The sequence below is a fragment of the Clostridium sp. AF22-10 genome (assembly GCF_003478725.1).
Taxonomy (GTDB): domain Bacteria; phylum Bacillota; class Clostridia; order Lachnospirales; family Lachnospiraceae; genus Otoolea; species Otoolea fessa.
This window is the reverse complement of the sequence record NZ_QUFZ01000005.1, coordinates 57672-112219: the sequence shown is the minus strand read 5'-3', so window position 1 is coordinate 112219 and position 54548 is coordinate 57672. Positions and strand designations below refer to the sequence as shown.

Annotated in this window: 70 protein-coding genes, 7 pseudogenes and 1 riboswitch (2 of these 78 cut by a window edge); all 77 genes and pseudogenes read right to left on the bottom strand. The window is 48.1% G+C overall.

Annotated elements, in window-relative coordinates:
• Window positions 1-257 carry the 5' portion of a thioredoxin gene (trxA, locus tag DWX91_RS05405; protein ID WP_107000757.1) on the bottom strand. Its footprint begins 64 nt before the window's first position, so 257 of the gene's 321 nt are visible here — the first part of the coding sequence; its start codon is at window positions 255-257; its stop codon lies off the left edge, out of view.
• A 28-nt stretch (window positions 258-285) separates the two neighbouring features.
• Window positions 286-860: pseudogene (locus DWX91_RS05400) on the bottom strand (4Fe-4S binding protein).
• Window positions 857-1060 carry a 4Fe-4S binding protein gene (locus tag DWX91_RS05395; RefSeq protein WP_107000759.1) on the bottom strand — a complete coding sequence of 68 codons (204 nt, stop codon included), beginning with the start codon at window positions 1058-1060 and terminating at the stop codon, window positions 857-859. Before DWX91_RS05395 ends, DWX91_RS05400 begins: the two are co-directional and overlap by 4 nt.
• A 12-nt stretch (window positions 1061-1072) precedes the next feature.
• Entirely contained in the window at window positions 1073-1318 is a 246-nt protein-coding gene (locus DWX91_RS05390) for a ferredoxin-thioredoxin reductase catalytic domain-containing protein (protein WP_107001011.1), read from the bottom strand.
• 132 nt (window positions 1319-1450) lie between these two features.
• Complete coding sequence (locus DWX91_RS05385) at window positions 1451-1609, bottom strand: rubredoxin (protein WP_107000760.1); 159 nt, start codon at window positions 1607-1609, stop codon at window positions 1451-1453.
• An 89-nt stretch (window positions 1610-1698) separates the two neighbouring features.
• Complete coding sequence (locus DWX91_RS05380; RefSeq protein WP_107000761.1) at window positions 1699-1911, bottom strand: DUF6219 family protein; 213 nt, start codon at window positions 1909-1911, stop codon at window positions 1699-1701.
• Between the two features lie 76 nt (window positions 1912-1987).
• Window positions 1988-2362: a desulfoferrodoxin family protein gene (locus tag DWX91_RS05375; RefSeq protein WP_107000762.1), complete on the bottom strand. Its 375-nt coding sequence runs from the start codon at window positions 2360-2362 to the stop codon at window positions 1988-1990.
• A 20-nt stretch (window positions 2363-2382) separates the two neighbouring features.
• A pseudogene (rbr, locus tag DWX91_RS05370) lies at window positions 2383-2924 on the bottom strand (rubrerythrin).
• Between the two features lie 79 nt (window positions 2925-3003).
• Window positions 3004-3660 carry a Crp/Fnr family transcriptional regulator gene (locus DWX91_RS05365; protein WP_107000764.1) on the bottom strand — a complete coding sequence of 219 codons (657 nt, stop codon included), beginning with the start codon at window positions 3658-3660 and terminating at the stop codon, window positions 3004-3006.
• Window position 3661: 1 nt separating this feature from the next.
• Complete coding sequence (locus DWX91_RS05360; RefSeq protein WP_118482288.1) at window positions 3662-4441, bottom strand: DUF134 domain-containing protein; 780 nt, start codon at window positions 4439-4441, stop codon at window positions 3662-3664.
• A 187-nt stretch (window positions 4442-4628) separates the two neighbouring features.
• Window positions 4629-5719, bottom strand: a pseudogene (locus tag DWX91_RS05355) (conjugal transfer protein TraE); the annotation flags it as partial.
• The gene (locus DWX91_RS17210; protein WP_243098986.1) at window positions 5706-6014 is read right to left on the bottom strand and encodes a hypothetical protein; all 309 of its coding nucleotides are present in this window, start codon (window positions 6012-6014) and stop codon (window positions 5706-5708) included. The pseudogene DWX91_RS05355 and the gene DWX91_RS17210, both read right to left, overlap by 14 nt.
• A gap of 21 nt (window positions 6015-6035) precedes the next feature.
• Window positions 6036-6269 (bottom strand): helix-turn-helix domain-containing protein, encoded by a 234-nt coding sequence (locus tag DWX91_RS17205; RefSeq protein WP_243098979.1) that lies wholly within the window; start codon window positions 6267-6269, stop codon window positions 6036-6038.
• Window positions 6250-6417 (bottom strand): hypothetical protein, encoded by a 168-nt coding sequence (locus DWX91_RS16555; RefSeq protein WP_182435055.1) that lies wholly within the window; start codon window positions 6415-6417, stop codon window positions 6250-6252. Before DWX91_RS16555 ends, DWX91_RS17205 begins: the two co-directional genes overlap by 20 nt.
• Entirely contained in the window at window positions 6414-6728 is a 315-nt protein-coding gene (locus DWX91_RS17200; protein ID WP_243098985.1) for a phage antirepressor KilAC domain-containing protein, read from the bottom strand. The genes DWX91_RS16555 and DWX91_RS17200 overlap by 4 nt, the downstream gene beginning before the upstream one ends.
• A gap of 75 nt (window positions 6729-6803) precedes the next feature.
• A complete protein-coding gene (locus DWX91_RS17195; RefSeq protein WP_243098978.1) occupies window positions 6804-7244 on the bottom strand; it encodes a Bro-N domain-containing protein in 441 nt (146 codons plus the stop codon).
• 432 nt (window positions 7245-7676) lie between these two features.
• A complete protein-coding gene (gene rpsI / locus DWX91_RS05340) occupies window positions 7677-8066 on the bottom strand; it encodes a 30S ribosomal protein S9 (RefSeq protein WP_022358510.1) in 390 nt (129 codons plus the stop codon).
• Window positions 8067-8094: 28 nt separating this feature from the next.
• The gene (gene rplM / locus DWX91_RS05335) at window positions 8095-8529 is read right to left on the bottom strand and encodes a 50S ribosomal protein L13 (RefSeq protein WP_107000767.1); all 435 of its coding nucleotides are present in this window, start codon (window positions 8527-8529) and stop codon (window positions 8095-8097) included.
• Window positions 8530-8932: 403 nt separating this feature from the next.
• Window positions 8933-9742 (bottom strand): putative hydro-lyase, encoded by an 810-nt coding sequence (locus DWX91_RS05330; protein ID WP_022358508.1) that lies wholly within the window; start codon window positions 9740-9742, stop codon window positions 8933-8935.
• A 36-nt stretch (window positions 9743-9778) separates the two neighbouring features.
• A pseudogene (locus DWX91_RS05325) lies at window positions 9779-10779 on the bottom strand (biotin-dependent carboxyltransferase family protein).
• A gap of 98 nt (window positions 10780-10877) precedes the next feature.
• A pseudogene (gene pxpB / locus DWX91_RS05320) lies at window positions 10878-11605 on the bottom strand (5-oxoprolinase subunit PxpB).
• A 12-nt stretch (window positions 11606-11617) separates the two neighbouring features.
• Entirely contained in the window at window positions 11618-11752 is a 135-nt protein-coding gene (locus DWX91_RS17870) for a hypothetical protein (protein ID WP_412693833.1), read from the bottom strand.
• Between the two features lie 76 nt (window positions 11753-11828).
• The gene (locus DWX91_RS05315; protein ID WP_117796818.1) at window positions 11829-13052 is read right to left on the bottom strand and encodes an NRAMP family divalent metal transporter; all 1224 of its coding nucleotides are present in this window, start codon (window positions 13050-13052) and stop codon (window positions 11829-11831) included.
• 24 nt (window positions 13053-13076) lie between these two features.
• The gene (locus DWX91_RS05310) at window positions 13077-13838 is read right to left on the bottom strand and encodes a LamB/YcsF family protein (protein ID WP_022358636.1); all 762 of its coding nucleotides are present in this window, start codon (window positions 13836-13838) and stop codon (window positions 13077-13079) included.
• Between the two features lie 353 nt (window positions 13839-14191).
• Window positions 14192-15556, bottom strand: coding sequence for a sigma-54-dependent transcriptional regulator (locus DWX91_RS05305; protein WP_107000771.1), 1365 nt, complete (start codon window positions 15554-15556; stop codon window positions 14192-14194).
• Between the two features lie 75 nt (window positions 15557-15631).
• Window positions 15632-16948, bottom strand: coding sequence for a sensor histidine kinase (locus tag DWX91_RS05300; RefSeq protein WP_107000772.1), 1317 nt, complete (start codon window positions 16946-16948; stop codon window positions 15632-15634).
• Window positions 16949-17009: 61 nt separating this feature from the next.
• Window positions 17010-18215 carry a sodium:solute symporter family protein gene (locus DWX91_RS05295; protein ID WP_243098977.1) on the bottom strand — a complete coding sequence of 402 codons (1206 nt, stop codon included), beginning with the start codon at window positions 18213-18215 and terminating at the stop codon, window positions 17010-17012.
• Window positions 18212-18436 carry a hypothetical protein gene (locus tag DWX91_RS17190; protein WP_243098976.1) on the bottom strand — a complete coding sequence of 75 codons (225 nt, stop codon included), beginning with the start codon at window positions 18434-18436 and terminating at the stop codon, window positions 18212-18214. Before DWX91_RS17190 ends, DWX91_RS05295 begins: the two co-directional genes overlap by 4 nt.
• A 2-nt stretch (window positions 18437-18438) precedes the next feature.
• Window positions 18439-19470, bottom strand: a complete 1032-nt coding sequence (gene truA, locus DWX91_RS05290) for a tRNA pseudouridine(38-40) synthase TruA (RefSeq protein ID WP_107000774.1) — start codon at window positions 19468-19470, stop codon at window positions 18439-18441.
• Window positions 19471-19627: 157 nt separating this feature from the next.
• A complete protein-coding gene (locus DWX91_RS05285; RefSeq protein WP_118471518.1) occupies window positions 19628-20629 on the bottom strand; it encodes a succinylglutamate desuccinylase/aspartoacylase family protein in 1002 nt (333 codons plus the stop codon).
• 50 nt (window positions 20630-20679) lie between these two features.
• Complete coding sequence (locus DWX91_RS05280) at window positions 20680-21462, bottom strand: ABC transporter ATP-binding protein (RefSeq protein WP_107000776.1); 783 nt, start codon at window positions 21460-21462, stop codon at window positions 20680-20682.
• A complete protein-coding gene (locus DWX91_RS05275; protein WP_107000777.1) occupies window positions 21450-22304 on the bottom strand; it encodes an ABC transporter ATP-binding protein in 855 nt (284 codons plus the stop codon). Before DWX91_RS05275 ends, DWX91_RS05280 begins: the two co-directional genes overlap by 13 nt.
• Window positions 22301-23125 (bottom strand): nickel/cobalt ABC transporter permease, encoded by an 825-nt coding sequence (gene opp1C / locus DWX91_RS05270; RefSeq protein ID WP_107000778.1) that lies wholly within the window; start codon window positions 23123-23125, stop codon window positions 22301-22303. The genes DWX91_RS05275 and opp1C overlap by 4 nt, the downstream gene beginning before the upstream one ends.
• Window positions 23125-24066 carry a nickel/cobalt ABC transporter permease gene (opp1B, locus tag DWX91_RS05265; protein WP_117796486.1) on the bottom strand — a complete coding sequence of 314 codons (942 nt, stop codon included), beginning with the start codon at window positions 24064-24066 and terminating at the stop codon, window positions 23125-23127. Before opp1B ends, opp1C begins: the two co-directional genes overlap by 1 nt.
• Window positions 24067-24077: 11 nt before the next feature.
• On the bottom strand, window positions 24078-25703 hold the full coding sequence (gene nikA, locus DWX91_RS05260) for a nickel ABC transporter substrate-binding protein (protein ID WP_118471524.1): 1626 nt from the start codon (window positions 25701-25703) through the stop codon (window positions 24078-24080).
• A 193-nt stretch (window positions 25704-25896) separates the two neighbouring features.
• Complete coding sequence (locus tag DWX91_RS05255) at window positions 25897-26844, bottom strand: LysR family transcriptional regulator (protein WP_243098975.1); 948 nt, start codon at window positions 26842-26844, stop codon at window positions 25897-25899.
• Between the two features lie 80 nt (window positions 26845-26924).
• A pseudogene (locus DWX91_RS05250) lies at window positions 26925-27724 on the bottom strand (energy-coupling factor transporter transmembrane component T).
• Window positions 27721-28584, bottom strand: a complete 864-nt coding sequence (locus DWX91_RS05245; RefSeq protein ID WP_107000782.1) for an energy-coupling factor transporter ATPase — start codon at window positions 28582-28584, stop codon at window positions 27721-27723. The pseudogene DWX91_RS05250 and the gene DWX91_RS05245 overlap by 4 nt, the downstream one beginning before the upstream one ends.
• A gap of 2 nt (window positions 28585-28586) precedes the next feature.
• Complete coding sequence (locus DWX91_RS05240; RefSeq protein ID WP_107001012.1) at window positions 28587-29447, bottom strand: energy-coupling factor transporter ATPase; 861 nt, start codon at window positions 29445-29447, stop codon at window positions 28587-28589.
• Between the two features lie 148 nt (window positions 29448-29595).
• On the bottom strand, window positions 29596-30591 hold the full coding sequence (locus DWX91_RS05235) for a peptidylprolyl isomerase (protein ID WP_118471530.1): 996 nt from the start codon (window positions 30589-30591) through the stop codon (window positions 29596-29598).
• 393 nt (window positions 30592-30984) lie between these two features.
• Window positions 30985-31641, bottom strand: a complete 657-nt coding sequence (locus DWX91_RS05230; protein WP_118538452.1) for a Maf family protein — start codon at window positions 31639-31641, stop codon at window positions 30985-30987.
• A gap of 99 nt (window positions 31642-31740) precedes the next feature.
• The gene (locus tag DWX91_RS05225; RefSeq protein ID WP_117796491.1) at window positions 31741-32202 is read right to left on the bottom strand and encodes a divergent PAP2 family protein; all 462 of its coding nucleotides are present in this window, start codon (window positions 32200-32202) and stop codon (window positions 31741-31743) included.
• Window positions 32203-32279: 77 nt separating this feature from the next.
• Complete coding sequence (gene glgA / locus DWX91_RS05220) at window positions 32280-33725, bottom strand: glycogen synthase GlgA (protein ID WP_022358456.1); 1446 nt, start codon at window positions 33723-33725, stop codon at window positions 32280-32282.
• A 386-nt stretch (window positions 33726-34111) separates the two neighbouring features.
• Window positions 34112-34780, bottom strand: coding sequence for a hydrolase (locus DWX91_RS05215; protein WP_107000785.1), 669 nt, complete (start codon window positions 34778-34780; stop codon window positions 34112-34114).
• A 207-nt stretch (window positions 34781-34987) separates the two neighbouring features.
• A pseudogene (gene spo0A, locus DWX91_RS05210) lies at window positions 34988-35793 on the bottom strand (sporulation transcription factor Spo0A).
• A 428-nt stretch (window positions 35794-36221) separates the two neighbouring features.
• A riboswitch (cyclic di-GMP riboswitch) is annotated at window positions 36222-36297 on the bottom strand.
• A 214-nt stretch (window positions 36298-36511) separates the two neighbouring features.
• The gene (spoIVB, locus tag DWX91_RS05205) at window positions 36512-37819 is read right to left on the bottom strand and encodes a SpoIVB peptidase (RefSeq protein WP_412693832.1); all 1308 of its coding nucleotides are present in this window, start codon (window positions 37817-37819) and stop codon (window positions 36512-36514) included.
• 390 nt (window positions 37820-38209) lie between these two features.
• The gene (locus DWX91_RS05200; RefSeq protein ID WP_022360547.1) at window positions 38210-38746 is read right to left on the bottom strand and encodes a bL17 family ribosomal protein; all 537 of its coding nucleotides are present in this window, start codon (window positions 38744-38746) and stop codon (window positions 38210-38212) included.
• 178 nt (window positions 38747-38924) lie between these two features.
• Entirely contained in the window at window positions 38925-39887 is a 963-nt protein-coding gene (locus DWX91_RS05195; RefSeq protein ID WP_107000788.1) for a DNA-directed RNA polymerase subunit alpha, read from the bottom strand.
• A 126-nt stretch (window positions 39888-40013) separates the two neighbouring features.
• On the bottom strand, window positions 40014-40607 hold the full coding sequence (gene rpsD, locus DWX91_RS05190) for a 30S ribosomal protein S4 (RefSeq protein ID WP_107000789.1): 594 nt from the start codon (window positions 40605-40607) through the stop codon (window positions 40014-40016).
• 18 nt (window positions 40608-40625) lie between these two features.
• Window positions 40626-41027, bottom strand: a complete 402-nt coding sequence (rpsK, locus tag DWX91_RS05185) for a 30S ribosomal protein S11 (RefSeq protein ID WP_022360550.1) — start codon at window positions 41025-41027, stop codon at window positions 40626-40628.
• A 75-nt stretch (window positions 41028-41102) separates the two neighbouring features.
• Complete coding sequence (gene rpsM / locus DWX91_RS05180; RefSeq protein WP_022360551.1) at window positions 41103-41471, bottom strand: 30S ribosomal protein S13; 369 nt, start codon at window positions 41469-41471, stop codon at window positions 41103-41105.
• Between the two features lie 131 nt (window positions 41472-41602).
• Window positions 41603-41716 (bottom strand): 50S ribosomal protein L36, encoded by a 114-nt coding sequence (rpmJ, locus tag DWX91_RS05175; RefSeq protein ID WP_003497809.1) that lies wholly within the window; start codon window positions 41714-41716, stop codon window positions 41603-41605.
• A gap of 249 nt (window positions 41717-41965) precedes the next feature.
• Window positions 41966-42184 carry a translation initiation factor IF-1 gene (infA, locus tag DWX91_RS05170; RefSeq protein ID WP_022360552.1) on the bottom strand — a complete coding sequence of 73 codons (219 nt, stop codon included), beginning with the start codon at window positions 42182-42184 and terminating at the stop codon, window positions 41966-41968.
• 1 nt (window position 42185) lies between these two features.
• Complete coding sequence (locus DWX91_RS05165) at window positions 42186-42458, bottom strand: KOW domain-containing RNA-binding protein (RefSeq protein ID WP_118471542.1); 273 nt, start codon at window positions 42456-42458, stop codon at window positions 42186-42188.
• 254 nt (window positions 42459-42712) lie between these two features.
• Entirely contained in the window at window positions 42713-43462 is a 750-nt protein-coding gene (gene map, locus DWX91_RS05160; protein ID WP_118471544.1) for a type I methionyl aminopeptidase, read from the bottom strand.
• 3 nt (window positions 43463-43465) lie between these two features.
• A complete protein-coding gene (locus tag DWX91_RS05155; protein ID WP_118471546.1) occupies window positions 43466-44110 on the bottom strand; it encodes an adenylate kinase in 645 nt (214 codons plus the stop codon).
• A gap of 107 nt (window positions 44111-44217) precedes the next feature.
• A complete protein-coding gene (secY, locus tag DWX91_RS05150; RefSeq protein WP_107000793.1) occupies window positions 44218-45534 on the bottom strand; it encodes a preprotein translocase subunit SecY in 1317 nt (438 codons plus the stop codon).
• A 1-nt stretch (window position 45535) separates the two neighbouring features.
• On the bottom strand, window positions 45536-45976 hold the full coding sequence (rplO, locus tag DWX91_RS05145) for a 50S ribosomal protein L15 (protein WP_022360557.1): 441 nt from the start codon (window positions 45974-45976) through the stop codon (window positions 45536-45538).
• A gap of 23 nt (window positions 45977-45999) precedes the next feature.
• Entirely contained in the window at window positions 46000-46182 is a 183-nt protein-coding gene (gene rpmD, locus DWX91_RS05140) for a 50S ribosomal protein L30 (RefSeq protein WP_022360558.1), read from the bottom strand.
• A gap of 15 nt (window positions 46183-46197) precedes the next feature.
• Window positions 46198-46707: a 30S ribosomal protein S5 gene (rpsE, locus tag DWX91_RS05135; RefSeq protein WP_022360559.1), complete on the bottom strand. Its 510-nt coding sequence runs from the start codon at window positions 46705-46707 to the stop codon at window positions 46198-46200.
• 19 nt (window positions 46708-46726) lie between these two features.
• A complete protein-coding gene (rplR, locus tag DWX91_RS05130; protein ID WP_022360560.1) occupies window positions 46727-47095 on the bottom strand; it encodes a 50S ribosomal protein L18 in 369 nt (122 codons plus the stop codon).
• Between the two features lie 17 nt (window positions 47096-47112).
• The gene (rplF, locus tag DWX91_RS05125; protein ID WP_022360561.1) at window positions 47113-47655 is read right to left on the bottom strand and encodes a 50S ribosomal protein L6; all 543 of its coding nucleotides are present in this window, start codon (window positions 47653-47655) and stop codon (window positions 47113-47115) included.
• 99 nt (window positions 47656-47754) lie between these two features.
• Window positions 47755-48156: a 30S ribosomal protein S8 gene (gene rpsH / locus DWX91_RS05120; protein WP_022360562.1), complete on the bottom strand. Its 402-nt coding sequence runs from the start codon at window positions 48154-48156 to the stop codon at window positions 47755-47757.
• Window positions 48157-48357: 201 nt separating this feature from the next.
• Window positions 48358-48543, bottom strand: coding sequence for a type Z 30S ribosomal protein S14 (locus DWX91_RS05115; protein WP_022345134.1), 186 nt, complete (start codon window positions 48541-48543; stop codon window positions 48358-48360).
• A 14-nt stretch (window positions 48544-48557) separates the two neighbouring features.
• Window positions 48558-49097 carry a 50S ribosomal protein L5 gene (rplE, locus tag DWX91_RS05110; protein ID WP_022360563.1) on the bottom strand — a complete coding sequence of 180 codons (540 nt, stop codon included), beginning with the start codon at window positions 49095-49097 and terminating at the stop codon, window positions 48558-48560.
• Window positions 49098-49120: 23 nt separating this feature from the next.
• A complete protein-coding gene (gene rplX, locus DWX91_RS05105) occupies window positions 49121-49426 on the bottom strand; it encodes a 50S ribosomal protein L24 (RefSeq protein WP_022360564.1) in 306 nt (101 codons plus the stop codon).
• A gap of 12 nt (window positions 49427-49438) precedes the next feature.
• Window positions 49439-49807, bottom strand: a complete 369-nt coding sequence (gene rplN / locus DWX91_RS05100) for a 50S ribosomal protein L14 (RefSeq protein ID WP_022360565.1) — start codon at window positions 49805-49807, stop codon at window positions 49439-49441.
• Between the two features lie 27 nt (window positions 49808-49834).
• A complete protein-coding gene (gene rpsQ / locus DWX91_RS05095) occupies window positions 49835-50089 on the bottom strand; it encodes a 30S ribosomal protein S17 (protein WP_107000794.1) in 255 nt (84 codons plus the stop codon).
• Window positions 50090-50128: 39 nt separating this feature from the next.
• Complete coding sequence (rpmC, locus tag DWX91_RS05090) at window positions 50129-50329, bottom strand: 50S ribosomal protein L29 (RefSeq protein ID WP_022360567.1); 201 nt, start codon at window positions 50327-50329, stop codon at window positions 50129-50131.
• The gene (rplP, locus tag DWX91_RS05085; protein WP_022360568.1) at window positions 50319-50756 is read right to left on the bottom strand and encodes a 50S ribosomal protein L16; all 438 of its coding nucleotides are present in this window, start codon (window positions 50754-50756) and stop codon (window positions 50319-50321) included. Before rplP ends, rpmC begins: the two co-directional genes overlap by 11 nt.
• On the bottom strand, window positions 50756-51412 hold the full coding sequence (rpsC, locus tag DWX91_RS05080) for a 30S ribosomal protein S3 (RefSeq protein WP_022360569.1): 657 nt from the start codon (window positions 51410-51412) through the stop codon (window positions 50756-50758). The genes rplP and rpsC overlap by 1 nt, the downstream gene beginning before the upstream one ends.
• A 12-nt stretch (window positions 51413-51424) precedes the next feature.
• Window positions 51425-51811 carry a 50S ribosomal protein L22 gene (gene rplV / locus DWX91_RS05075; protein WP_022360570.1) on the bottom strand — a complete coding sequence of 129 codons (387 nt, stop codon included), beginning with the start codon at window positions 51809-51811 and terminating at the stop codon, window positions 51425-51427.
• Between the two features lie 26 nt (window positions 51812-51837).
• Window positions 51838-52119: a 30S ribosomal protein S19 gene (gene rpsS / locus DWX91_RS05070; RefSeq protein WP_022360571.1), complete on the bottom strand. Its 282-nt coding sequence runs from the start codon at window positions 52117-52119 to the stop codon at window positions 51838-51840.
• Between the two features lie 14 nt (window positions 52120-52133).
• On the bottom strand, window positions 52134-52973 hold the full coding sequence (gene rplB / locus DWX91_RS05065) for a 50S ribosomal protein L2 (protein ID WP_022360572.1): 840 nt from the start codon (window positions 52971-52973) through the stop codon (window positions 52134-52136).
• Between the two features lie 91 nt (window positions 52974-53064).
• Window positions 53065-53364 (bottom strand): 50S ribosomal protein L23, encoded by a 300-nt coding sequence (rplW, locus tag DWX91_RS05060; RefSeq protein WP_022360573.1) that lies wholly within the window; start codon window positions 53362-53364, stop codon window positions 53065-53067.
• On the bottom strand, window positions 53364-53984 hold the full coding sequence (rplD, locus tag DWX91_RS05055; protein WP_022360574.1) for a 50S ribosomal protein L4: 621 nt from the start codon (window positions 53982-53984) through the stop codon (window positions 53364-53366). Before rplD ends, rplW begins: the two co-directional genes overlap by 1 nt.
• 29 nt (window positions 53985-54013) lie before the next feature.
• A protein-coding gene (rplC, locus tag DWX91_RS05050; protein ID WP_022360575.1) for a 50S ribosomal protein L3 crosses the window boundary here: on the bottom strand, window positions 54014-54548 show its 3' portion. The gene runs 101 nt beyond the window's last position; only the last 535 of its 636 coding nucleotides appear in the window; its start codon lies off the right edge, out of view; the stop codon is at window positions 54014-54016.

Sequence of the window (54548 nt, the reverse complement as noted above, 5' to 3'; positions counted from 1 at the left end):
ACGGCCTTTCCATCCTTGAATACGACCAGCATCGGGATACTGGACACCTGAAAACGCATTGCCAGCTCCATCTGCTCGTCCACATTGACCTTTCCCACCTTGAGCGCGCCGCTTTTTTCTTCGGCAAGCTCATGCAGTATGGGAGAGAGCATTTTGCACGGTCCGCACCAGTCGGCGTAGAAGTCCAGCAAAATGGGCTTGTCGGAACGCAGTACCTCATTTTCAAAATTCGCAGCAGTAATTTTCAGTTCAGCCATGAGTAAGGCTCCTTTCTGTTATCTTTGTTTATTCTTTGTTTTTCAGCTTGCAAATCCCCTGCGTCATGGTTCCCATGGGGCAGAAGGCACACCATGTACGGGGCTTGTAGAGCACCATGACGATGAGGCCGATGAGCAGCGAGGTCAGCATGAGGCTGTAAAAGCCGAAGCTGAATTGGGCTACCCAGTCTGTCACCGTTCCGGCGGTGTAGGCCCAGCCCCACGGCACACGGAAGGTCCAGAACAGCTTAATGGCCTCCCGCAGGGACGAAGTACCCGCAGCGACCAGATATGTCTGAAACACCATGTTGCCGAACATCGTCAGGAAAAAGATCAAAAAGCCATAACGGAACACTTGGAGGACATCCAGCGGGGCGTGGGCTTGCAGCGGGAGCATTTAAGGTCTGTCCCCAGCTTGCTGAACAGTTGACCCCGTCCGCAGAGGTGGTTGCAAAAGTATTTGTTCCCACCAAAGATGGCTAAGAACAGCGGCAGAAGAAAATCGATCATGCCCAGCCACGCGAACAGGATATTGAAAAAGCCCAGTGCAAAATAGATGATTGCATATACCAACAGGTAATCGTACCAATGCTTTACTTTCATGCGTCAGCCCTCACTTTCACCTCAATGCAGCCGACGGGACAGATCTTTGCGCACTTGCCGCAGCCTACGCATCGTTCCGCCTCCACAGCGGCGTAGCAGCCGCGGCGCACCTTGACGGCCCCCAGTGGACAGGTATTTTCACACACGCCGCAGGCGACGCACCGCGTCTTATCTATGGCGGCCAGTTTCTTTGACAGCATAGCGTTCCTCCCTTAATCCTGCAAGGATTTGTAATAGAGCATACAGTGGCAGAATCCCTCGAAGCCCGGATCTGCAATTTGATCCTTAAACTCCTGGCACATACATTTGGTCGCCTCTGTGCTCTCCCTGCGGCAGGGGCAGTACCCGCCGGTGCGCTTGAGTCCTTCTCTGATGGTGCTGACAATCTCCTGATCGGAATTGAGCTTGATTTTCATGTTCGCCACCTCTTTCTTGTTGATTGATTGTGGCTTTATCATACCGCAGTACAAAGCATTTTTCTGTGACGAGGTTACGTTACGGCAAATTTTTATATAAGTGAGAAAGAGCCGTGAAGCGGTATCTTACATACTGCTTCACGGCTCTTTGTTTATAGGTTTTGTTGTGCTTCCTTACTCAGCCACAGAAAACTGGTCTTTGCCAACAAAACATAAGGGGCATTCAAAATCATCCGGAATATCTTCCCATTTTGTACCCGGTGCAATGCCGCCTTCCGGATAGCCATTTTCTTCGTCGTATTCCCAACCACACACATCGCATACATATTTCATAATGAAATTCTTCTTTCTTGTTTTTTATTTCGCACACAACATTAGCCCGACTTTATCGTCATCAGAAACAATAACGATTCCTATCTTACTCAAAGAATATCCACAGCTTCCGCTTGTTTTACTCTCTTTGTTTTCTTATTCCCTGAAATCATTTTATGACCCGTATATACTGCCATAACCATGCAGATCAAGGAACTAAGCGCAAGGTACTTATGCGTTGTTTTTGAGCCTTTATATCCAGTGCAAAAAGTTCCAAACATGGTAATTACCGCTCCGATTGACCAATATTTATGTGCTTTCATGACTTGTTTGCCTCCTGCCTGCAATACATGACATTCAGTTCTCTATGTTGGTTCTAAGATACCATGCGCGGAACGATCACGCTTTCCACAGACTGTGGAGGTTGCAGTAGGCGTAGACCGCCTCGACTTCGTCGCCCTCGCAGAGCGCAAAGCAGACCTCCGGCTTCTCGCCCGGGTGCAGTTCCTTGCGCTGGTTGCCCTGATTGGTGTGGAGGGACACCCACTCGATGTAGTGCTCCGGCAGCATGGGATGCTCTACGGAGCCGACCTTGACATGAACGATGCCGTTTTCCACAGTCCAGACAGGGACGTGCTTCTCCACGGCGGCGTCGGTGGTACCGGGGATGATCTCGCTCATCGGCTCACCGCAACAGATGACGGGAACGCCCGTGTCCTTGACCTTGGCAATGATGTTGCCGCAATGCTTGCAAATGTAAAACTTCTGCTCCATGATTCGTTCTCCTTTTCTCTTTAATAGTTTTCTGCGTGAATTTCAAAGTAGCTCTGGGGATGGTTGCAGGTCGGGCAGACCTCCGGTGCTTTCTCACCGATCACGATATGCCCGCAGTTGCGGCACTCCCATACCTTGACCTCACTCTTGGCGAAGACCTCCGCCATCTCCACATTGTGCAGCAGGGCACGGTAGCGCTCCTCATGATGCTTTTCAATGGCGGCTACCAGGCGGAAACGCTGGGCCAGCTCATGGAAACCCTCCTCGTCGGCGGTTTTGGCAAAGCGTCGTACATATCCGTCCACTCGTAGTTCTCGCCCTCAGCGGCGGAGAGAAGGTTTTCGGCGGTGTCGCCAATGCCGTTCAGCTCTTTGAACCACAGCTTGGCGTGTTCCTTCTCATTATCAGCGGTTTTGAGGAACAGCGCCGCGATCTGCTCGTAGCCTTCCTTCTTGGCCTTGGATGCAAAATAGGTGTATTTGTTGCGCGCCTCGGACTCACCGGCAAAGGCAGCCATCAGGTTTTTTTCGGTTTGAGTTCCTGCGTATTTCGTTTCTTTCATGGTGGATACTCCTTCCTGTTTTTCTGCTTTTATTGTAGCAAATCTATGATTTTCTTCTGTAACGAAGTCACATTTCTTTTTATTTTAGACGATTTAGTCTGTTCTTATCCCGCAGCGTGATTGCACCACGCTTCAGCTCCACCAGCCCGTCCTCCGAGAAGCTTTTGAGCATCCGTGCCACTGCCTCCCGTGCCGAGCTGATGTGCTGGGCGATCTGCTCATGGGTCATGCGTATCGTGTCGGAGCCGGTACGTTCCGCTTCGGCAAAGAGAAATTCTGCCAGCCGCTGATCCAATCCCTTGAACATAATCTGCTGCATCGCCCACATCACATCAGAAAACCGTTTCGTTGCCAGTTCATAAAGAAAACAGCGGACATGGAGATTTTTCTCCTTGAGTGCAGCAATGACATTTGCAGAGATAATCAGAATGTCCGTATCCATTCCGGCAGTCATTTGTGTATCAAAGGTGATCTGACTGATCACGCAGGAGGCGGAAAGCACGCATAGTTCGCCCGGATACAGGCGGAACAGCGTTACCTCCCGCCCCTCATCAGAGAGAAGATAGGTGCGGATCTCGCCGGAAAGAATAAACAGCATTCCGAGACATTCATTGTCGCTGCTGTGAACGAACGCACCCTTTTTATAATGACGGACAAAGGCACTTCGGCGTAGTGTGTCCATTTCGCGTTCGGTCAAGGATGACCAGAACGGAAGTTGTGTCAGTGTGCGTTCCATATCAATGGCAGCTATGCTTGCCGCAGCCGTGGTCACCGCAGGAGTGACCAGCCTCGCCGTGTTCATGGTCATGGTGGTCACAGTGAACATTGGGATCGTAGCCCAAACTTCCGTTGAGCAATGCGCTCACCGCCGCGTCAGCGTCCCCGCTGACACCGCCGTAGAGCTTGATGCCCGCTTCGGCGAGTGCTGCCTGCGCACCGCCGCCGATGCCTCCGCAAATCAAAGTGTCCACGCCGTTCTGCATCAGGAATCCTGCCAGTGCGCCGTGACCGCTGCCGTTGGTATCAACGACTTCCGCATGGACGATTTTGCCGTCCACAGATTCATAAAGCTTGAACTGCTCGGTGTGACCGAAATGCTGAAAGATCTGACCGTTGTCATAGGTAACTGCAATTTTCATAATGGAATCTCCTTTGCAAGTTTTGCCTGATTTTTCCATGTTGGCTCTCTGCATCCGGCAGCAACGGCCGCAGTGAGCTGCCTCCTGTCCTCCGCAGATGCGGTAGTTTCCCCCGGTGATGTGCAGCGGTTTCCCGTAGACAAGACACGCTACGATCTTGCTCCGTGCGCTTTCGTAAATCTCCTGCACGGTAGAGCGGGAAATCTCCATTTGAGCGGCACACTGCTCGTGGGTTTGCTGCTCCAAGTCAACCAGCCGAATGACCTCGTATTCGTCCAGCGTCAGCAGGATCGGCTCGGTATTCTCGCACCCGTTAGGACAGAATGTATCGACCTGTGGTACGCCACAAATTCGACGGCACCGTGGCGGTCTTGGCATGGGAGCTTTCCTCCCTTTGTATTCGGTATATTCCGATTATAGCACTTTGAGCAGAAAAAGCAATTTTTCAAAAGCTGCTACATTTTCCGTCCTCATATGTGTGCTGGCTGATATTCGGTGTCGAAGACTACGTGTGAGCCATGTTCGTATTGTCAGATTATCTACATTTGACAGAACTTCGCAGGGTATCCTCTTCCGAATAGTTCGCATTGATGTCCATCGGGTTGATATACTGCGCGCTGGAAGGGCTGATTTTAATGACCTGCCCCTCAAATTTCTTCACCAGTGCCGTGTACTCGGCTTCCGGATCGCACACAATTACATCGTCATCCGTCACCAGAAACGCATTGGCGATTTCTCGCTTGGCAGAGAAGGATTTACCGGAACCGGGAGTACCCAGAAAAGTCCAGACGGCGCAGGTTGCAGTTGTACTTCTGCGCGATACTGGAAGCTTGAAACACATTGGTTTCCAGCTCCTGCTCCGTCTCGCCGGTATTCATCACCAGAAAGGTCAGCAGGAACATACGCTCATTCTGGCTCTGCAATTCCTTCAGCAGTGCCTTTGCGTCCCTGCCGTAAGTTGCCAAATCTGACGGAATGATGTCCATATCGTATCCGGAACGGACAGCTTTCTTCTGTTCCTCAATCTTGGAACGATCCAGCTCCGTAATGGTGTGCTTGATGGATTTGATTGCTTTGTTCTGGTCTACCGACTGAATGTGCATGGTCACAATCTGGCTGGATTCCATATCCAGAAAGTCCTTCAGCAGCTGATCCGACAGGTCGGAAGCCGTAATCTGGAGATAGGACATGGAACCATACATCCCACCCATCTGAAAAACACGGTTCTTCGGAAAGGCAAACCCGGTCGGGGCAATAAAGTCCTTTACCGACAGCCCGCTCTCCGGCAGCCACTTCCAATCGAAATTGAATCGGTCATGGTCACCCATGTGGAACATATCGTGCATCAGATGAAGCCGTTCCTTACCGTTCAGCAATTTTGCCCGGACACCCAAGCGTTTGAAGTTGTTCATCAGGTCGATCTCAATGTGATTGAGCCTCGGCTTTGCCTGTTTCATGGATTCTGCTTCAATGCCAAACGTCAGGTACTTCGTCTTGGTCAGGCCGTTGTTGCCTGGCAAGCTGACGGCGCAGCATGGTGCTGTACTCCGTGCGCACCGGATTGAAATGATCCTTCTGGTACGGGATGCGCACCATCTTCTCAAAATTCGAGGCATCCGTAGCCATATTCATAAAAGAAAGCTCAAAGCGGATACTCAGAGAGCCGTTCCACCCGCATCTGATAATCTCCTGGGAACTCCTGCCGAAGCTTGCCGTATTCCGTGTCAGAGAGAAGGACATTTTCGTATGAGCCATACCGGTGCTGGATTTCCTTCTTCTCTCTTTTATTGATTGTTTCAGTACTTGTTCTATTAGTACTTAATTGCGCGGGATTTTCCGTAACCGATGTGTCCGTATCCGGATTTACCGTATACGGCTTTTCCGTACACGGTGATTCCGAACACGGCTTTTTCCTTGGCATCTCATAGATCACATACTCCGCTCTGCCCATCCGACCGTTACTCTCACGCTGCTAGTTCCTTTCCAGATATCCAAGACGTTCCAGTTCTTTCAGAGCTGTAAGCACTTCATCTACGCCGTCCGGTGTAATCGAAGATAATCCCCGTACCGAATAATTCCATGTGTCCGGCAAACTGAGCAGCATAGAGAGAAGTCCTTTCCCTTTCAGGCTGAGGCCCTGATCCCGCAGGTGGTAATTGCACATCGTTGTGTAATTGCTGTTTTTCTCAACCCTGAATACCGGCATGGTGCTCACCATCCTTTTTCGCAGGCTCCGCTTTTTTCTTCGAACATTTGCGCGGACGATCTTCGTTTTCCTCCCGACGATGGTATTTACCGGTATCCTGCATCATGCGTTCAAACGCCTGAAGGCGTCCCTCAGTAAAAAGCGTCATTCGATCACACCCCATTTCTTAAACAACTTGAAGAGATGATTCTTTCCCTTGCAGGTCACTCTCGTCTGCTGCACCAGCTTTCCACTTCTGCCGTAGCAACCCCGGACAATAAAATAGCCCCTTGCAGATTTGTCTGCAAAAGGCATCAGCCAGCCGCTTGGACTACGGTACAGATAGCGGTGATCCAGTAAGAGAGCCACTGCCGTCTTCTCCGGGATTCCGATTTCCTTACAGAAATTCCGGATACAGGTGTAATCCTCAGAATTTACAAAGGTGTCGAAGTAGTCTGCCTTGGGCTGCGCCGCATCCAGCTGTTTGCGGATACCCTCAAGCTGCTCTCTCTCGGCTACAAGCTCCTGCGCCAGAGTGTAGATGACCTCCGGATGCTAAATCACCTGATCCAAAATAGAATCGCTCATATACACACCATGCTTTCGGATGGACGGGAGAACTTCATCAAACACCCAGTGTTCAAACCGTTCTGCCGATGGCAGCTTGCTGTGAACGATCAGCCGGTAAACATCACCTTCCGTGATAAAGGAGATTTCAACGACCTGCTCTCCAGCATCTCCATACTGATTCACCTTCTGAACGACCCCCTCGCGTTTCGTTAGGGGGCCTCTACAATGGCGTTTCACTGCGGCGTAGGGATTCACATATCCCAACGCTTTCGCCACGTCGCTTGCACAGAAGAAGGTCTTGCCTGCCTCCTGTAACAACCGGATCGAACCAAACTCCTGGTTCTCAAACACCTCCATCATCTGCCTCGACTGTCCGCCATGACTGCCCACATCGGTGTCATGGGTCTTCTGATTGAAATCCGTCATACCTGTTACCTCCTACTCAAATTTGTCTCGCCGGATTTCGGGCGAAAAAAATAAAGCCTCGACCCATTCTCGTTTTCAAAGAATGAGCCAAGGCTCTATGTAACAGGATACCTGATATCATTTTTTTGCAGATTTCGTCAGAACTCGCCAAACGAATCCGACACCATTTTTCATTCCGTTTCAGCCGGATTTTTCCCGAAAATCTGTCAAGGATATGGGGCGAATTTCCCCTCCAAAATGGCCTTCTGTAAACCCATTTTCCCACCATTAGGCTCAAAAATAGACCGTAAACCCATGGTAAACCCATCAAAATGGGCTAATTTGAAGTCAAATTTCCTCAAATTTCACCATCGGAATCAGGTGATTTCAGGCATAGAAAAAGCCCGGAAAATGGCGTATTTCCGGGCTTTTTTAGCATTATTAAGCTGTAGATTATCGCTTGCTGAACTGCGGAGCGCGACGAGCTGCTTTGAGACCGTACTTCTTACGCTCTTTCATTCTCGGGTCACGAGTTAAGAAGCCTGCTTTCTTCAGTACCGGACGGTAATCAGCGTCTGCCTGAAGAAGTGCACGGGAGATGCCGTGTCTTACAGCGCCAGCCTGACCTGTGAAGCCGCCGCCACGTACATTTACAAGTACATCGAACTTATCAACTGTCTCGGTTGCTACGAGCGGCTGACGAACAACCACTTTCAGGGTCTCAAGACCAAAGTACTCGTCGATGTCTCTTTTATTGATAGTAATCTTGCCGGTTCCCGGTACAAGGTATACTCTAGCGATAGATTTTTTTCTTCTGCCTGTTCCGTAAAATTTGTTAGCCATTATAGTTTCCTCCTTCCAGTGCCTTTAATTAAAACTTGATTTCTAAAACTTCCGGCTTCTGAGCTGCCTGCTCGTGCTCCGGACCTGCGTATACATGAAGTTTTGTAATCATGCTTCTTCCTAAAGGTCCCTTTGGAAGCATACCTTTAACTGCTAACTCGATAACCTTCTCCGGCTTCTTAGCCATCATTTCACGAAGGGTTGTCTCTCTCATGCCACCTACATAATCAGAGTGATTGTAGTAGATTTTCTGATCCATCTTCTTACCAGTTACTTTGATCTTCTCTGCGTTTACTACGATTACATAATCGCCGCAATCCATGTGCGGTGTGAAGATCGGTTTGTTCTTGCCTCTTAATACCTTTGCTACCTCAGATGCAAGACGACCTAATGTATATCCTGTAGCGTCAACTACATACCATTTTCTTTCGATTGTTGCTGGACTAGCCATAAAACTCTTCATTGGTTGACCTCCTGTTTTACTTCATATAATTGAGATTAACTATATCATGAAATGCCTGCTCCGGGGCTTTGGTGCCGACATCTTCCTGACTCATGTCATACTGACTTATTATATTACACGCTTCCGGACGTGTCAAGCGGTTTTTCCTTGAAAATACAAGGTTTTTTCCCCGGATTTACAAGATAAGTTCGTTTCATTCCATGCATCTGATATACGCATGGGATACACATGAAAAAGGAAGACTTCCTCCTCTCAGATTCCATCTTCCCTTTTCGCCGCTTTTTAGGTTGGTAATGAACTTTTTCTCTTTTCTCAAGAGAATTTATTTGAAGGAGACTGGGAAATCTCCGTCAAACCTTATTTTTCGATAAAACCGTTCCTGCAATGGCAGAACCGATTCTGCCTATTTCTGCTTCTTCGCCTCCAGATAATCATTCAGCTCCGTATTCAGGACATTGGTAATGAACATATGTCCCGGTGCGTGGGTAATGACTAACGGAAGTTTTGCATTTTCAATCGCTGCCTGAGGGGTAACGCCGCAAGCCCAGAATACCGGGATCTCACCCTCGCGGATCTCGACTGGATCGCCATAGTCTGGTTTGGAAATATCCTTGATACCGATCGCTGCCGGATCGCCGATCTGGACCGGACCGCCGTGTACGTTTGGATAACGGTCTGTGATCTCTTTGGCTTTCTGTGCGTTTTCTGGGGTCATGGGACGCATGCTGACAACCATCGGTCCCTTGAACACGCCGGCGCTCTCACACTGGATGTTAGTCTTGTACATGGAAACATTGCAGCCCTGCGCGATATGGCGCACTTCAATGCCGGCTTTCATAAGCGCCTCCTCAAAGGAGAAGCTGCAGCCAATCAGGAATGCAACCGAATCTTCTTTCCAATAAGAAGAAACATCTGTCACCTCATCGACTTTCACACCGTCGCGGTAAATGAAATATTTCGGGATGTCCGTCACGATGCTCGCGCCCTCGCCCATATCGTGGATATCCGGTGTGCCCTCTACGACTTCCAGGATTGGACACGGTTTCGGGTTCTTTCTTGCAAATTCTTTAAAATCATCCGCGTACTTCTTCGGCAGGATAACCAGATTTGCCTGTGCATATCCGGCACACATGCCAGCCGTCGGGCGGGTAATCTCGCCAGTCCGAATCAGTTTCCATACTTCCGGTGGTGTCATTTTGCTATAATCTGCCATATACGTTCCCTCCATATCTTTCAATACATCTGAGGTTTATCTGAATCTTTCAGTCTCTTCCTCTAATTCAACCATATATTCAGTTCCATCGATCACAACCCGGTAGGTTCCAATCGGATTCCAGTATCTCTTCGATTCACATCCAACCGCTACCTGAATCACCGCATCGAGTTCTCCGCACGGTTCCGGTACTTTTGCCAATTCTTCTTTGAGTGCCTTGAGTTTTTCCACCTGCTCAATGTAGAGCTTCTGTGCTTCCTCAACCGTTACTTTCTGGAAATGTACTTTATAACCCGGTCTGGACTGTGCAACCAGCGGAAGATCCACAGAGATAACGCCAGCAATCTTCGTATAACCGCCGGTGGTCTGATGATCCGCCATCATGATAATCGGTTGTCCGTGGGACGGCACCTGAATCGCACCAAAGGCGATACCGTCTGTGATAATATCGCCGCCATTTTTATGCTCGATGACCTCGCCCTCGAGACGGCAGCCCATACGGTCGGACTCATTCGTAAATGCATATGTGCTGCTTAAGAAAGTCTCTACACCTTTCTCGGTAAAGCAGTCGTCCTGCGGTCCCATGACAACGCGGATGGTTTTCTCAGTCTGGGAGAAGTCCTCCGGCGTCACTTTTCTCTTTCTCATATTTGGAAGGGTCGTCTTCGGAGCGGCAAAACCAATCTCGTCCCCGCCACCGATCTTTCTTCCCTGATAACCGCCTACTTTCAGCTTTAAGTTGGTGGATTTGCTGCCCATCTGTACCGGGATATCCAGCCCGCCTGCTACTGCAATGTACACGCGGCTTCCGCTTGTCATACCGGCAAAGTTCATGGAATCGCCTTATGTACTAAAACTGCCTGATACATCGGAAGATCTTTTCCATTTACCTTTGGAACCAGATTGCCGCCGGTTACTGCGATAATATTGTCTTCTGTAAATTCCATCATCGGTCCCATCAGGGTTACTTCCAGAACCGCCTCGTTTTCATCATTTCCCACTAAAATATTCGCGATCGCTGCGGAACGCTGATCCATAACGCCTGATACAGACATACCGGACTCCTGATAGCCGGTGCGTCCCATGTCCTGTACGGTTGTGAGGAATCCGCCGCTTGCAAACTTAATGCCCATCTTTATACCTCCTTATCGTACACAACGTATTTGTAGGTTCCATCTTCGACTTCTTTTTCGATCTTTTTATACTCTTCCTCGGTTACTGCAGCAAACTTGATATACTGTCCCGCTTCCAGAAGCACTGGTTTCTCGCGGTCTGCATCATAGAGTTTTAACGGAGTCCGTCCAATTAACTGCCAGCCTCCCGGAGATGCTACCGGGTAGATACCGGTCTGCTCACCGGCAATACCGACGGAGCCGCCCTCAATCTTCACTCTCGGGCTCTTCAGACGCGGGGTTGCGATCTCTTTGCTCATGCCGCCCAGATATGGGAATCCAGCGATGAATCCAATCATGTAGATAGATATTCTTCAGATGTATGAATCTTGATGACCTCTACCACGGTCTTGTGATTGTGCTCCGCAACATTTTCAATATCCGGACCCATCTCTCCGCCGTAGAGAACCGGAATTTCGATAACGGTTGGCGGCGGGATCGGAATGCTGGATAAGGAACCCATCAATTTATCAAATTTTTCTGTGAGTGCCTTGAATCCGATCACTTCCGGATGATAATGTACTAATAAGGAGCGGTATGTCGGAACCGTCTCCACAATTCCCGGTATATCGCTTTTTTCAACCGCAATCTTGAATGCGCGGATTTTCTTGTTGATCTCCGGGCTGATTTCATTGCCAAACTCAACGCACACAGCGCTGTCGCCCGCTACAAGGTATCTTACCTCGCTCATATATACCTCCTGTCAGATAAACGAAGCCCCCGCCTGCCTGTTCTGCTTTTCTTCGAAAAACCTAAAAACTGCTTCCGACTCAACAAGCCAGTTACAGGGAAACGCCCGGCAGACCTGCTGCCATAAGCCAGCCATCTGCGTGCTCATCCAGCCAGTCCGCCGGGCGCCTGTCCGTTTAATCGTTTTTTATTATTTTACCACATTTTTTGCATTTTTTCATTCATTAACCAAAGATGGTAAGAATCTTCGGCAGAGCCTTGATTCCTGAGTAACCGGTCAGAAGAACAACGCATACACCAAGTACGATGAGTACGGTCGGATGTTTGTAATTTTCACCGACGATATCTTTCCTGCGGCTTGCCAGAAGAATGACAAGCAGTGTAATCGGAAGAATCAGTCCGTTTACGGAACCTGCCAGAACCAGAAGAGTTGCCGGCTGTCCAAGTAATGTCATGATAACGGTCGATACAGCGATGAAGCCGATAACGAACCATTTCTCATTCTCCATGATGAACGGATGCAGGGTCTTTAAGAAGGATACGGATGTATACGCTGCACCGATGATGGAGGTGATAGCTGCAAACAGGATAACCAGACCGAAGATCTTGTAACCGATGATGCCTGCGCCTGCCTTAAAAGCTGCTGCTGGCGGGCTTGCTACCCATGCTTCGCTTCCAACTACTTCCGGAGTTGCTGTAACAACGCCTAAAACTGCGAGGAACAGTAAAATTCTCATAACTCCCGATACGCTGATGCCCATTAATACGGAGCGGCGAACATGCGGAAGATCCTTGGTTCCGGAGAAACCTGCATCCAGAAGACGATGTGCACCGGAGAATGTGATGTAACCGCCGCAGCTTCCGCCAAGCAAGGTAATAATCGGGAATACTAGGTTCGGGAATTCGTTCAGATGTCCAACACTGCCGATTGCCTCAACAACCGGAGGTTTGGAACGGAATGCTACATAAAGTACGGTAACAATCATGATGCTTCCTAAGTATTTGGTCAGCTTATCCATGAAGTTTTTCGCATCCTTGGATAAGAAGATCAGAATACCGATGACACCGGCTACAACGGTTCCGACTTTCAGCGGAAAACCGAATACGATGTTAAAACCGGTTGCGGCGCCGCCGACGTTACCGATATTGAATACCAGACCGCCGAGAGACACAAGGAACGCGATGAAATATCCGAGTCCCGGAACAACTTTATTTGCGATATCTTGTCCACGCATACCGGACACACCGATGATGGACCAGATATTTAACTGGGTTGTAACATCCAGAAGAATGGTACAGATGATTGCCAGTGCGAAAATAGAGCCGTACTGACCGGTAAAGGTTGCGGTCTGCGTCAGGAAACCAGGTCCGATCGCGGACGTTGCCATCAGGAACGCGGCGCCAATCAGGGCTGTCGTGTTCGCATTACTTTTTTTCTTTTCTCCCATATTTCTCTTCTCCTTACATATGTATTAGCGGAACAGATTTTTAATCTCCACTCCCTCGGCTACCAGGGTCTCACGAATGTTCTTTACGAACTCCAGCGCTTTTGGGTTGTCTCCGTGTACACAGATGGAATCTGCCTTGATGGAAATGTCGTTTCCGTTGATGCTCTCAACTTTTCCTTCTTTTACCATTCTTACGACACGTTTGATTGCCAGGTCTTTATCTTTGATGACTGCTCCCGGAAGTTTTCTGGAAACCAGGGTTCCGTCATCGTTGTATGCACGGTCTGCGAACACCTCGCTCGCTGCCTGTAAACCAACCTCCTCAGCCGCCTTGATCATCTGGGATCCTGCCAGACCCATGAAGATGATATCTTTATCTACTTCATAGACTGCTTCACACATCGCTCTCGCCAGCTTCTCATCAACAGCTGCCATGTTGTAGAATGCACCGTGCGGTTTTACGTGCTGGATTTTTACGCCTTGGCTCTTAGTAAATGCGCTCAATGCGCCGAGCTGGTATTTCAGATATGCTTTCGCTTCTTCCGGAGTTACCACCATGTTTCTTCGACCGAAGCCCATCAGATCCGGAAATCCCGGATGTGCTCCTACTGCGGTTCCGTATTTCTTTGCCAATGCGATGGTCTTATCCATAACCATCGGATCACCTGCATGCCATCCACAGGCTACGTTGGCGGAAGACACGTACTGAAGAATTTCTTCATCCATACCAATCGTATAGTTACCGAAGCTCTCACCTAAATCACTGTTTAAATCGACATAAAACATGGTTCATTCCTCCCTTTCTTAGCTCACACATCTCATTTTTGCGGCTTAGCGTTTCTTCTGTCTGTTTTCAACAACCATCGGAAACTATTTTTAAGATGAGATGTTTTTTGTATGTTCCCCTTGTTTTTTTGCTTCTAATGATATTTTATCTGACTTTTATGTATTTTTCAATCATAATTTTAATATTTTTTAAAATAATTTAATTTATATACAAAAATCGTGCAAAAACGCACGTTTTAGGCGTGCGTTTTTGCACGATGTGATTTTTTGCACTCTTTTACCATTCATTCCTGCACCCGGTTTACCAGACAACCATTTTCGTCCTTCCTCCTGATACAGTTTTTCTGCTTTTTCTACTTCTCCCCGTCTTCCCGCTCCATCTTCCGTTTCATTGAGAACCGGGTGACGCCGAGCAGTGCCGCCGCCCGCGTCAGGTTATTGCCGGAAAGTTTCAACGCCTCCGACATATATCGTTTCTCCAGCGCCGCGACCTCCTGCTCGAGGTCGATCGGTCCTTTTTTCAAATCTTTCAGATAGATGCAGTCCCCGCTCTCCGGCCTTGCCTCCCGCTCGACCGGCGCCAACTCCACGTGTTTTTCCAGGATATTTCCCTGGCTGAAGAGAAAACAACGCTCAAAAATATTTTTAAGCTCCCTGACATTGCCTTTCCAGTCGTACAAGAGCAGCTCCCGCATGAAATCCGGATCCACTTTTTCGATATTGCGGGCAAAGGCTTTATTATAATAGTCAAGGTAATAGTCACAGAGCACCGGGATATCCTCGCGCCGGTCACGAAGCGGCGGAATCTCGATCTGCATGACATTCAGCCGGTAGAACAGATCCTCCCGGAATTGCCCCGCCTTGATCGCCTCCTCGAGATTTCTGTTCGTCGCCGCAATGATCCGAACATCGACCGCCGTGTCCTCCAGCGCGCCGATCCGCTTAAATTTCCGGTCATCCAGGAAGGTCAGAAGTTTCGTCTGCATCGCCATCGGCAATTCGCCGATCTCGTCCAAAAAGACCGTACCGCCGTCCGCCAGCTCAATCAAGCCCTTTTTCGTCTTGAGCGCCCCCGCAAACGCGCCGCGCTCGTAGCCAAAGAGCTCGCTCTCCATCAGATTTTCCGGAATCGCACCGCAGTTAATGCGTACCATCAGGTTATCCTTGCGGGCGCTGTTCGCATGAATCTGCCGCGCCACAACTTCCTTGCCCGTTCCCGTCTCCCCGCGCAGGAGTACATTGACCGACAAATTTTCCCCAAGCACCTGAATAAGGTGCCGGATCCGGGCAGCTGCCTCACTGACACCTAAAAACTGCGGCACATCGCCTTTCAGGAAGACGAGTGAATCCCGGTTGCGCTTCTGCTCCAGACACCGCTTGATCAGCATATCGATCTCATCCACATCAAACGGCTTTAAAATATAATCATATGCACCGCGCTTCGTCGCCTCAACCGCCTGGGAGACGGAACCGTACGCCGTCATCATGATGACCTGCAGTTCCTCATCTGCATTTTTGAAATTGACAATCTCATCCATCCCGACACTGTTTTCGAGGAGATTGTCGAGAAGGAGCACACCCGGATGATATTTCCTGACAAACTCCAGCCCTTCCTCGACGGTTGCGGCTGAATAGGCGTCATATCCCCTGTCTTTCAGTCCTTCCTCCAGTGTATAGCGAATCAGAAATTCATCGTCCACAATCAAAATTCGATCCATGTGCATCCTCCTCCCTGTTTCATAACATTATACTCTAAATACTAAATTCGTGAAATACCTCATTAAATGGTCACACTATACCATTTTCCCCGGAAATTTTAAAACCACGTCTGTCCCTACCCCCGGCTTGCTCACGATCTCCATCGTTCCTCCATTTGACTCCACCAGGCGGCTCACGATTGAGAGCCCAAGCCCGGTTCCGTTGATGCTCTTTGTATAAAATGGTTCCAGCGCCTTGGAGACTTCTTCCTCCGTCATGCCTTTTCCGTTGTCCTGCACCGTCACAATCACTTCTTTCTCCTGCGCGGCTGCCATAAGCTTAATCTGTCCCTCGCGGTCCGGTACCAGCGCCCTCAGGCTGTTGCTGATCAGGTTGTGAATGATCTGGCGAAACTCATTTTCATTGAGACACGCCCTCAGTCCCTCTTCTGCCTCCACAAAAAGCGATGCGCGGCGGCTGTCCGGTCCTTTCGCATAGATCATTCCGATCTCCTTTAAAACACCGGTCACAGAAATCTCCGTTTTCGGTGATTCACGCCGGATTGACAAAGTCAGAAGGTTCATGATCAGCGCCGTGACACGGTCGATCTCATGGATCATGCTGTCACAGAGCATTTTATCGCCGTCCTTGACCGTCCTGCCCTTTAAAAGCTGAATGCCGGAGCGGATGCCCGCGATCGGGTTCTTGATCTCATGCGCCAGCGTCGCTGCCATCCGGCTGGTATATTCCATTTTCGTGTAATTATCCATGTTTTTGAGCAGCCCCTCAAAGGTAACCGCCAGCTGTCCGATCTCGTCGTGGCGGCTGACCGCCTCAAACCGGTATTTCTGATAACTGCCCTTGTTTTCCTCAATTTCCTTACAGGTATGGCTCATCCTGCGGATGGGGCGCGTGATACTATGGGAAATGAAAATGCTTGCCTGGCAGATGAGAATCAGCGACGCGATGGCGCCGACTACCAGATAGCTCTGCTGCTCTAAGATGCGTTCCCCGAATATTCTCTCATTCATCCGGTACTCCAGCCGCCAGCCAAATGGATTGTCCCCCTTGCTGACTGCCAGTACCGATGTGTTTTCCCAACGGGTTCCAGCCGTGATCTCCTCACCGTCACGATCCAGAATCCGGATCCGCCCGCGCTCAAAATTCCGGTATTTTTCCGCGATCTCCTCCTCCGGCAGACGCTTTTCCAGAAAGTGCAGATCGCGGTTTACATCCTCAAACAGCGTATCCGCCAGCTCCATCTCACTGTTTTTCTGCATCGTGTAGCCATTATAATAGGAAATCACGCTGAAACTTCCGATGACAAGGATTCCCACCAGAACAAAGGGAATCATGACCTCATTTTCAATCTGGAAAAACCAATTTGAAAGACGTTTCAGCCATTTATTCATCGCTCGTTTTCGCCTCCTTCTCGCTGTTGTCTGACAGCTTCATGTTTCCAAATGCCCGCCTTTAGCAAGCACGTTTTTTCCATATACTCTCCAGCACCGGGACAAGGACAAAAACCAGGGTCGAACACAGCGTCACCGGAAACCCCCAGTAAACCGGCAGCTCGCGTGGCTGAAGCAGCACCGTCCCGGTTACCCCTGTCACAAATGCCGCCCATGCGCCCGTCCTCGTTGCCCGCTTATAATAAAGCGTACCGTAGAGAAGTGGCGTCAGAATTGCTGAAAACAATCCCCAGATATCCGCGCCGAAAAACAGGCTGTTGGACGGTGGATTTAAGGAGAGCAGAAGCGCCAGCGTTCCGCCGAGAAAGATAAAGAGCTGCGTCAGCCCCAGGATACGGTCCTCTGTTTTCTTCCATTTTCCATACTGCGCCGCCACATCGTAGGACATCATCGAGCCAATCAGAAGCAGCTGCGAGTTCGCCGTCGACATGCACGCGCCGATCACGCTGATTAAGAAAAATCCGCTGAACCGTGATCGGAGCAAATAATTAATTGCGTAGACAAAAATATCGTCTGATCCGAAGTAATAGGACAGATAAGGAAACAGGATCCGAAGCCCCAGACCGATCTGGGTCAGGCAGAAATAAAAAAATGTCAAGAACACCAGCGAACAGATCAGGACTTTCCGCGCCGTCTCACGGCTCTTTGCCGCCACAATCCGGATCAGATACTGTGGGTTCGCTGCCAGCCCCATACCCCAGCCAAAAAACATCGTGAGGTACATGGTAAGGCTGTAATCTTTCATCAGATTTCCAAAACTGTCCGTCCCGCTGCCCGCCGCATTTCGGCTGAACACCTCCGCGTTTGTCAGAAATCCGCTTCCCTCTATTCCTCCGACCACGACAAAATAGACAACCACTATACTGATCGTGAGCATGATAAGGTTTCCGCCATCCGTCTTGGTAACCGAATTGAATCCTCCAAAGGTAGAATACAGAATAAACAGATAAACCAAAAAAATTGCAACTTTATAATCGATATTTAAAAGCGTCGCCGCCGCAATTCCAAATCCCTTGATCTGGATCACCAGATAAAAAACGTAACCGCCCGAGAGCAGCAGCGCACAGCAGGTACGCAGAAAGCGGGAATGGTAGCGCTCCCCGATAAACTGCGGGATCGTGAGCATGTCGCAGTCATAGATACGGCCGCTGATGAGATACAGCAGCCCCGCGCCGATGAACCACGGGATAACCGTCACAGCGATCACGGAGGTCCATTTTCAAAAACATTGCCCGTGTATCCCAGAATGGTCGCAGCGGACACCCAGGTCCCGACGAAGGTGGAAAACAGCCGCCAGAACCCGCATTTCCGTTCTCCGATAAAAAATTTCCCTATCGAATCGCTCTCACCGAACGATGATTTTCCTATAATCAGGATAATCAGCGAATAGACGCTGAAACAGACCAGATAATCAAATGTTCTACTCATGCTCACCGATGTTCACCCTCGTAGACGGCTTCCAGCCAGCCTTCTTCCGTCTCCGGCTGCCGTCTCAGCCGGTAATATCCGCAGATGCTCCCCTCTTCTCCAAACGTATCCCGCACAAACACCCGTTTCGCGCCGTTTCGGTATGCCTGATGGATCACGCGGCGCAGCACGCCGTCAAGCTCTTCCGGCTCACAGCGCTCGATCGTGAGGTATGCAAGCCCTTTCTCCGGGACATTTCTCTGATCGAGCACATAGTGCCAGTGCTTATTTTCGCCCTCCAGGTACGGTGCCAGCTCTTTTTCATACTCCAGGCTTACGAGCGTCAGCCCGCGTGCTGGGATCGTAGGACCTGCTGCCGCTCGGTTTTTCTCCTCCAGAATCTCCTCCATCTTCTCCGGCGGGTAAACGCCCATGCCGATCTTAACCAGCGTCCCGGCGATGATGCGGACCATGTTGTAGAGAAAGCCGCTGCCGCTGATCCGGATGGTAATAAGGTCATTTACCTTGGTGATATCTAAGCTGTAGATGGTCCGCACCGTCTCCTCCGCCTGGGTCCGCACCGTACAAAAGCTCTTAAAATCGTGCTCGCCGATGAGATAGGATGCCGCTTTCTGCATTTTCTCTAAATCCAGATTGAAATAGCAGAAATAGCTGTATAAGCGCTGCAGCGGCATATCGATCTTGCGGTTTAAAATCTTGTATTCATAGGTTTTCACGCAGTTTGCCTTGCGTGGATGGAAGGTAAGGGGCACCTCCTCCGATGCCTGGATCCGCACATCGTCCGGCAGACGCTGGTTCAATGCAAAACAGATCTTATCCCCTGGAATCCGGCTTTCTGTATCAAAAACTGCCACATTTCCCATGGCGTGGACTCCGGAATCCGTCCGGCTGGCCCCGATGACCTGGATATCCTCTTTTAAAAGAGAAGAAAGTGCCTGATTCAGCACCTCCTCAATGGTCACTCCGTTGGGTTGGAGCTGCCACCCGCAGTAGGCAGTTCCGTCATAGGAAACCACTAGCTTAATTCGTCTCATATATATTCCTCTATTTCTGTTATTTATCCTCAAAAATCTATTTTCTGCTATTTATCATACCATATAATCCCCTTTCTTTGACAGATATTTTTTCATTGACCGTCTTTTCCTATGCAAAAAGCACCTTTGGATCCTTTCATCCAAAGATGCTTTTTTCTTAGCATTCGCCATATGCTACCAGCGGTTCTCCCTCACTTACCCCCAGTGACAAGGTATAGTAAAAGACCATACCGTCAAGCTCTGATTCATAACGATACATCAGGCTGCCGTCAAGCCGCCGGATTTCTCCCAGTAAATCTCCTTTTTTCAGGCAGCTTCCTTCCCGGATAGCCGGATACCAGAATCCATTTCCCGGTGCCTCCAGATAGCGCATGGTCCGAATCTCCTTTTGCTCTATTTTCCCGGACGGAAGCACCTCTGATTCCGGGGAGCTTTCTGAATCTTTTAAATTCATTCCTTTGACTGATTCCAGAATACTTTCTGGCAAAATATCCAGGTGAACCAACAGTTCATACAGATTTATCCGATATGCATCCACTTCCCTTTCTGTCCAACGCCCCAGTCCGCCCCGTTCTAGTAGAAGAGCCGGGATTCCTTTCTGCGCTGCCCAGCTGTACAGACCATTTTTCGCCGTTGATGCCACTCTCCACGACAAAGACATCGCTCTTGCCGCTGCAGCCGCCTTTTTTTCTACCGTCTCGCCTGCTGCCACCGGAAAAAAGGCAAACGGAACTACCATCTCGTGAATATCTCCACTATGGAGATCCACGAGGAAGTCCGCATCTGGATACAGATACGTTTCCACAGCTGCTGCTATCTTCGCTGACCGGCTTCCCATTTCCGTTCCCGGAAATGCCCGATTTAAATTGACACCATCCTCCGGTACCAGCTGCTTGATTTCCTTATAAAATCCACCTTCATTAGCAATCGGAAGAAATACAACCTCTCCCTTCATCTGCCTCGGATCCAGTTCCTGAATCAGACGGGAAACTGCCAGAATTCCTATGTACTCACAGCCATGTACCCCCGCTGTAACAATCAACCGTTTTCCCGGTCTTGAACCACAGAAAGCCGCCGCTTTCAGGCTGCATTCCTCATCCACCGGAATTTTCAGCCACTGCTTCGTGCCTGCCTCCACCTTCGTTTCATATATTTTCATGTTCTATTTCCTGTTCTGAGAACTTTTCTGCTCCTTTTACTCAATTCCATCTAAACGATCGCCTGCAGCAGCCTGCGCGCATATTCATCCGTTGTCTTTCCCAGCTCCCGGACCGGACGGCATTCTGTGATATGTCCGCGGTATAAAAACAGCACCTCATCGCACAGATAGGTAACCGACGTCAAATCATGCGTAATAAATACATACGTCAGATTCAGTTTCTCCTTTAAATCTATAAGCAGCTCCATAACCTGCACCTGCGTATGTGCATCCAAAGATGAAATCGCCTCATCGAACAGAATTATCTCCGGTTCGCAGGCTACCGCCCGGGCAATGCAGACTCGCTGGAGCTGACCGCCGGACAATTCATGGGGATATCGATCCAGAAAATCTGCACTTAGTCCCACCATCTCCATCAGCTCTCCGGCACCTTTTTTTATTTTCTCTCTTGAAAGCTTCCGGATTCCCTTTTTACGTGCTGCTGCCCGCTGTCCCTCCGCCAGAATATCCCGTATACGGAAACGCGGGTTCGCCGAGGTTGTATAATCCTGAAAAACAATACTGATTTTCTTCTGCAGATTCTTTCTCCCCTGACGGTTTCGATAAATCTCCTCCCCATCCAGAAGCACCTGCCCGGAATCCGGTTTTAAAAGTCCGCAAAGGACACGTCCAACCGTCGATTTTCCGCTTCCGGTTTCTCCTAAGATCCCCAGGCAGCTTCCCTTTTCCACCTGCAAAGATACGTCAAACAGCACCTGGTCCCTGGAGGTTCCAAACAATTTATCCTGACGCTCACTCCGGAAGCTGACACATATATCTTTTAATTCAAGCATAATTCCTCCTGATTATCCAGGCAAAGCCGGTAGCGCTCCATGACCGAGCGCCGTGTCTCTGCAAGCATCCGTGTATACGGATCCTTTGCATGCCTTAAGATATGTTCAAAATCGCCCTGTTCGACCAGTTTTCCTCCATTCATCACGACGATCTCGTCCGCAATCTTCGAAACCGCCCCCAAATCATGGGAGATAAATATCATCGCCGTATGACTTTCTTCCTTGATCCGCTGAAATTCCTTCAAAATTTCAGCCTGGGTGATGGCATCGATTGCCGTTGTCGGTTCATCTGCCACCAGAAGTGCCGGCTTCATCGCCAGTGCCAGCCCAATCATGATTCTCTGAAGCATTCCTCCGGAAAGCTGGTGTGGATACTGCCCCAGCACTTCCTCCGGATTATGAATTCTCATTTTTTCCAATACTTCCAGGGAAATCTCCCGGATCTTTGCCCGATCCCAATCTGTATGGGCTGCAAAGGTCTCGGCCATCTGGCTTCCAATCCGGTAAAGTGGATCAAAGCAGGTCATCGGATTCTGGAGAACCATGCCTATCTTCTGCCCACGCAGCCGCCGCAGTTCATCCCGTCCTGCCCGGCATAGATCCTTTCCCTCAAACCATGCCTGTCCTTCTATCCGGAACTGGCGGTCCAGAAGTCCCAGAATTGCTTTTACCGTCATGCTTTTTCCGCTTCCGGATTCTCCCAGAATACCCAGGCACTGCCCCGGCTCTACCTCAAAGCTTACATTCTCGACCAATTTTTTCTGTTTATTTCTGATTTTCAGTTCTACATTCAGTCCATCCACCCGCAGAATCGGCTGCACCCGCTCATGATTCAGGCTCATTTCTGCACCTCCTTCGGATCCAGCACATCCCGCAGGGCATCTCCCATCAGGTTAAACGCTGCTACCAGAATTACCACCGCAATTCCCGGAACCAGCATCTGTACCGGATTGCTGGTGAGGACATTCTTCGCCTCGCTCAGCATCGCTCCCCATTCCGGTGTCGGTGCCTGTACACCCAGTCCCAGAAATGAGAGGGTTGAAATATTGATAATCGCCCATCCGACATCCAGAGAGGATAAAACTGCCAGATCTGCCGCAATTGACGGTACAAGATGGCGAAATAATATAAAAGATTCTGGTGTTCCTATACATCGTGAAAAGCGCACAAAGTTCCGGTCACGATACTGCATAACACCTGTCCGGATCATCCGCGCATACCAGGCCCATTTAATAAACACATTGGCCAGGATTACATTCTGCACGCTGATTCCCAACAGGGCTACCACTGCAAACACCATGATCTGGCTCGGAAATGAAAGCATTACATCGACTGTGCGCATGATCACCTCTTCCACGATCCCGCGGAAATAACCTGCCAAAAGTCCCATCAACGCTCCCAGACCAATCGTTCCAAGCATGGTCAGGACTGCCAGCCCCAGCGTCGGACGGATTCCATAAATCATTCTCGACAAAATACACCGTCCCAGATTATCGGTACCAAGTGGATACTGCTGGCTGAATCCGGCAAATTTATTTAAAATATCCGTTGCATACGGATCATTCGGTGCGATAAACGGTGCAAAGATCCCTATGAGCGCCACGATAAGCACCAGACCAATCGTTCCAACGGCCGCCCGGTTTCGAATCAATCGTCCTACCATCAATGACTCTCCTTTCTAAGACGCGGATCTGAAATTGTCTGAAGAATATCAAATAATAAATTAAATCCGACAAATAGTACTCCGATCAATAGCACATACGTCTGGATCACCGGATAATCCCGGTTAAAAATCGAGCTGATACAGAGTGTCCCAAGCCCCGGCCAGGCAAATACATTCTCAACGACGATCGTTCCGGAAATCAGCTGCGGTATGCTCATTCCGATCGCTACAATACAAGTATGCATCGAATTTTTCAAAATGTGTTTAAGAAGAATCTGCCGGTTTGGAATGCCTCTCACATTGGCATAGAGAACATAATCCTGTTTCATGTTTTCCAACATATTATTGCGGATCAGGCGGATATACGTCGATATATAACTCAATGATACCGTAAACGATGGCAGAATCAGGTGTTTAAAGCTCCCGCTTCCGCTCGTTGGAAGCAGATCCAGCTTGATCGAAACCAGCCAGATCAGAAGAAGCCCTACCCAGTATGCAGGCATCGCCGTTGTCATAAAAACAATCGCCCGCATGATGCGGTCAAACACACCATCCTTATAAACGGCACAGAGCACTCCAATCGGAATGCTCAGTACCAGAACCATCACAAACGATACACCCGCAAGCTGCAGAGTCGCCGGAAGACAGCGCATCAGTTCGCCCGCAACTGTACGGCTCGGATTGACGTAACTGATTCCAAAATCTCCCCTCAGACAGTCAGCCAGCCAGGAAATATATCGTATCAGATATGGTTTGTCCAATCCAAGTTCCGCCCTTACCTGTGCCACCGCTTCTTCTGTAATAATCGGTACCTGGCGGATGCGCAGTGCCACCTCCGCCGGATCGGATGGTATCAGGTTAATAAACACAAAACACACAAACGAAATGATAATAAGAAGCGGAATTGCCGACAGGATTCGTTTTATGATATATTGTTTCATTTATTTTTCCTTTATTTCTTCTCTCCAAAATAGAAATCAGCGAACGGAACCTCATACTGAGTCTGCGTAAAATGGAAGCCCTGCAGATCCGAACGGTAGATTGCCTTATTGCACTCATAAGTAAGCGGAATATAGACCGCATCCTCATGCAGACGGGTCAGCACAAATGTATACAGCTCCTGACGGCGCTCTTCATCCGTGGAAACCAGGATCTCTGTAATCGCATCATCGATATCTGCCTTATCTTCCAGTCCCTGCTGTGCCGCAAAATCTCCATAAACCGGAGCGCGCATCGCCGCCAGGGAGGACTGCGGGTCATACGGAGTTCCCCAGCAGATATTAAATACCATGTCAAAGTTTCCAGCCTTCATACTATCACGGTAAGACTGTTCTTCCTCTCCATGAATGTTCAGGGAGACACCCAGCTTCTGGTATTCGCTCTGGAGGTACTCCGCAATCGCTTTTTCCGTCACACTATCGCTGTTATAAAGCAGCTCCAGTTCCATTTTCTGGCCGTCTTTTTCACGTACGCCGTCTCCAGCCAACGTCCAGCCTGCTTCCTCCAGCATCTTCGTTGCTTCTTCCACATCATACTCATATGGGGGCAGATTGATATCGCAGTAAGGAACGGTAGATGCAAACAGTGTATCCGCCGGCTGTTCCAGACCATAAAAAATACCTTCTGAAATCGCTGCTTTGTTTGTCGCATGCTGAAGTGCCTTACGCACTTCCTTCTCATCCAGAATATCACGGGTTGTATTCAGTACAATCTGCCGGGTCGAGGTCGGATCCGATAACGCAACCGTAAAATTGTCATTTCCCGTATACTGGTTAATTGCATCCGCATCAATCATATTTTTACCGAAAATCAGATCAATTTCCCCTTTTTCCAGTGCCATGATACGCGTCTGATTATCCGGTATTACTTTTACCGTAATCTTTTTGATGGACGGCTGCTCCCCCCAATAGTTTTCGTTTGCTTCAAATACTGCATACTCATCTGTCACAAAATCGGTCAGGACATATGGACCTGTTCCAATGTATTCGTTTACGCCATCCTTTGTGCTTCCGTCCTTCATCGCCTTCGGAGAAATCATTGCAAACGGACGGGTAACTCCCAACTCTGTCAGCAGAGGATAGTACGGCTCCGACAGTTCGATCACAAAGGTTTTATCATCCGGAGCCGAAACCCCAACCAGAAGATTCATCATTTCCAGCCAGGTGTGACGATCTTTGTTTTCAATGATTGCATCAAAGTTTGCCTTGATCGCGTTGGCGTCACACACCTCTCCGTCCGAAAATTTCACTCCATCACGGATGTGGAACGTGTAGGTCTTTCCATCTTCACTGATATCCCAGCTCTCTGCCAGGCAGCCCTCATACCCATTTTCTGTAATATTGACTAAGGTCTCGTAGAGCATTTCCTGTGCATACATTTCACCTGCATACAGATGTGGATTCAGATCACGGATATCCCGATAATTAACAAATACCAGTTCATCCTTCGTGCTCTCTGCCGATGCACTCTGCTCTGATTTTGTCCCTTCTGTACTGTTTGAAGCGTTTCCGCCACATCCAGCCAAGACAGCCACGGAAAGAACACCAGCTGCCGCTATGAGTCTTTTACTTTTTTTCATATATGTCCTCCTGTTATGCCTGACGCAGGTTTGAAAGCCTGCATCTCTTTTATCTACTTTGTTAAAACAATTCGTTTTTACCGGCAGATAAAAGGATAACATAGTTACGCACAACTAACCACTATCGTTTTACAGGGGGATTGCTATAACGATTTGTTATATCTAAACAATTAAAGCATTTTTTTGAAATGTTCTAAAAACACGCTGCCTCCGCACTCAGCTTTTCTTCATTCTGGTAAATATATCCGATTACCAGAAATGGTTCACTATTCCGGATCTTCAGATTACGGATTGGATATTGTTTATAATCCTCATATAAAAAATCAATTCCCAGGCTGCAGATATCGCTCTGCATCAGGAGATTCATTGTCATATGATCGCTATTGGTATGTACAACCGTATTCAGCATATCCGTGCTGATCGCTCCCAGGCTCACATGGTTTAAATGATGCTCCATTGAGAAAAAATCCCGGATTCCGCTGACGAATTTTAACTGCGGAAGCTCGGTAAAATCGATACTCTCATCCTCATAACGCGGATGATTTGGTCCCACATAAACACAGGCAGGTTTGACATCCAGTTCCTGAAAAGACAATTTTTTGTGGGACAAAATATGCCGGAATGCCGGAACCTGTTTCTGTGCTACATACACAATCCCCAACTCCGAAATTCCCTGGGATACCTGATCACTAATCTCCTCCACACTGCCTTCCCGGTGGGAAATCTGGCACTCGCAGCCATATTTCTTATAAAAATCTGTCAGAAGCCTCGCAATCATGTTGCTCGGGTAGGTAGAAACGGTAAATTTCCGTTCCTGCGTATCTTCTGCCAGCGAGTTAATAAGACTCACATGATTTAAAATATTGTGTGCATACTCCCGGACCGTTTCTCCATATGGGGTAACCCTGAGCCCTCTGCTTGTCCGCTCAAATAACGCACGCCCCAGCTCCTGTTCCAGCATCCCGATCACCTTGCTGACATTCGGTTGGGATGTGTATAGGCATTCTGCTGCCTGATTAAAACTACCTTTTTCACAGGCAACCATAAAATATTCAAGCTGTTTTATTCCATTGAAGTCCTCCTTCTGTTGTTCTCCATTCCACCTTATGTTAGCTCTAACTAACCAAAATACAAAAATCAAGAGGCACACAGCTTGCACAGCCTATGCACCTCTCTTTCGGTTCCAAAAGTGCCTACCCGCGGACAGTAACCCCTTTTTCGCTAAAAAACGATCCGCAGTACAATCACAATTCCCAGATAAGCCAGAAGAATCAAGTAGGTAATCCGGTCTCTCCTCTCATAATGCAGCGGCTTCATCTTCGTGCGCCCACTTCCGCCCCGGTAGCAGCGCGCCTCCATCGCCATCGCCAGATCCGTCGCGCGGCGGAACGCCGATACGAAAAGTGGTACCAGAATCGGGATCATGCTCTTTGCCCGCTGTACGAGATTGCCAGATTCAAAATCAGCGCCTCTCGCCATCTGTGCCTTCATGATCTTATCCGTCTCCTCAATCAGAATCGGGATAAAGCGCAGCGCGATCGACATCATCATCGAGATCTCATGCACCGGCACATGGAGACGGTTCAAGCATCCCAGACTCCGCTCCAAGCCGTCCGTAAGCTGGTTCGGGGTCGTCGTCAGCGTCATGACAGAGGAACCAATCACCAGATACATCAGGCGCAGACCCATGAAAACTGCCAGCCGCAAGCCCTCATGCGTCACTTTTAAAAATCCAATCTGGAAAATAACCCGTCCGCTCGTCAAAAACAGGTTAAAGCTGATACTGATAAGTAACAGGAACACGATCGCCCTAAGTCCCCGCACAATAAATTTAAATGGTACGCGTGAGGTGCGGACCGCCATCGCCAGAAATACGGTTGCCACTGCATAGCAGAGCAGGTTGTCCGCGAAAAATAATGAAATATGTAGATCAGCGTTCCAAACAGCTTGGTACGCGGATCCAGCCGGTGAACCACTGATTCGACCGGATAATACTGTCCGATTGTGATATCCCGTATCATTGTTTCTCCCTCCGCTTGTTATACAGCGCCAGAATCGCCTCCCGCGCCTCTTCTACCGTCGTGATCGTGTCGTCGATCGGAATCCCGCGCTCCCGAAGTCCCTGCACCACATAAGTGATCTGCGGCGCGGCAAGACCGATCGCCTCTAACTCCTTGTAATGGCGGAATACCTCCTTCGGCGTATCGTCAAACATCTTCACGCCGTCGTTCATGACCATGATGCGGTCCACGTAGCGCGCCATGTCCTCCATGCTGTGGGAAACCACCAAAATCGTCAGCCCGTGCTCCCGGTTCAGGCGCTCGATCTGACCTAAAATCTCATCGCGCCCCTGCGGATCGAGTCCCGCCGTCGGCTCGTCGAGGATCATCATCTCCGGACGCATCGCCAGTACACCCGCGATCGCGACGCGGCGTTTCTGTCCGCCGGAAAGTTCAAACGGGGACTGCTTATAAAATTTTTCATCCATGCCGACCAGCTTTAAGGCATGGCGGGCACGTTTTTCCACCTCTTCCTGCGGAAGCCCCAGATTTTTCGGTCCGAAACAGACGTCTGTAAAAATATCTGCCTCAAAGAGCTGGTACTCCGGATACTGGAACACCAGCCCCACTTTACTCCGCAGATCCTTTAATTTATAACCCTGGCTGTAAATGCTGACACCCTGATACTTAATGTCGCCGCTGGTCGGCTTGATCAGACCGTTTAAATGCTGGATCAGGGTTGATTTTCCCGATCCAGTGTGACCAATCAGACCGACAAATTCGCCGTCCTGAATCTCAAAACTCACGTGCTTTAATGCCTGGCGCTCTAACGCCGTGCCCTCGCCGTAGGTGTAGCACAAATCTTCTACCTGTATTGCCATCTCTATTCCTCTTTCAAAAGCGGTACCAGTGCGTCCAGAAGCTCCGATTTACGAAGGATTCCATCTGGAAGCGGAATTCCCTTTTTCTTAAGCTCCCACGCAAGCTCCGTCACCTGCGGCACATCCATCCGGTATTGTTTTAGTTCCTCCACGCGGGAGAAAATCTCCTTCGGCGTGCCGTCCATCACGATATGACCGTCATCCATGACGATCACGCGGTCTGCATCGACCACCTCTTCCATATAATGGGTGATCAGCACCATCGTGATTCCTTCCACCCGGTTTAACTCATGGACGGTGCGGATAACCTCCTTGCGTCCGTTCGGATCGAGCATCGCCGTCGGCTCATCGAGCACGATACATTCTGGTTTCATCGCCATGACGCCCGCGATCGCCACACGCTGCTTCTGTCCGCCGGACAGATGGTTCGGGGACTGCTTGCGGTACATCGTCATCCCGACTGCCTTTAAGCTCTCATCCACTCGCTTCCAGATCTCCTCGGTCGGAACTCCGATATTTTCCGGACCGAATCCGACGTCCTCTTCCACTATATTTCCTATGATCTGGTTATCCGGGTTCTGAAAGACCATGCCCGCATTTTTGCGGATATCCCACAGATGCGCCTCGTCCCTCGTATCCATCTCCGATACAAAAAGCGTACCGTCGGTCGGGCTCAGAATGCCATTGATCTGCTTGGCAAATGTGGACTTGCCGGAACCATTGTGTCCCAGGATCGCCACAAAGCTGCCTTTCTCAATCTCCAGATTCACATGATCCAGGGCGCGCTTTACTTCCTCTACCTGCCCCTCTTCATCGCGTCTTATATAATCAAATACAAGATTGACCGCTTTTATGATATTCATGTATTTTTCCTCCACAGTATGTCCGCCTGACCGGACATTACCGTTCATTGTAGAAGAATTTTCCCCGGTAGTCAAGCGGTTGTTCCGAATTGTTATCCTTTTTTAAAAATAAGTTTACTTTTGTCTGCCCGCCCCAGGTACAGACTACCTATTTGATCGCATATTCCGCGTAAATCTCAAAGAAATCCGCGTCATTTTTCTCGAACTCCGAGGTCAGATCCAGACTGTCCCAGAGCCCGCTGCTGTAAGAAACGGAGATCGTATTGCTGAACCGGTCGTAGATCTCCTGAAAGGCGCGTTTTTTCCGCTCCTCGTAGATGCGCTCCTTGCGCGCCGCCGTCTCGTCCTCGTCGTAATCGTCCGTACATTTGAGCACATAGTACGCGTCGTCCGCATGGATCACCTGGCTGACTGTGCCCTCGGCAAGGGAAAATGCCTCTTTCTCATAGGCATCCGACTCATCGCCGCGCCCCAGCACCCGGTCACTCACCGTCAGCCCCGCCTCCTCGGCACAGGACTGGAAATCGGCATCTTCCTGCGATGCCGCCCGCTGGAAGGCGTCTGCCTCGCTCTCATCCGATGTCTTTATCTGACTAACATGGATCACCTTTGCCTCACTGTCGCTGACCTCCAGCGCCACATTGTCCGTGAGCTGTCCCGCCAGCTTCTCCGCCAGACCATAATCCTCATAGATATGCTGGACATCCGCCTCTGTCACGCCCATCGAGTCAATCGCCGACTGCGGCAGACGCCCAAAATACTCGGCTGCTGCCCGGTCCATCGCCGCCCGCTCCTCTGAAGTCAGGGAAATCCCCCGGTCGGCTGCCAGCAGGTTCATGATTTTCAGCTCATCCATAAACGAACGGATCTGTTTTTTTAGATACGTTTCAAAATCATCGCCCTTTTCTCCAACTGAAACGCCCCAGATCTGATCCGTACAGACCTCCTCATAGCGTTTTTTCTCCGTCATGGCAATCACCATCACTTCCGCGCGGGAATAACCCTTTTCATTCTTCTTTCCCACCACGATCGTGCTGCCGTCCGAGCCGCATCCAGTCAAAAGCCCCAGGCTGAGCGCCAGCCCCGCAAGCAGGGCACACGCCGCCCGGTGGATATGGTTTGTCTTCCTTTTCTGTTTCTGCATGGATACTCCCTTTCTCCTGCATATTTTAGCAATTCCTGTCACATATTCTCTCTGAGCGGCTGATTTATCTCAGTCGAGAAGACTCCCACCTCTTCAGGTGGTGAGTAATAGCAAATTTGTCTCAGTGGAAGCCTTGTCTCCGACTGAGATAAACGCTCCGCGAGGATGCGCAGTGATTCTGTAAAGAATATGTCAGCTTACGCTGACCAGAATCACGCGCCAAGTCTCACGGACGTTCGACTTGAATACTGTTCACACATATGACCAGCAGCGCTGCGTTCTGTCAATCCTTCCACTCTGGTTCACGGTCTGCCACCACGTTTTCTTACGGCACTTTCGGTTCTAAAAGTGCCTACCCGTGAACAGTAACTTTCTTTCCATCAGCCATCCACCTCAGACCGTATGCTTGAGCAGATCTTCTATCTTCTCCGGGCAGATCCGCTTCAATTCCTGATAGAGCCTTCCGACCGGCAGCCCCATCACATTCGTGTAAGAACCATCGATTCCGCGGATATGCGCGGCAAAACTTCCCTGAATGCCGTATGCACCCGCCTTGTCCATCGACTCGCCGCAGTCTACATACGCCTCGATCTCCGCATCGCTCATCGGATATACATCCACCCGCGTCTCAACCGCAAAGCAGCTCTCCCGATCCTCAGTCAGGATCGCCACGCCCGTGTATACACGGTGGCTGCGCCCCTGGATCCGTCCGATCATCTCAAGCGCCTCATCCCGATCCGCCGGTTTTCCTAAAATCTCGTCATCCACACTGACAACGGTATCGGAACCAATGATAATCCCGGAAAATAGGATTCCCGTCGTCCGCGCCTCCTCACGCACCTGCGCCATCACATCGCGCGCCTTCTGTCCCGCCAGTTCCATCACAACCTGCGCCGGTTCCGTACAGAGCGGATTTTCCTCCAAAGTGCTCGGATGAATCTCCGGTTTCAGCCCAATCCGCTCCAAAAGCTCCCTGCGGCGCGGAGACGCACTCGCCAGAATTAACCGGCAGGCTGGTTTGATATTTTCTATGTCTCTTCTCTGTTCCATTGTTCTGTTCTCATTTCCTCAGTTTCATTTAACGCTTAAATACACGTTATCCCTATATTTATACCATCTATCAGCCAAAATGAAAAGATCCGATGTTCGTTATATGAACATCGGATCGAGAATAAATGCAATCAAAATGCCTAAAATCGCGCCTGCTGCTACCTGTATCGGCGTATGCCCCACGTATTCCTTCAATTTTTCCTGTAATACCACGCCGTCCAGCTTGAGGAAATCATCGAAAAGCAGGCGGTTCAGAACTCTTGCCTGCTTTCCTGTCTCCTGCCGGACACCGATCGCGTCATACATAACAACCATCGCCAGAATAAAGCTGATGGAAAATTCAAAGCTTCCCACTCCGTACCGCAGCGCCGCCGCCGTTGCCAGCGAACATACAGTGGATGAGTGGGAACTCGGCATACCGCCGGAGCCAATCAGACGCTCCGGGTTGAACGAATGGTTCAGCCCGATGTCCAGAATCGTCTTGAGCACCTGGGCGACCACCCACCCGGTCACGCCGGTCATCAGCGTCTGGTTTGATGTCAATTCCTGAAAAAAAGTCATGTTTCTCTCCTGTACTATCTTAATTCCTCTGTTTTCTTCCACACATATGCCACTGTCCTAAATCACTCGGTCCGTCATTAATATCCTATCAGCCAGTCATACAATTCCTGATATTTTCCAGCCGATGTCTGCCAGGAAAAATCAGCCGCCATGCCGCGGTCTACGATCTTGTTCCACTCGCGCTTCTTATTATAATAGATGTATTTTGCATAGCGGATGCAGTCGAGCATCTCATGTGCATTGTAGTTAGCAAAGGAAAATCCTGTTCCGGTTCCATCGTATTCATTGTATGGCCATACAGTATCCTTGAGGCCACCCGTCTCACGCACGATCGGCACGGTTCCGTAGCGAAGCGCCATGAGCTGGCTCAGCCCACATGGTTCAAACAGCGACGGCATCAGGAATGCGTCACAGGCTGCATATACCTTATGCGACATATCTTCCGAATAATAAATATTAGCGGAAACACGATCATTGTACTTCCAGTCATAGTGGCGGAACATATTTTCATACCGTTCATCTCCGGTTCCCAGCACAACCAGCTGTACATCTTCCGTACAGATCTCATCCATCACACACTGTACCAGGTCAAGTCCCTTCTGGTCGGTCAGACGGGAGACGATACCGATCATGAACTTTTTCTCGTCCTGCGCCAGTCCCAGCTCCGCCTGCAGCGCCTTTTTATTCTTGGATTTCTCCTTGCGGAATGTCTTTGCGTTATAATTTTGTACGATCCGTTTATCTGTCTCCGGATTAAATTCATCGTAATCGATACCATTTAAGATACCGCGCAGACTGTTGCTTCTCGCACGCATCAGACCGTCCAGTCCCTCGCCGTAGAACGGAGTCTTAATCTCCTCCGCGTAGGTGTTGCTGACCGTCGTGATCGCATCCGCGTATACGATGCCGCCTTTTAACATATTGCCGTCTTTGTAAGCTTCCAGCTTATCCGGTGTAAAATAGTAGTCCGGCAGCTCAGAGAAATGCTGGATTGTCTTCACATCCCACACCCCCTGGAACTTCAGGTTGTGGATCGTCATGACGGACTTGATATCCCGGAAGAACTCGCCGCCGTGGAATTTGTCCTTGAGATGCACCGGGATAAGTCCCGTCTGCCAGTCGTGGCAGTGGATGACATCCGGCTTGAAGCCGATCACCGGCAGGGATGAGAGAGCCGCCTTGCAGAAGAAGGAAAACTTCTCCAGATCGTAATACCAGTCCCCATACGGGCGGTCACCCCAGAAATAACTCTCATTATCAATAAAATAGAAGGTCACGCCCTCATATTCATATTCCAGGATGCCCACATACCGGTTCTGTCCCAGATAATCCATATAAAAATGGTTCACATACTTCATTTCATTGCGGAATGACTCTTTGATGCACAGATACTTCGGGATCATGACACGCACATCAAAATACTGCTTATCAAAACATTTTGGAAGGGATCCGACAACGTCTGCCAAACCTCCTGTTTTGATAAATGGAACCGCCTCCGATGCAATAAACAGAATATTCTTCATAGCTACTACCTCCCAACCGTGCCCGCTCGCGATCTGGCACCCTATTAAAATTATTATACAATAGAATCAGGGAATTAGAAAGTAGGCGACAGAGAAAAAAATCGGGAAATATATGACAAATAGTTCCGATTTGCAGACTGTATTTTCTGAATTGGATATTTTGCATAGTACCGGATGAATTATAAATTTTACCGCATGAAAAAGAATGTGCCTTGGCACATTCTCGCGCCGAGCGCGGTCGCTTGCGACATGTTTCTGCTTCGCGCGAGTGCGCATCCTCGCGGAGCGTTTTTTGTTTCATAGGACGTAATTTCCTATGAAACAAAAATAAAAGCCGGAGCCGAAAAGAAAATTATGTTTTCTCTTCGGCCCCGGCTTTTGTATAATCAGGGATTGATCTCCCTGTATTTCTTCATCGTCCGCGCAAACAGCTCGCCGTTGGACGGCGGCGTGTACGTGATCGCATTGGCTCCTGCCTCGATCGTCTCCAAAATCGATTCGTTAGTCGGTCCTCCGGTCGCGATAATGGCAACGTCCGGATACTCCTTCCGGATCTCGGCTACCATCGATGCGGTGGCGGCAGCGCCTGATACATTTAAAATATCGGCTCCCGCCTTCAGTTTGCGGCGGACATCCGTGTGAACCGAAGCAATCGTAGCAATGACCGGAATATCGACCACCTGCTTGATCTCCGTGATGACCTCATCCGCGATCGGCGCGTTGACCACTACACCGTAAGCTCCCTGATGTTCTGCCTGAAGCGCCAGACGGACGGAACGCTTTCCTCCGGTCAGACCGCCGCCGACCCCGACAAACACCGGCACATCCGAGATGCTGATGATCGACTGTGAGATAGCTGCCTGCGGAGTAAACGGATAAACTGCGATGATCGCATCCGCGTTGATATTTTTGATGATTGCCACATCCGTTGAGAAGGCGATCGATTTGATACGCTTTCCAAAGATGCGGATTCCTGAACATTCACTGATACAATACGGACACATAATCGTGTGATCCCGCAGGGTTCCATTGTACGCCGGTACTTTTTTTTTCATAGGCAATTCTCCGTTCTTTTAGCTGCTTTCCTGACCTCTCTGTCCAGCTGTTTTATACAGGGGCAGTTTTTCAGTCCTGCATCTTTTATTTCCCCTTTATCTTATCATACACACATTTACCCATGCAATCAGTCACTTTCATAAATGTGTTACAATCGTGTTAAAAAGGCTTACAGCACTTTCGGCTCCAAAAAGCACCGCACGATTTTATACATCCCGCTTATAATCCAGGCAAATCTTATCAACAATCAATGCGATAAATTCCGAATTGGTCGGCTTTCCTTTCCCTGTGCTGACGGTATATCCAAATAGATCGTTGATCGTGTCCATCTTGCCGCGGCTCCATGCGACCTCAATCGCGTGGCGGATTGCCCGCTCGACACGGCTTGAAGTGGTCTGGCGCTTCTTGGCGATGGTCGGGTACAGGATTTTCGTCACAGAACCGAGCATTTCTTTATCACTGACTGACAAAATAATCGCATCCCGCAGGTACTGATATCCCTTAATATGAGCCAGAATCCCAATCTCATGCAGAATCTGCGTCACATCGCTCTCCAGATTCTGTCTTTCATATTCCGCCGACACCATATACGGCTCCACCTTCCGGTTGCCCGCCAGGTCGAAGCGCGGTTCCTGTAATTCTTCAGGCGATGTACCTTGTCTAAAACCGCCTCCTTCGAAAATGGCTTTACTATGTAATAACAGGCGCCCATCCGAAAAGCATCCGCTGTCAGATTCTCGCTGCTCGCAGCTGTAATCATAACAAAGGAAGTGTCAGCTGAACAGTCTTGATTTGTCTTGATGCGCTCCATAACCGAAATTCCATCCATTCCCGGCATCACTACGTCCAGAAATACAATATCCGGCTTTGTCTTTACGATCATATTATAGGCATCGGTTCCGTTTTCCGCTTTTCCGACCACCTGAATCTCCTTATCACTTTCCAGTATATTTCCAAGCATATCCAATGCCTGACGATTATCCTCTGCGATCGCAATCTTCATTTCTGCCATAATATTCTCCTCCTCGGCACCTGTGATGATTAAAATAATTATAAATTCTTTTTTTAACAAGTTTCAACTCGTTTTGATCGCGCAGTTCGACACTCAACGCTCATTTTGTCTATCAATTCTTTTGATGCAAAATAAATTACACAAGATGCAAACTATATATAAGCATGTATTGTAGCTAACCGTATCTGTTAAGATTCCGCTATAAACCTTCTACCGCCCAGCCGCCATACGCCTATCTAACGATCCCTTATCACCACGTTTTACCGATTCCGGTCGAAAGACACACAAAATACACGCAATTAAAAAGCCTCCACGACCGGTTTCTGAACATGAAAATTCCATCTTTGCAGATCAAGTTTCGATAAATTCCTATAAAAAAACAGAGTTACGCCATAGCCATACAACTATAACATACTCTGTTATCGTGTTAATGCAACTGGCTGCCATTTTACAGGCCCTATAGCTTTGCGTCGCAGCTTTTCAACTGTTTTGCCAAATATGTAATTTGCTCTATTATATACGCTTTTTTTATATCCTGTCAATAAAGAGAGCAAAAACTTTGTACTTTGCATGTTACTGTTCACACACGTGTGCCCAGCAACAGGATTTTGCCGATGCTGCGTATTCAAAATCGGCAAAATCTGCTGCCAGAGCTGTATCATATGGAATTTTCAGTCCAGAAAATTCCCACTTGTAAACAGTTACTTTGCATCCAGATTCAATGTCCCAGCATATTCTCCACCAGAATCCCATACCCTCGCGTCGAATCCTGAATAAAAACGTGCGTGACTGCTCCGATGAGTTTTCCGTTCTGGATGATGGGGCTGCCGCTCATGCCCTGGACGATCCCGCCGGTCAGGGACAGAAGTTCCGGATCGGTTACGCGGATGACCATGTCCTTGTTGTGGCGGTTGGAAGAGTGGTCTATTTTCTGAATCTCAATCTCGTAGTCTTTCAATTCCCCGGACACGCTGCTGCGGATGCAGGCACGGCCTTTTTTGACGTCCTGACGGTAACCGATCGGAATTGCAGGGTTCTTTACCCGGCTTAAAAAGCGCGGATTTGCCGTCCCGAAAATGCCTTGATCCGTATTCGCCTCCACACTTCCCAGCCGCGACTGATTTCCATAGTAAATAACGCCCGACATCACGCCCGGCTTTCCGAAACTACCCTTCTCCACACCCAGAATCTCCGTATCGTATAGTTCGCCGCCGGAGGTCTGCACCAGAAGTCCCGTGTCGCCGTCGCTGATACCGTGTCCCAGCGCTCCAAACGCGCCGTTAGCACATACATAGGTCATCGTACCGATGCCCTGCGTATCGTCGCGGATCCACAGCCCCAGCTTATAGTCTCCCTCCTGCGTCTGTACCGGCGTCATCTGTACATCCATCGTCTCTCCCTCGCGGCGCACTGAAAGTGTCAGAGCCATATTTCCCGCTTCCTTGACCGCCCGTATCATATCTTTCTTGTCCGTCGCCGGCGTCCCGTTGATTGCCTCGATATAATCTCCAGAACGCAGGATCCCGTCCGCCGGATCTATCACTTCCCCCGTCTGTGCCGTCACCCTTCCGGTTCCAATCACCATCAGTCCATCGGATTTCATGTAAATACCCACCGGCAGCCCACAGGGAACCGCATACTGGACGTCCGACACATCTACCTCGATATCCTTTAATTTCCATATTCCAAAGAGTTTGAGACTTAAACGGTACGTTCCCTCCTGTTCAGAATAGATGGAAAAGGGCTGGTTGAGCTGCAGATGGATCTGGTCGGACGGAATTTTAGAGCTGCCGTTTAGAAGCACCTCCTCGCTCTCACTTTCCAGCAATGCTCGAAACGGCAGCCCAAAGCGAACTTGCTCCTGCCGGTCCACCACCACATTGATGCGGTCGGGAACCGCGTTCTTCACATATTGATAAGACACGCCGGCAAGCGCAATGACCCCCGCACCAAAGATCACTATCAGAACACGGCGAAGTTTTTCCTTCCGACTTGTTGTTTTCCACATACTAGGGTTTTTTCGCACGTTTTTTCCTCCTTCTACTCCTATGTACTTCCCCCGTTCCGTAGATTCCACCCTGCGGCGAATTTCAACGAAATGCAGATGTACACTCTGTTTGAATCCAAGAAATTGTTCCATAAAATCGTTTAATCCTAGTATGCGGAAAACCATAAAATTCAGTCTGCTATTTTTGCGCCATTCTTTCTATTTTTTTCATTCAAGTGTTATTAAAACCCTGACTTTTTCTCAAGGTAAATGGAAAACCTGAAAAATTCCATTCTAACGTCAAAAAACCCGGTTCAGAAGACAGATTTCTCTGTCTCCCAAACCGGGGGTATAAAATCATCTTACGATTCAAAACTTGCGTAAAAGAACGAAGATTTGATACAACTTAAACAAACGAATCTATCTAAATTATACCAGCTCTAACAGAACTTCCATAGCGCCGTCGCCCTTACGCTGACCGATCTTAACGATACGGCTGTAACCACCATTGCGGTTAGCGTACTTCGGTGCAAGCTCATCAAACAGCTTAGCCGGCATATCTACCTTCTTAGTGTTTTTCTTCTTGCCTGCTCTTGCAGTCGGAACGTCTGTTACATCGTAGAGAACCTTCAGCATCTGTCTTCTAGCGTGAAGTCTGGAAGCTTTATCTTTCTTGATCTCTTTCTCTACTTCGTCGTAAACGGTAACTTTCTTGCCGTCAACAACTTCTTTTACTCTCTTGCCGTTCTCGTCTTTGCGAGCTACCTTAGCGGTAACTTTAACGGTCTCGAAGTTATCTTTCTCTTTTACTGCCAGAGCGATCAGACCCTCAGCGATCTTCTTCACTTCTTTTGCTCTTGCCTCAGTGGTAACGATCTTGCCGTTGAATAACAGTGCGGTTACCAGGCTGCGCAGCATTGCTTTTCTCTGACTGGAAGTTCTTCCAAGTTTTCTATATCCTGCCATGATTCTTTCTCCTCCATTTGCGGAAGCCGGCACTCATGCCCTTTGGACTTACTGAATGTCTGCTATATAAAATATAATTGTTTGATGGTTATGCAGGGACCTGTGCCATTCGGACTTACCCGTCCCCGTATCTGCATGAAAGGGACGTACTGCAAAGCACGTCCACCCACGCGGTATCTTAAGCCTCTTCGCTCGGGTTGAGCTGCAGGCCTAATTCTTTCAGTTTTGCAAGAACCTCTTCCAGGGATTTGCGACCCAGATTTCTGACTTTCATCATATCTTCCGGTGTGCGGTTGCACAGCTCCTCCACTGTATTGATTCCGGCTCTCTTTAAACAGTTGTAAGAACGAACGGATAACTCCAGCTCGTCGATGTTCATCTCAAGCACTTTCTCTTTCTCGTTGTCTTCCTTCTCTACCATAACCTCTGCGGTCTTGGCATTCTCGGAAAGGTCAATAAAGAGGTTCAGATGCTCGCTCAGAACCTTTGCTGCCAGGCTGACAGCTTCGTCTGGTGCCAGCGTTCCATTTGTGTATACATCTAATGTCAGCTTATCATAATCTGTCACCTGACCCACACGGGTGTTCTCAACGGTCATATTGACACGCTCCACCGGTGTGTAGATAGAATCAACAGCCAGAACTCCGATCGGAAGATCTTCACTCTTGTTCTTATCTGCGCTGATGTAGCCGCGGCCCTTCGTGATCGTCAGCTCCATGTAGAATTTGCTGTCCGCGCCGCCGCTTAATGTAGCGATGACCTGGTCCGGATTCAAAATCTCAATGTCAGAATCAGCGTGAATGTCAGCTGCTGTGATGACGCCTTCGCCCTCGAACTCGATATAAGCCGTCTTCGGCTCATTCGTCTCGCTGCTGTTTTTGATCGCCAGACTCTTGATGTTCATGATAATTTCAGTTACATCCTCTTTTACACCAGGGATAGAACTGAACTCATGCAAAACGCCGTCGATTTTCACTTGACTTACTGCTGCACCAGGCAAAGAGGAAAGCATAATTCTTCTTAAAGAATTGCCTAATGTGGTACCATAGCCTCTTTCCAGCGGTTCAACCACAAATTTGCCATATCTTTTGTCTTCGGAAATCTCAGCAATTTCAATTTTTGGTTTTTCAAAATCGAACACGATAGCCCCTCCTTTTGGGAACATTTTTGAGGGTCTGCCATACTCTTGTAGTCTCGGAATCTCCCAAGCAGCTGCCAAAGCAGATACATGGGAGATTCTGGACTAACATAATAGTAATACTTCTTATTATTTGGAGTACAGCTCGACGATAAGCACTTCGTTTACAGGAACGTCAATTTCGTCTCTGCTCGGTAACTCTTTAACAGTACCTTTCAGGTTCTCAGCGTCAACTTCCAGCCATGCCGGTACCATTCTTCCGCCGGTTACCTCAGCGATATCTTTATATCTCTGTGAAGATTTGTACTTCTCTTTGATCTCGATTACATCGCCAGCCTTAACTAAGTAGGACGGGATGTTTACGCTCTTGCCGTTTACGAGAACGTGCTTGTGATCTACGATCTGACGTGTCTCTTTTCTTGTACGGCCAAAGCCCATTCTGAATAATACATTATCCAGTCTGCACTCCAGAAGGATCATCAGGTTAGCACCGACCTGACCATTCATTCTGGATGCTTTTGCATAGTAATTTCTAAACGGTTTCTCTAACACACCGTAGATGAATTTTGCTTTCTGCTTCTCTCTCAGCTGGAGTGCATACTCGCTCATCTTTCTGTTGGCTCTCGTTAATTTTCTCGTTGATTTCTTGTCGATTCCTAAATAAACCGGATCAAGGTCAAGAGATCTACATCTTTTAAGTACAGGAACTCTATCTACTGCCACTTTACTTGCACCTCCTAATTAGACTCTTCTACGTTTCGGCGGACGGCATCCGTTATGCGGAACCGGAGTTACGTCCTTAATGCTTGTTACTTCCAGACCACATGCCTGAAGAGCACGGATTGCTGCTTCACGACCTGATCCCGGACCTTTTACCATAACGTCTACAGACTTTAAGCCATGGATAAGAGCTGCCTTCGTTGCAGTTTCTGCAGCCATCTGAGCTGCATATGGAGTAGATTTCCTTGAACCTCTAAATCCCAGACCGCCTGCACTTGCCCATGATAAGGCATTACCCTGTGCATCTGTTAAAGTAACGATTGTGTTATTAAAAGATGACTGGATGTGCGCCTGTCCGCGTTCAACGTTTTTCTTTACACGCTTTTTTGTCACTTTCTTGCCAGTGGACACTTTTTTAGCCATTTTAAACTAACCTACTTTCTCAAATATTGAATCCTGTTGCTAAACCTAACCTGATTCAGTTTCCTTGTTACTTAATTATTTCTTCTTGTTTGCTACTGTCTTTCTCGGACCCTTACGAGTTCTTGCGTTGGTCTTTGTCTTCTGACCACGAACCGGAAGGCTCTTTCTATGACGGATGCCTCTGTAGCATCCAATCTCCTGCAGTCTCTTGATGTTCATAGCGATCTCTCTTCTCAGATCACCCTCAACCACCTGACTGTCAGCGATGATTGCCGCAAGCTTCTTAACTTCATCGTCAGTTAAGTCCTTAACACGAGTGTCAGGATTAACTTCAGCTTCGGCCAGGATACGGGCTGCACTTGCTCTACCGATACCGTAGATGTAAGTCAAGCCGATCTCTACGCGTTTCTCTCTTGGTAAATCGACACCTGAAATACGAGCCATGTGTGTAGTACACCTCCATTAGTTTTTCTTACTTCTTCGTTGATAATGTATAAATTTGCTTAAACTACTGAACAACTCATCCGAGTGGTTCATAATAGAAAGCCGCGCGAAAAAATAGATGCTAAATCAAATTAGCCCTGTCTTTGTTTGTGCTTCGGATTCTCACAGATTACTCTGATACTGCCTTTTCTCTTGATGATCTTGCACTTTTCGCAAATTGGTTTAACCGATGATCTAACCTTCACAGCAATTCTCCTTTCCGTAATAGTCCGTCCAATCTCGGACATACAATTTTTTATAACCTATTGCAGTCCTGTGTCGGACTTACAGGTACAACAGACTCGTTCCATCCCTCTGCCGTGAGAGGACAAAAGGGCGGATCTTACCTGATGCTTCAACAAAGTTCGCTAAAGCATTATAACATTTAAAATCCTATAATGCAAGCGAAATTTACACTTCTCTCAATATTTTTATTGAGAAAAATGAATTGGTCTTTATTTATCTCTCCAAATGATTCTTCCCTTAGAGAGATCGTATGGCGACATTTCCATTGTAACCTTATCGCCCGGCAGAATACGGATGTAGTTCATACGGAGTTTTCCGCTGATCGTAGCAAGTACGATGTGTCCGTTTTCCAGTTCTACCTTAAACATAGCGTTCGGCAGTTTCTCTGCTACTACGCCCTCAATCTCAATTACATCTGCTTTCGACATTCTATATACCTCCCTGCAATGATTTCTGAATGAAATAGCGGATCGCTTCATCCTGGACTGCCGCGCCGTCCGCAAACTGGGCTGCCAGCGCCTCATCCCGCTTGTGGGAAAACTGCACGTGCTTTCTCTTCTTGCGTTTCGGCTTGGCGGCAGTTTTGGTGCGTCCGTCTGCCAGATACACATAGTGTGCATCTTCTCTGACTATGATATAATAATTGCCTTTGTCATGCCCCGCCAGCGAGCGAACCAGACAGGCCATTCCATATTCCGTCATTCTGATCTCCGTTTCTGCTTAGACAGACACTTTCTAAAAAACATCGCTGCTGATTGACGTAGCTCCAGCAGATACGCTGCCATTTCTCCCACTTTGCCTGAAACATCCAAAAAACATGCAGGTTTGTCTGAAACAAACGATTTTTGTCCATTTCACAAAGTGCAACCTGTTTGGAGAAATAACCAGTGGCAGCCAGCTGAAGCCAGCCAAATCAACGCTTCGAATTTCACAAAAGGTTCTTTCCTATTTTCTATCTATAACGACAGAATCTCAGGCTCATTTTCTGTAATTAGAATCGTATTTTCATAATGGGCAGCCCAGCCGCCGTCTTCCGTCATGACGGTCCAGTCATCATCGAGCCAGACTACTTCGTAGCTGCCCTCGGTGATCATCGGCTCGATCGCGAGCGTCATGCCGGGCTGTAAGAGAATTCCTTTTCTTTTTCTTGCAAAATTCGGAATCTCCGGATCCTCATGCAGATGGGAACCGATTCCATGGCCTACCAGATCTCTGACAACACCAAAGCCGAAGCTTTCAGCATATTTCTGAATGGCTGCAGAGATGTCATTGAGATGATTGCCAGCTTTGGCAAATTTAATCCCCTCAAAAAAGCTCTGTCTGGTAACTTCAATCAGTTTTTTTGCATCATCGTCGATCTGGCCGATGCCATAAGTCCGGGCTGCATCCGAGTGATATCCTTTATAGATAACACCTGCATCCAGACTGACAATATCACCCTCATCAAGGAAATGTTCCTTATGAGGAATTCCATGGACAACCTCATCATTGACAGAGACGCAGATGGAGGCAGGATAGCCATTGTAATTTTTGAATGAGGGAATGCAGCCGTAGCTTCGGATGATTTCCTCTCCCATATGATCAATGTCCCAGGTGGACATTCCCGGACGAAGGTTCTTCGCCAGTTCCTCGTGAGTTTTGGCAAGGATTCTGCCAGCCTCACGCATGAGTTCTATCTCCCTGGGAGATTTTATCGTCACTGCCATCTTTTATGCTCCCAAAATGTCAACAATGTTTTTAAACACGGTTTCCATAGACAGTGTACCGTCTATCGCATGCAGAACACCTTTTTTCTTATAGTAGTCAATCAGAGGATGTGTCTGCTCATGATATACTTCCAGACGTTTCTGTACGGTCTCCGGCTTATCATCGTCGCGAAGAACCAGTTCAGAACCACATTTATCGCAGATTCCTTCTTTTTTCGGTGCTGCAAACTCTGTATGATACGTAGCGCCGCACTTTAAGCATGCACGACGGCCTGCCATACGATTTACAATATTCGCATCCGGCACTTCTACATCGAGAGCGAAATCAATTGCCTCTCCGTTTTCTTCCAGTGCTGCTGTCAGGCTCTCTGCCTGCGGAATCGTTCTTGGAAATCCGTCCAGGATATAGCCATTCTCGCAATCTACTTCGTGAATACGATCAAGAAGCATGCCGATCGTTACTTCATCCGGCACCAGCAATCCCTGATCGATGAACGATTTTGCTTTTTTTCCCAGCTCTGTACCCGCTTTGATATTAGAGCGGAAAATATCTCCGGTTGAAATGTGCGGAATGTTATATTTCTCTGCAATTTTATCAGCCTGTGTTCCTTTACCGGCTCCCGGTGCTCCTAACATAACAATCTTCATAATGGTACAATCTCCCTATATACAACAGAATCGCCTCCAGGCAGGAGCTGTCTCCGGCCACCTCCAGCCGTTAAGAAAGAGAGCTCCCGCCCAGAAAGCGAGTTATCTTAGTCGTTTAAGAATCCTTTATAGTTGCGAACCAGCATCTGTGATTCGACTGCTTTGATTGTCTCAAGTACTACACCTACGATAATGATAAGAGAAGTACCTCCAAAGGAGAGACGGCTCACTGAGAACAGTCCAGAGACAATGATCGGAACCAGGCAGACAATAATAAGTCCGCAAGCACCAATCAGTATAATATACTCCAGAATTCCATCCAAATAATCGGATGTTGGCTTTCCTGGACGAATGCCCGGGATGAAACCGCCGGATTTCTTCATGTTGTTTGCCACCTCAAGCGGGTTGAATGTTATGGATGTGTAGAAATACGCAAACACAATAATCAACGCGATGTAGACAATTAAGCCAACTGAATAAGCCGGACGCTCCGGATTAAACCAGGAGCTGGAATTCAGAGCCAGAAGAATCTTTCCTCCGATGGTGTCATAATTAACCTGGAAAAATCCAGCAATTACCACCGGGAAAGACATCAGGGATGAAGCAAAGATAACAGGAATAACACCTGCTGTATTTACTTTTAACGGGATGCTTGTGGACTGACCGCCAACCATCTTACGTCCCTGCATCTTTTTAGAATACTGAACCGGAATTCTCCGCTCTGCATCCTGTAAAATGATAACAAATACAACCATCGCTACGATAACCGCTACGATAATCACGGCTGTTACAACTGCAACCGCCACGATCTTGCCCTGCAGGAAACGCTCATAGAGCGTAATCATATCGCTTGGCATGGTTGAAATGATATTGAACAGAAGCACGATAGAAATACCGTTTCCGACGCCGTTCTCGGTGATTCGCTCACCGATCCACATCAGCATGGCACTTCCGGCTGTCATTGTCACAATAGCGACAATCACATTCAGGGCAGTAAACTCAACTAAAAGTCCCTTGCCGCCGAAACCGATCGCCATAGCGACGGACTGCATCAGCGCCAGTGCAACCGTAAGGTAACGCGTATATTCCGCAATCTTCTTTCTTCCGTCCTCGCCCTCCTGCTGCATTTCCTCTAATTTCGGAATTGCAATTGTCAGAAGCTGCATGATAATGGAAGAAGTGATGTACGGGGTAATACTCAATGCGAATACCGACATGTTCGTGAACGAACCGCCGGTAATCGTATTGAAGAAACCAAACGCATCATTGGACTGTCTTGTAAACAGTTCCTGGAAAAATGTTGTATTAACTCCGGGAATCGGCAGCTGCGATCCGATACGGGTCACAACCAGCATAAAGAACGTATAGAGGAGTTTTTCTCTGACCTCTTTTATCTTAAATGCATTCTGGAGCGTTTTTAACATATTAGATCACCTCGCAGGTTCCGCCAACGGCCTCGATCTTAGCTTTCGCGCCTTCACTTACCGCATCAACCTTTACGTTCAGCTTTTTGGTCAGCTCGCCATTGCCGAGGATCTTAACGCCGTCACGCGGGTTCTTTACGATGCCTGCTTCGATTAATGTTTCAACCGTAACAACTGTGTCGTTCTCGAATCTCTCAAGAGCGCTTACGTTGATACCAACGATGGTCTTAGAATTTCTGTTTGTGAAGCCTCTCTTCGGGAGACGTCTATATAACGGCATCTGACCGCCTTCAAATCCTGGTCTCGGAGCGCCGGAACGAGCTTTCTGTCCCTTATGTCCCTTACCAGCAGTCTTACCGTTGCCTGATGCGTGACCACGACCTCTTCTGAAGCTGTCGCTGTGCTTAGAGCCTACCGCCGGCTTTAAATTGGATAAATCCATGACTGCACCTCCTTGCAAATATCTTAGATTTCCTCTACTTTAACTAAATGTCTAACATTCTGGATCATGCCTCTGATAGCGGCGTTGTCCGGCTGCTCAACTGTCTTGCCAGTCTTGTTTAAACCAAGAGCTGCAACCGTTGCTTTCTGCTTCGGGATAGCGCCAATAGGAGACTTAACCAATGTGATTTTTAATTTCTCTGCCATTTTTATCTCCTCCTATTAGTTCAGAATTTCTTCTACAGACTTACCGCGAAGTTTTGCAACCTCTTCCGGAGTCTTTAAAGAACCTAAGCCTGCCAGGGTAGCAAGAACTACGTTTGCCTTGTTGTTGGAACCAAGGGATTTTGTACGGATGTTCTTGTAACCAGCCAGATCCAGTACGGCACGAGCCGGACCACCAGCGATAATACCGGTACCTTCCGGAGCCTTCTTCAGAAGTACGTTAGCGCTTCCGAATTTGCCGAGGAAATCGTGCGGGATGCTATTGTTCTCATCGAACGGAACCTCCATCAGGTTTCTGGCAGCTGCCTCTTTGCCCTTGCGGATTGCTTCCGGAACCTCAGCAGCTTTTCCCATACCAGCACCAACGTGGCCGTTTTTATCTCCAACTACTACTAAAGCGGAAAAACGCATTGTACGTCCGCCCTTAACGGTCTTGGATACACGTTTGATTGCCACTACAGTATCCTCTAACTCGAACTGGTTGGCATCAATTTTTGTACGTTTCATGTGTATGTTCTCCTTCCTACTAGAATTCCAGACCAGCCTCGCGGGCTGCATCTGCTAATGCCTGAACTTTTCCGTGGTAAATAAATCCGCCTCTATCGAAGACAACTTCTTTAATACCTTTTTCAAGCGCTCTCTTAGCGATTACAGTTCCAACGTGAGCTGCTGCTGCAACATCGTTCGTCTTCTCCAGTTCAGCTTTAACTTCCTTCTCGGCAGTGGAAGCTGCTACTAAAGTTTTTCCAACTGTATCATCAATGATCTGAGCATACATATGATTATTACTTCTAAACACTGCTAAACGCGGTCTCTCGGCTGTGCCAGAAAAACGGTTGCGTAATCTAACGTGTTTTTTAACGCGAATTTCGCTTCTTGACTGTTTGCTAACCATCTTCACACTCTCCTTAATTATTTCTTACCAGTCTTACCAACTTTACGTCTGATAACCTCATCGGCATACTTAATACCTTTGCCCTTGTACGGCTCAGGTCTTCTCTTATCCCGAATCTCAGCTGCATACTGGCCAACTTTTTCTTTGCTGATACCTTTAACAGTGATCTTGTTCTGTCCTTCCAGAACAGTCTCAATGCCTTCCGGATCTTCCATCTCTACCGGATGGGAGTAACCAAGGCTGAGAACCAGTTTCTTGCCCTGCTTCGCTGCTCTGTAACCAACACCGTTAACTTCCAGGACTTTCTCATAGCCTTCTGTTACACCATGAATCATGTTGTTAATTAAGGTTCTTGTCAGACCGTGTAAAGATTTCATTTTCTTTAAGTCGTTCGGTCTGGTAACTACGATATGACCATCCTCTTCTTTGATGTTCATCTCAACCGGGAGTTCTCTCTCAAGAGTTCCCTTCGGACCTTTTACAGTCACTAAATTGTTCTCTGCGATTGTTACGGTTACGCCCGCCGGAATCGCAACTGGCATTCTTCCGATACGTGACATGCCTTTTACCTCCTACTTAGATTTTCGGAGAAGCCGCTAAGGCTTCTCTGTTTTCAGTTGTATCTATACCTTGTCTAAACCGATGATGATGCTTTCGGCTTACCAAACAAATGCAAGAACTTCTCCGCCTACGCCGAGTTCTCTTGCCTGCTTGTCAGTGATAACGCCCTGGTTGGTGGAGATGATAGCTACACCTAAACCGCCCAGTACCTTCGGCATATCTTCCTTGTTTGCGTAGATACGCAGACCCGGTTTGGAAATTCTCTTGATGCCGGAGATGATTTTCTCGTTTTTGTCTTTACCGTACTTTAAGGTAATACGGATAGTCTTGAAATTGCCGTCCTCAACAACGTCATATTTCTTGATGAAACCTTCCTTTACCAGGATGTCAGCGATTGCTAATTTCATCTTGGAAGACGGAACATCTACTGTATCATGTTTTGCAGTGTTAGCATTACGGATTCTTGTAAGCATATCTGCAATCGGATCGCTCATTGTCATTTTGAGTGTGCCTCCTTATAATTTGACTACCACTTACTGTAAGTGGGTTTCGGTGGGTTTTGGGAACACTAGGATGTGTCCTCTATAATATAGGCATCGTCCACTCGACTAAGCTCGTCTATCGTCTTCGACTCTGACTCACTAAGTCTCGGGACGGGCTTTCGCACTAGATTCGAAACTACCTCATCAAGTGCTCAATGCCTACCAGCTTGCTTTCTTTACGCCCGGAATTTCGCCCTTGTAAGCTAATTCACGGAAGCAAACTCTGCAGATGCCGTATTTTCTTAAATATGCATGCGGACGACCGCAGATTCTGCAGCGGTTATATTCTCTGGTGGAGAATTTTGCCGGACGCTGCTGTTTAATCTTCATTGAAGTTTTAGCCATGATAAATCCTCCTATTATTTAGCAAATGGCATGTTGAACTGAGTTAACAGCTCACGTGCTTCTTCGTCGGTCTTAGCAGTGGTAACGAAGATGATATCCATACCTCTTACCTTATCTACTTTATCGTACTCGATCTCCGGGAAGATAAGCTGCTCTTTGATACCCAGAGCGTAGTTGCCTCTGCCGTCAAATGCGTTCGGATTTACACCGCGGAAGTCTCTTACTCGCGGAAGAGCCAGGTTGATCAGACGATCAGCGAACTCATACATCTTCTCGCCACGCAGGGTAACTTTACAGCCGATAGCCATACCCTCTCTAAGTTTGAAGTTAGCGACTGATTTTTTCGCTTTTGTAAGAACTGCCTTCTGGCCAGTGATGATTTCCATATCTCTTACAGCAGAGTCCAGAACTTTAGCATTTTCTTTTGCCTCGCCAACGCCCATGTTGATAACAATCTTGTCCAGCTTCGGCACTTCCATGATATTTTTATATCCGAATTTTTTGATCATAGCGTCTACGATTTCGCTCTGATACATTTCTTTTAATCTAGCCAATTTTAACGTTCCTCCTCTCTGTATTAGTCAATTACTTTACCTGTTGCCTTAGCAACACGGACTTTCTTGCCGTCTTCTACTTTGAAGCCAACTCTCGTAGCCTTGCCATCCACTACCAGCATAACGTTGGAAATGTCAAGCGCGCCTTCCTGATGGATGATGCCGCCCTGCTGATTAGCTGCAGACGGTTTGGTATGCTTTGTTACCATGTTGCATCCCTCAACCAGGACTGTATTCTTCTTTACATTAACGGAAAGAACTTTTCCGGTTTTGTCTTTGTCTTTACCTGTGATAACCTTTACCAGGTCGCCTTTTTTAATTTTATGCACAGCTGACACCTCCTACAGTACTTCCGGAGCCAGGGAAACAATCTTCATAAACTGTTTCTCACGAAGCTCTCTGGCAACCGGCCCAAAAATACGGGTTCCTCTCGGGTTCTTGTCGTCTTTGATGATAACGGCTGCGTTCTCATCAAATTTGATGTAGGAACCATCTTTACGGCGTGCGCCCTTAACGGTACGTACAACAACGGCCTTCACTACATCGCCTTTCTTTACAACACCGCCTGGTGTTGCATCTTTAACGCTGGCAACGATTACATCGCCAATATTTGCATATCTTCTAGTAGAGCCGCCCATAACGCGGATACAGAGTAATTCTTTCGCACCGGTATTGTCGGCAACCTTTAATCTGGTCTCCTGCTGAATCATGCCCAATACTCCTTTCTGATTTAGAAATTATCTCGCTTTCTCGATAATTTCGACGAGTCTCCATCTCTTATCCTTGGATAACGGTCTTGTTTCCATTACCTTTACAGTATCACCGATACCGCACTCGTTGTTCTCGTCGTGTGCTTTTAATTTATAAGTTCTCTTAACAATCTTACCGATTAAAGGATGTTTTACGTGGTTTTCGATAGCAACTACGATTGTTTTGTCCATCTTGTTGCTTACTACCTTACCGGTACGTGTTTTTCTAAGATTTCTTTCCACGGTAGATATCTCCTTTCCTATTTTAGGAATCTATGATAATTAGTTCGCTTTCTCTGTAATAACAGTCTGAATACGAGCGATGTTTCTGCGAACTTCTTTAATTCTGCTTGTATTATCCAGCTGGTTGGTAGCGTTCTGGAATCTTAAGTTGAAGAGTTCCTTCTTAGCAGCTACTAATTCTTCGTTTAATTCTGCAGATGTCTTAGCTTTTAAATCTTCTACATACTTATTAATTTTCACTGTTATCACCGCCTTCTAAATCTGCTTTAGAAGCAATCTTGCACTTGCACGGAAGTTTGTGCATAGCAAGACGAAGCGCTTCTCTCGCTGTCTCCTCTGGTACACCCGCGATCTCGAACATTACGCGGCCTGGTTTTACTACTGCTACCCAGTACTCAAGTGCGCCTTTACCGGAACCCATACGAGTCTCAGCCGGTTTAGCAGTTACTGGTTTATCCGGGAAAATCTTAATCCAAACTTTACCACCACGTTTGATGTAACGGGTCATGGCAACACGGGCTGCCTCGATCTGGTTGGATTTGATCCAGCACGGTTCTGTAGCGACTAAACCGTACTCACCGTAGTTGATTACATTTCCTCTAAGCGCCTTGCCGGCCATGGTACCACGGAACTGTTTACGACGCTTTACTCTTTTCGGCATTAACATTATTTATCGCTCCCTTCCTTATTTCCTTTCGCAGGAAGTACCTCGCCTTTGTAGATCCAAACCTTAACACCGGTCTTGCCGTATGTTGTGTTTGCCTCAGCGAAACCGTAGTCAATATCTGCTCTTAATGTCTGAAGCGGGATAGTGCCCTCGCTGTAGAACTCTGTACGAGCCATATCAGCACCGCCAAGACGTCCGGATACGGAAGCCTTGATACCCTTAGCTCCAGCCTTCATGGTTCTGCCCATAGCGGACTTCATCGCACGACGGAAGGAAATACGGTTCTCAAGCTGCTGAGCGATATTCTCTGCAACGAGCTGAGCGTCTCTGTCTGGTCTCTTAACTTCTTTGATGTCTACAAAAACTTTCTTGTCAGTTAATTTCTGAACCTGAGCTTTTGTCTTCTCGATCTCTGCGCCGCCCTTACCGATAACAACGCCCGGTTTAGCAGTGTAAAGAATGATTTTTACTTTATCAGAAGCGCGCTCGATTTCGATTTTGGAAACACCGGCGCTGTATAATTTCTTCTTAAGGAAGGTTCTGATTTTGTGATCCTCTACCAGGTTATCTGCAAAATCAGCTTCCGCATACCATCTGGAATCCCAGTCTTTAATAACACCGACTCTTAAGCCGTGCGGATTAACTTTCTGTCCCATAATTGCCTCCTCTTATTTCTCATCAAGCACGATTGTGATGTGGCTCATTCTCTTTTCGATTCTGTAAGCGCGGCCCTGTGCTCTCGGTTTTACTCTCTTCATTGTCGGTCCCTTGTTAGCGAAGCATTCTGCAACGTACAGGTTCTCCGGATTCATCTGGTTGTTGTTCTCTGCGTTAGCAACAGCAGACTCGAGTAATTTTTTAATTAAAGTAGAAGCATATCTAGGATTGTATGTTACAATACCAAGCGCTGTCTTCACATCTTTGCCTCTGATGGCATCTAATACGAAGCATGCTTTCTGAACGGATACTCTGGCGTAAGACAGCTTAGCCGACGGTCTCGTATCCTTATTAGCATTTCTTTCTCTTTTAATCTGGGATCTATGTCCTTTAGCCATTGGTGAAACCTCCTTTCAAGCGTAACTTACTTACGTCCTGCTTTCTTCTCGTCTTTTCCGTGGCCTCTGTAAGTTCTAGTGGCTACGAACTCACCGAGTTTATGTCCAACCATGTCCTCTGTCACGTATACCGGAACATGTTTTCTACCATCGTGAACTGCGATTGTATGTCCAACCATCTGCGGGAAGATTGTGGAACGGCGGGACCAGGTTTTGATAACCTGTTTCTGTCCTGCTGCGTTCATCTCATCTACTTTCTTTAAAAGATGAGCATCTGCAAATGGTCCTTTTTTTAATGAACGACCCATTAGTATACCTCCTATTACTGTTTACCGTTTCTTCTTCTTACGATTAACTTATTAGACTGTTTGTTTTTCTTTCTGGTCTTCAGGCCGAGTGCCGGTTTGCCCCAAGGTGTGCAAGGACCTGGACGACCGATACTGGTCTTGCCCTCACCACCACCATGCGGATGGTCATTCGGGTTCATAACAGAACCGCGGACAGTCGGACGAATACCCATGTGACGTTTTCTACCAGCCTTACCGATATTGATCAGGTTGTGGTCGCCGTTGCCAACTACACCGATAGTAGCGCGGCAGCTGATCGGAACCATTCTCATCTCTCCGGACGGTAATCTAAGGGTTGCATATTTGCCTTCTTTAGCCATTAACTGAGCAGAGTTACCAGCGGAACGAACCAGCTGACCACCCTTGCCCGGAAGAAGCTCGATGTTGTGAATCTGTGCACCAACCGGGATTTCAGAAAGCGGTAAGCAGTTACCAACTTTTGCCTCAGCCTCTGCACCGCTCATAACCTTCTGTCCAACCTGTAAACCAGCCGGAGCAAGGATATAAGCTTTCTCGCCGTCTGCGTAGCAGATCAGAGCGATGTTTGCTGTACGGTTCGGATCGTACTCGATACCAAGTACGGTTGCTGCGATACCGTCTTTTGCATTTCTCTTGAAGTCGATGATTCTATATTTTCTTCTGGAACCGCCGCCTCTGTGACGAACGGTGATTTTACCCTGGTTGTTACGACCTGCGTTCTTCTTTAAAGAAACTACTAAGGATTTCTCCGGTGTGGATTTTGTAATCTCAGAGAAATCAGAGCCGGTCATATGTCTTCTGGAAGGTGTATATGGGCTGTAAGATTTAATTCCCATGACTTTGACTCCTTTCGTTCAACGCCTCCTGGCGTTTCTTCATGTTTTTCACGACATAGTGTTCGTCGTATAATTGTCTATTGAGGATGAATTATAAACCAGCGAAGATCTCGATCTCTTTGCTGTCCTCGGTCAGCTGAACGATAGCTTTCTTTGTTGCAGCTGTCTTACCGAATGTCATGCCTCTTCTCTTTGTCTTGCCGTCCATGTTCATGGTGTTGACACTCTTAACTTTGGTGCCCGGGAACATCTTCTCAACGGCTTCTTTGATCATAGTTTTGTTTGCCTCGGTGTGTACCAGGAAGGTGTATTTCTTGTCTGTCATAGCATTCATACTCTTCTCAGTTACAACCGGTTTGAGGATTACGTCATAGTACTGTACGTTTGCCATTATGCATATACCTCCTCGATAGAAGCTACAGCAGCCTTGGTTGCTACTACTGTGTTGTATTTCAGGATATCGTAAACGTTGATGGTGCTTACGGAAGCAGTCTTAACGTCTGCCACGTTTCTAGCGGATAATACAGCCTTGTCACAAGCCTCATCCAGAACAACTAAAGCTTTGTTTACTTTCAGGTTGTTCATAACCTCAACAAATTTCTTTGTCTTGATCTCGTCGAAGTTCATAGCCTCAACTACGATGAACTTGTTCTCGTTTACACGGCTTGTCAGAGCAGATTTAAGAGCAGCTCTCTTCTCTTTCTTATTTAAACGGATTGTGTAATCACGTGGTGTCGGAGCGAATACTACGCCGCCGCCCGTCCACTGCGGAGCTCTTGTTGAACCCTGTCTTGCATGTCCGGTACCTTTCTGTCTCCACGGTTTCTTACCACCGCCGGAAACTTCGGAACGGGTTTTTGCTTTCTGAGTTCCCTGACGTTTGTTAGCAAGCTGTGCTACAACTGCCATGTGAACCAGATGTTCATTTACTTCTACACCGAATACAGCATCATTCAGTTCTAATGTGCCAACTTCGTTGCCTTCTAAATTGAAAACAGATACGTTTGCCATCTGTATGTTCCTCCTTTCCCGTAAAAGCCTTATCTAGCGACCTTTACTGTCTCTTTGATTGTTACTAAGGATTTCTTCGGTCCCGGTACAGAGCCTTTAACAAGGAGTAAGTTGTTCTCAGTATCAACCTTAACAACCTCCAGGTTCTGAACAGTTACTTTTACGCTGCCCATGTGACCCGGCATTCCTTTGCCCTTAAATACGCGTCCCGGTGTGGTTGCAGAACCGTTGGAACCCTGATGACGATGGAACTTGGAACCGTGAGCCATCGGTCCTCTGTGCTGGCCGTGTCTCTTGATGGCACCCTGGAAACCTTTACCTTTGGAAATAGCAGTTGCATCAATTTTATCGCCTGCTGCGAAGATGTCTGCCTTGATTTCGTCTTTTACAGAATACTCTTCAGCATTCTCTAAGCGGAACTCTCTTACATATCTCTTGTAAGCAACGCCTGCCTTGTCAAAATGACCCTTAACCGGCTTTGTCACAAGTTTTTCTCTCTTGTCTACAAAACCAACCTGTACTGCTTTGTAGCCATCGTTCTCTTCTGTCTTAACCTGTGTAACA

What these genes read in the sequence shown, in the direction of transcription:
- DWX91_RS05395 (WP_107000759.1), bottom strand. Translation starts at nt 1,060, where the DNA reads ATGCTGTCAAAGAAACTGGCCGCCATAGATAAGACGCGGTGCGTCGCC.
- DWX91_RS05390 (WP_107001011.1), bottom strand. Translation starts at nt 1,318, where the DNA reads ATGATAAAGCCACAATCAATCAACAAGAAAGAGGTGGCGAACATGAAA.
- DWX91_RS05385 (WP_107000760.1), bottom strand. Translation starts at nt 1,609, where the DNA reads ATGAAATATGTATGCGATGTGTGTGGTTGGGAATACGACGAAGAAAAT.
- DWX91_RS05380 (WP_107000761.1), bottom strand. Translation starts at nt 1,911, where the DNA reads ATGAAAGCACATAAATATTGGTCAATCGGAGCGGTAATTACCATGTTT.
- DWX91_RS05375 (WP_107000762.1), bottom strand. Translation starts at nt 2,362, where the DNA reads ATGGAGCAGAAGTTTTACATTTGCAAGCATTGCGGCAACATCATTGCC.
- DWX91_RS05365 (WP_107000764.1), bottom strand. Translation starts at nt 3,660, where the DNA reads ATGGAACGCACACTGACACAACTTCCGTTCTGGTCATCCTTGACCGAA.
- DWX91_RS05360 (WP_118482288.1), bottom strand. Translation starts at nt 4,441, where the DNA reads ATGCCAAGACCGCCACGGTGCCGTCGAATTTGTGGCGTACCACAGGTC.
- DWX91_RS17210 (WP_243098986.1), bottom strand. Translation starts at nt 6,014, where the DNA reads ATGGGCAGAGCGGAGTATGTGATCTATGAGATGCCAAGGAAAAAGCCG.
- DWX91_RS17205 (WP_243098979.1), bottom strand. Translation starts at nt 6,269, where the DNA reads ATGCCGGTATTCAGGGTTGAGAAAAACAGCAATTACACAACGATGTGC.
- DWX91_RS16555 (WP_182435055.1), bottom strand. Translation starts at nt 6,417, where the DNA reads ATGACGCTTTTTACTGAGGGACGCCTTCAGGCGTTTGAACGCATGATG.
- DWX91_RS17195 (WP_243098978.1), bottom strand. Translation starts at nt 7,244, where the DNA reads ATGACGGATTTCAATCAGAAGACCCATGACACCGATGTGGGCAGTCAT.
- rpsI (WP_022358510.1), bottom strand. Translation starts at nt 8,066, where the DNA reads ATGGCTAACAAATTTTACGGAACAGGCAGAAGAAAAAAATCTATCGCT.
- rplM (WP_107000767.1), bottom strand. Translation starts at nt 8,529, where the DNA reads ATGAAGAGTTTTATGGCTAGTCCAGCAACAATCGAAAGAAAATGGTAT.
- DWX91_RS05330 (WP_022358508.1), bottom strand. Translation starts at nt 9,742, where the DNA reads ATGGCAGATTATAGCAAAATGACACCACCGGAAGTATGGAAACTGATT.
- DWX91_RS17870 (WP_412693833.1), bottom strand. Translation starts at nt 11,752, where the DNA reads ATGAGCACGCAGATGGCTGGCTTATGGCAGCAGGTCTGCCGGGCGTTT.
- DWX91_RS05315 (WP_117796818.1), bottom strand. Translation starts at nt 13,052, where the DNA reads ATGGGAGAAAAGAAAAAAAGTAATGCGAACACGACAGCCCTGATTGGC.
- DWX91_RS05310 (WP_022358636.1), bottom strand. Translation starts at nt 13,838, where the DNA reads ATGTTTTATGTCGATTTAAACAGTGATTTAGGTGAGAGCTTCGGTAAC.
- DWX91_RS05305 (WP_107000771.1), bottom strand. Translation starts at nt 15,556, where the DNA reads ATGGATCGAATTTTGATTGTGGACGATGAATTTCTGATTCGCTATACA.
- DWX91_RS05300 (WP_107000772.1), bottom strand. Translation starts at nt 16,948, where the DNA reads ATGAATAAATGGCTGAAACGTCTTTCAAATTGGTTTTTCCAGATTGAA.
- DWX91_RS17190 (WP_243098976.1), bottom strand. Translation starts at nt 18,436, where the DNA reads ATGAGTAGAACATTTGATTATCTGGTCTGTTTCAGCGTCTATTCGCTG.
- truA (WP_107000774.1), bottom strand. Translation starts at nt 19,470, where the DNA reads ATGAGACGAATTAAGCTAGTGGTTTCCTATGACGGAACTGCCTACTGC.
- DWX91_RS05285 (WP_118471518.1), bottom strand. Translation starts at nt 20,629, where the DNA reads ATGAAAATATATGAAACGAAGGTGGAGGCAGGCACGAAGCAGTGGCTG.
- DWX91_RS05280 (WP_107000776.1), bottom strand. Translation starts at nt 21,462, where the DNA reads ATGCTTGAATTAAAAGATATATGTGTCAGCTTCCGGAGTGAGCGTCAG.
- DWX91_RS05275 (WP_107000777.1), bottom strand. Translation starts at nt 22,304, where the DNA reads ATGAGCCTGAATCATGAGCGGGTGCAGCCGATTCTGCGGGTGGATGGA.
- opp1C (WP_107000778.1), bottom strand. Translation starts at nt 23,125, where the DNA reads ATGGTAGGACGATTGATTCGAAACCGGGCGGCCGTTGGAACGATTGGT.
- opp1B (WP_117796486.1), bottom strand. Translation starts at nt 24,066, where the DNA reads ATGAAACAATATATCATAAAACGAATCCTGTCGGCAATTCCGCTTCTT.
- nikA (WP_118471524.1), bottom strand. Translation starts at nt 25,703, where the DNA reads ATGAAAAAAAGTAAAAGACTCATAGCGGCAGCTGGTGTTCTTTCCGTG.
- DWX91_RS05245 (WP_107000782.1), bottom strand. Translation starts at nt 28,584, where the DNA reads ATGGCAATACAGGTAGAAGATTTGTGCTACACCTACGGCGAGGGCACG.
- DWX91_RS05240 (WP_107001012.1), bottom strand. Translation starts at nt 29,447, where the DNA reads ATGAATATCATAAAAGCGGTCAATCTTGTATTTGATTATATAAGACGC.
- DWX91_RS05235 (WP_118471530.1), bottom strand. Translation starts at nt 30,591, where the DNA reads ATGCAGAAACAGAAAAGGAAGACAAACCATATCCACCGGGCGGCGTGT.
- DWX91_RS05230 (WP_118538452.1), bottom strand. Translation starts at nt 31,641, where the DNA reads ATGGAACAGAGAAGAGACATAGAAAATATCAAACCAGCCTGCCGGTTA.
- DWX91_RS05225 (WP_117796491.1), bottom strand. Translation starts at nt 32,202, where the DNA reads ATGACTTTTTTTCAGGAATTGACATCAAACCAGACGCTGATGACCGGC.
- glgA (WP_022358456.1), bottom strand. Translation starts at nt 33,725, where the DNA reads ATGAAGAATATTCTGTTTATTGCATCGGAGGCGGTTCCATTTATCAAA.
- DWX91_RS05215 (WP_107000785.1), bottom strand. Translation starts at nt 34,780, where the DNA reads ATGAAAAAAAAAGTACCGGCGTACAATGGAACCCTGCGGGATCACACG.
- DWX91_RS05200 (WP_022360547.1), bottom strand. Translation starts at nt 38,746, where the DNA reads ATGGCAGGATATAGAAAACTTGGAAGAACTTCCAGTCAGAGAAAAGCA.
- rpsK (WP_022360550.1), bottom strand. Translation starts at nt 41,027, where the DNA reads ATGGCTAAAAAAGTGTCCACTGGCAAGAAAGTGACAAAAAAGCGTGTA.
- rpsM (WP_022360551.1), bottom strand. Translation starts at nt 41,471, where the DNA reads ATGGCTCGTATTTCAGGTGTCGATTTACCAAGAGAGAAACGCGTAGAG.
- infA (WP_022360552.1), bottom strand. Translation starts at nt 42,184, where the DNA reads ATGTCGAAAGCAGATGTAATTGAGATTGAGGGCGTAGTAGCAGAGAAA.
- DWX91_RS05165 (WP_118471542.1), bottom strand. Translation starts at nt 42,458, where the DNA reads ATGACGGAATATGGAATGGCCTGTCTGGTTCGCTCGCTGGCGGGGCAT.
- map (WP_118471544.1), bottom strand. Translation starts at nt 43,462, where the DNA reads ATGGCAGTGACGATAAAATCTCCCAGGGAGATAGAACTCATGCGTGAG.
- DWX91_RS05155 (WP_118471546.1), bottom strand. Translation starts at nt 44,110, where the DNA reads ATGAAGATTGTTATGTTAGGAGCACCGGGAGCCGGTAAAGGAACACAG.
- secY (WP_107000793.1), bottom strand. Translation starts at nt 45,534, where the DNA reads ATGTTAAAAACGCTCCAGAATGCATTTAAGATAAAAGAGGTCAGAGAA.
- rplO (WP_022360557.1), bottom strand. Translation starts at nt 45,976, where the DNA reads ATGGATTTATCCAATTTAAAGCCGGCGGTAGGCTCTAAGCACAGCGAC.
- rpmD (WP_022360558.1), bottom strand. Translation starts at nt 46,182, where the DNA reads ATGGCAGAGAAATTAAAAATCACATTGGTTAAGTCTCCTATTGGCGCT.
- rpsE (WP_022360559.1), bottom strand. Translation starts at nt 46,707, where the DNA reads ATGAAACGTACAAAAATTGATGCCAACCAGTTCGAGTTAGAGGATACT.
- rplR (WP_022360560.1), bottom strand. Translation starts at nt 47,095, where the DNA reads ATGGTTAGCAAACAGTCAAGAAGCGAAATTCGCGTTAAAAAACACGTT.
- rplF (WP_022360561.1), bottom strand. Translation starts at nt 47,655, where the DNA reads ATGTCACGTATCGGAAGAATGCCAGTTGCGATTCCGGCGGGCGTAACC.
- rpsH (WP_022360562.1), bottom strand. Translation starts at nt 48,156, where the DNA reads ATGACAATGAGCGATCCGATTGCAGATATGCTTACAAGAATCCGTAAT.
- DWX91_RS05115 (WP_022345134.1), bottom strand. Translation starts at nt 48,543, where the DNA reads ATGGCTAAAACTTCAATGAAGATTAAACAGCAGCGTCCGGCAAAATTC.
- rplN (WP_022360565.1), bottom strand. Translation starts at nt 49,807, where the DNA reads ATGATTCAGCAGGAGACCAGATTAAAGGTTGCCGACAATACCGGTGCG.
- rplP (WP_022360568.1), bottom strand. Translation starts at nt 50,756, where the DNA reads ATGTTAATGCCGAAAAGAGTAAAGCGTCGTAAACAGTTCCGTGGTACC.
- rpsC (WP_022360569.1), bottom strand. Translation starts at nt 51,412, where the DNA reads ATGGGACAGAAAGTTAATCCGCACGGCTTAAGAGTCGGTGTTATTAAA.
- rplV (WP_022360570.1), bottom strand. Translation starts at nt 51,811, where the DNA reads ATGGCTAAAGGACATAGATCCCAGATTAAAAGAGAAAGAAATGCTAAT.
- rpsS (WP_022360571.1), bottom strand. Translation starts at nt 52,119, where the DNA reads ATGGGTCGTTCATTAAAAAAAGGACCATTTGCAGATGCTCATCTTTTA.
- rplB (WP_022360572.1), bottom strand. Translation starts at nt 52,973, where the DNA reads ATGGGAATTAAATCTTACAGCCCATATACACCTTCCAGAAGACATATG.
- rplW (WP_022360573.1), bottom strand. Translation starts at nt 53,364, where the DNA reads ATGGCAAACGTACAGTACTATGACGTAATCCTCAAACCGGTTGTAACT.
- rplD (WP_022360574.1), bottom strand. Translation starts at nt 53,984, where the DNA reads ATGGCAAACGTATCTGTTTTCAATTTAGAAGGCAACGAAGTTGGCACA.